Below are 57,671 nucleotides of genomic sequence, written 5' to 3' on the forward strand. Positions count from 1 at the left end.
TTTTCTTCAAAATCTACTTATCAAATATGTATTTTAACGTAAAAAGTTCTAATTTCCATGTTTTTTCCCGGCAAAATCTATGGTAGAAATGTTAATGGAATTTCACATAACTCTGCAAGGTGATTTTTGGTGGTGTAGAAAAAATGTAGTACCTTTGCACCTGTAATCAAGAACATTATTAATCACTAAAAAAACTAGAAAATTATGAAGAAAGAAACTTGGAAACAGATTTTTCAGATTGTACTCACAATCTTGACGGCGCTCGGCACTACCCTCGGAGTAACATCATGCATGGGGGCGTAACAATTCATTATTAATCACTTTAAAACAAAAAGAACTATGGCAACAAAAGGAACATTGAAGTATCGTAAAGTAACTCGCACTCCTCAGAGCGGACCTAACAAGAACAAGCAGATGTATTACGCAACTGCTGTAACTGACCGTGAGATGAACTTCGAGGAGTTTGTAACTCACATCTCGGAGCACAACTCTCCTTACAGCCGAGGCACCGTACACGGCGTATTGATGGATACGCTCGACTGCCTGCAGGAGCTCATCCTCGATGGCAAGAGCGTACGTCTCTCCGACCTGGGTCTCTTCTCCATCGGTATGACATCACGTGCCGAGGCTACCAAGGACAAGGTATCGGCAGCGAGCGTGGAGGGCGTACACCTCATCCTGCGTAACACCAAGACTTGGAGCAACGCTGAGCTGCGCAAGAAATGCCGCATAGAGGAGTATGACACCTACGGCAACACTACCGACGAGGGCTCTGTGCCGGGCGACGGCAAGGACAACGACGGAGGCGACAGCTCTACCCCTAGCGGCGGCTCTACCCCTAGCGGCGGCGACAGCGGCACTACCGCTCCTGACGGCGGCGATGGACTGGAGTAAGCTACGGCTAATAGAGTAGATGTGGGGAGTTACCCCCAGCACCGACACACGAAAAAAAAGGTCGCTCCCCTAATTGGGTAGCGACCTTTATCTTTATATTTGAATTTTGATGTAATCTAAATTCAACGATGCATCATCTGCAAGGAAATTAATCCTTGAAGAAATCCTTAACAGCCTCGTTTGGTACCATCTTCTCATCGAAAACGTATGCACCAGTCTTAGGGCTCTTAACCATCTTGATAACCTTTGTATATGCGCGACCATCCATGTTACCTTCGTGGAGGGTAGCGACCGCTTTCTTTGCCATAGTCTATTTAAATTGATAAAATTATTAAACTTGTAAGCTAAGCTTACTTAATCTCCTTGTGAAGAGTCATCTTCTTAAGGATTGGGTTGTACTTCATCAACTCAAGACGCTCAGGAGTGTTCTTACGATTCTTTGTAGTCACGTAACGGCTTGTACCTGGCATACCACTGTTCTTGTGTTCAGTGCACTCGAGGATAACCTGTACTCTATTACCTTTTGCTTTCTTTGCCATGATATTTATTCTCCTATAACTTTAATGTCCTTCCAATCTACGTAGCCCTTCTTTACTGCCTGATTCAAAGCAGCATCGAGACCTACCTTATTAATAAGACGAAGACCAGCAGCACTGATCTTGAGGCTGATCCAGCAACCCTCTTCTACATAGTAGAATTTCTTGCTGAAGAGGTTAACATCAAAGCTTCTCTTTGTACGGTGCTTTGAGTGAGACACATTGCAACCTAACTGTGCCTTCTTACCTGTAATTTGACAAATCTTAGACATTTCTATCTTTAATTTTGTAATTCGTTAATTGATACCTATTCCAAACAGAGTGCAAAATTACAAAATAATTTGGTAATAACAAAATAATCCCTAAAAGAACGCTGTCTTTTAAGGATTATTAATATTTGATAGCCTTAAATTAGCAATTTAAGCCTCTTTTTGAAGTTCTTCAGCATGTTCTTTCAAGAATTCGAGCATGCCTTTAAGCGCTGTATTTGTGGCAATTGCAAGGTTGATGTCGCGTCCGAAATCTTCGGTGAGTTTTACTACGCGAACATCGTTCTTATCGCCATAACCTACATAGATGGTACCCACAGGAATGGCTGGAGTTCCACCCGTTGGACCAGCCACACCCGTTGCTGAAATGGCGAAGTCTACATTCAGGGTCTTGATTGTGCCGAGCACCATCTCCCTAGCCACTTCTTCGCAAACGGCAGTCTGCTCCTCCAGAACCTCATGGCTCACGCCCAAAAGATTCTCCTTTACCTCGTTGGTGTAGCTTATTACACCACCCTTGAAGTAATTGCTGGCACCTGGCACAGAAATCAGCGCCTCGGCGATACGACCGCCTGTGCAGCTCTCTGCTGTGCCTACTGTCTTGTCACTATTGTAGAGCATCTCCTGGATGCCCTTGCTCAATATCTTTGTTTCAAATTCCATCTTGTTTTGTTAATTACTTAAATGTTACTTTACTATAGGCTGGCAAGTCGATGGTTGCAAACTCACCATCACGATACTTGAAGGTTCCCACGCAGCCTATCATCGCCGCATTATCGGTAGTATAGCTGAACTTTGGGATGTAGATAGTCCAGCCGAAGCGCTTGGCATGATCGTGGAAAGCGTTGCGCAAACCATTATTGGCACTCACACCTCCAGCTACAGCCACATGCTTGATGCCGGTCTGCTTGACAGCCATGCGGAGTTTCTTCATCAGAATATCAACGATGGTAAACTCTATGCTGGCAGCCAGATCGTACTTGTTCTTCTCTACAAAATCAGGATCAGCAGCCACCCATTTACGCAGGCTGTAGAGGAAACTGGTCTTGAAACCGGAGAAGCTGTAGTTCAAACCCGGAATATGAGGCTCAGAGAAACTGAATGCCTTCGGATTGCCCTGGCGTGCATACTTATCTACGACAGGACCACCAGGATACCCCCACTCCAGCACCTTGGCGCACTTGTCAATAGCCTCGCCAGCCGCATCGTCGATGGTCTGTCCCAGTACTTCCATATCGTTGTAGGCATTCACCTTTACGATCTGCGAATTTCCACCGCTCACGAGAAGACAGATGAACGGGAATGGAGGTGCACTCTGGTCATCATCGCTTTCCTTGATGAAATGAGCCATCACATGACCCTGCAGATGGTTTACATCTATCATCGGAATATTGAGCGAACGGGCGAATCCCTTGGCAAAACTTACACCCACAAGGAGCGAGCCCATCAGACCCGGACCACGGGTGAAGGCTACGGCAGAAAGATCTTCCTTCTTGATGCCGGCACGCGCGATGGCCTGGTCAACGACAGGAACCACATTCTGCTGGTGGGCACGGGAAGCCAACTCCGGAACAACACCGCCGTAAGCCTTGTGAACCTCCTGAGAGGCGGTTACATTGCTCAGCAGCACACCATTCTTGAGCACTGCGGCAGAGGTATCGTCGCAGCTGCTCTCTATACCTAATATATATATATCCTTCATTTCTTATATTATAATGTTAAGTGTTAAATGTTAAGTGTTAAATGATTCAACAAACTTTATGCGCCTGCCCAACTTAACATTTAACACTTAACATTTAACATTAATAAGTCAAAACCTCCACACCTGTCTCTGTCATCACAAGCGTGTGCTCCCACTGTGCAGATGGCTTCTCATCACCGGTGATTACTTCCCAACCGTACGGATCGTCGGCATCGAGGAATACCTGCCAGGTGCCCATGTTGATCATTGGCTCGATGGTGAATACCATGCCCGGAACGAGCAGCATGCCCGTGCCTCTATGACCATAGTGAAGAACCTCAGGCTCTTCGTGGAACTGGCAACCTACGCCATGACCGCAAAGATCGCGAACCACACCATAACCATACTTCTTGCAATGCTTCTCGATAGCATGACCGATATCACCTACGAACGAGTATGGCTTGGCAACCTCCATACCGATTTCCAGGCATTCCTTGGCTACGCGAACCAGCTGCTCCTTTTCAGGAGTAGTCTTGCCGCCAACGATGAACATACGGCTGGCGTCAGCGTAATAGCCATCTACGATGGTTGTCATGTCCACATTGATGATATCGCCCTCTTCGAGCACATCCTCTTCCTTAGGAATACCATGGCAAACCACTTCGTTGATAGAGGTACAAACGCTCTTAGGATAGCCTTCGTAATTGAGACACGCAGGAATGGCATTATGATCCTTACAATACTGCATGCAGAGATCATCAATCTCCTGGGTGTTGATTCCCGGACGGATCATCTCTGCTACCGCATCAAGACAACCGGTGTTTACGACACCACTCTTGCGGATGCCTTCTATCTGTTCTGGAGTTTTAATCAAGTCACGGGTAGGAACAAGTTTACCCTTGTTTTCCCAAAACATTACCTGCTTGTCGAGCTCTGTAAGAGGCTGACCTGGCAAGCAATGCCATCTTTTCTTCTTAATCATTGTATTATGTATTTAATTAGCGACTGCAAAAGTACATTTTTTATTGCAGAGCACAAAATAAAATGGCAATTATTTGCATTTTAGTGCAAATAATCACCACAAATAATTACTTCAAATGCTCGTAAATCTTATCGCACCAGTCTTCGCCATTCTGCGGACAATAAGTAAACAGTCCCAGTTCAGAGGCTGCACAGCAGTTACGGGGACCATCATCAATAAACAGGCACTCCTCTGGCATAATCTTCTCCTGAGAAAGGACATAACGGAAGAAATTCTCATCCGGCTTCATATACTTTACTTCATAAGAACGATACATCGCATCGAAATAATCGCCGATAGGATGACCGTCGGCAGAGAAGACCTCGCTGTCTACCCAAGCAGAAACATAAGGGTTGGTATTGCTGAGCAAGATTAAACGGTAGCCCTGCTTCTTAAGATTGCGGAGAGTAACCAGATTGCGTTCTGGAATTTCCTTCATGTAGCCCAGCCAGCAATGCTGCAATTCCTCGAAGGTTACCTCGCGCCCAATCTTCTTGCACACTTCCCGACGGTATTCCTCCTCGGAAATCTTGCCCTCTTCCAGCTGGCCGTTTAAGCCAACCTGTTTATAAGGGTCCATCTTCTCCGCAAACTCCTTCATACCCAACTCAATGAAACGTTTGCCTGCCTCATTCTCGTCGAGGGTGATGATGACACCACCCATATCAAAAATCACAGTTTTAATCATATAATTATCCTAAAAACGTTGTATTCTTTATCTTGTCAGAACAGCTCCAGCTTGTTCTTTCTAGCCTCTGAGAGCGAGGCTATCTTAGCCTGCTCTTCATGATAGTTCTGGCGAAGTTTCTCGTAGCGTTCCTTCAGTTCCGACTCAAACTTAGGACATTCAGCCTCGTTGAGGAATCGGGCACAGATTCCGGCATTGAGCGATGCGTCCTTCACCCAGATGACCGGTCCGTCATATTCAGGCGCAATCTTCAGAGCCACATGCAGTTCGCTCGTCGTTGCCCCACCTACCATGATAGGAATGCGCAAACCAGCTTTCTGCATTTCTCGGGCCACATGAACCATTTCTTCAAGCGAAGGGGTGATAAGTCCGCTCAAACCGATTGCATCTACTTTTTCATCGATAGCTTTCTGTACAATCTGTTCGGCTGGAACCATCACACCTAAGTCGATGATTTCGTAATTGTTACATGACATAACCACGCAGACGATGTTCTTTCCGATATCATGAACATCGCCCTTCACAGTTGCCATCAGAATCTTGCCGGCAGTTGTTGCTCCACCCTGTTTTTCTGCCTCAATATGAGGCTGAAGGATAGAAACTGCCGATTTCATCGTGCGAGCCGTCTTGACAACCTGAGGCAAGAACATTTCGCCTTTTCCAAAAAGTTCGCCTACCAGGTTCATGCCGTCCATCAGAGGACCCTCAATTACGTTTACTGCATGAGGATATTTGGCAAGTGCTTCGTCAATATCCTGCTGCAGGAAATCGGTGATTCCCTTGCGCAGCGCATACTTCAGACGTTCTTCCACACTCTCCTTTCGCCATTCAGGAGCAGCCGGTTTCTTGGGAGCAACACCGCCTGCCTTAGCTGCAGCCTTTGCAGCATCAGCCTGGGCTTTTATCTCTGCCGCAAGCTCGATAAGTTCATCAGCTGCACCTTTTCTCCTATTCAGCACCACATCCTCGATGAGATGAAGCTGTTCTTCAGGAATTTTATTGTAATCCATTCTGGCTTTGGCATTTACAATACCAAAGTCCATACCTACCTGCTGGGCATGATGCAGGAAAACACAATGGATAGCCTCACGGATATAAGTATTGCCACGGAATGAGAACGAGAGGTTACTGACACCTCCGCTGACATGTGCACCAGGCAGATTCTGATGAATCCACTCCGTTGCGCGGATGAACTCAACGGCATAATTATCATGCTCCTCCATACCGGTAGCTATGGCAAGTACGTTCGGGTCGAAGATGATATCGAGCGGATTCATACCCAACTTGTCTACCAGAAGATGATAAGCACGTTCTGCTATCTCGATGCGGCGCTCGAAAGTGGTAGCCTGACCTACTTCATCAAAACACATCACAACGACGGCTGCGCCATAGCGTAACACATCGCGGGCATGAGAAAGGAATACTTCCTCACCCTCCTTCAAACTGATGGAATTGACAATACACTTGCCCTGGCAGCACTTCAAGCCAACCACTATGACGTCCCATTTGGAAGAGTCGATCATCACCGGAACCTTCGCAATGTCTGGTTCGGCTGCAATCATATTCAGGAAGTTAACCATCTCGGCTTTCGCATCAAGTAAACCATCGTCCATATTCACGTCAACGACAGCTGCTCCATCAGCCACTTGCTTTCTGGCAATACCGATGGCTTCTTCATAATTCTTTTCGTTAATCAAACGCAGGAATTTCCTGCTACCTGCTACGTTACAGCGTTCGCCCACATTGACGAATCGGATGGCGTCAACCGGCAAATGTACGGAATCATCGACCTGCAGAAGGTCTAATCCCGAGAGCCACATATACTTAGGTTTCTCCACCACTTGATGCGGCTTCTTACCCTCAGCGATACGGGCGTAATGTGCGATGAATTCAGGACTAGTACCGCAGCATCCGCCTATGATGTTCACGATGCCTTCATCGATGAATTCGGCTATTTGCGGAGCCATCGATTCGGCTGTCTCGTCATATTCGCCCATTTCGTTAGGCAAACCGGCATTAGGATGCGCACTAATATAATAAGGTGCAACCTGAGCCATGTGCTCGATGAAAGGTTTCATCTGAGGAGCACCAAAGGCGCAGTTCATGCCGACAGAGAAGATAGGATAAGGAGAAAGCGAAGCAAGGAAAGCATCTACAGTCTGACCGCTGAGCGTTCTGCCCGCCAGATCACTTACCGTAAGACTGATCATGACAGGCAACTCTACTCCATGTTTCTTCATCATGGTGAGCGCTGCATCTATCATCGCCTTGCAGTTGAGTGTATCAAAGATGGTTTCGATGAGAATCACGTCAGCACCGCCTTCGATAAGTCCGTCCACCTGTTCGCATACATCGGTAAAAAGCTCATCGTAGGTAATCTCGCGGGCGGCAGGATTGCTGACGTCCGGACTCATGGAGCAAGTCTTGTTGGTTGGTCCCACATCTCCTGCAACGAAGCGTGGTTTATCAGGCGTAGAAAACTTATCGCATTCGATACGTGCCAGTCGGGCACCCTCGAATGCCATTTCGCGGGCGCAGTTCTCCAGGTGATAATCAGCCTGCGAAATGCGCTGGCACGAAAAAGTATTCGCGGTAATAATATCGGCGCCAGCCTCCAGGTAGCGTCGGTAAATATCAGATATCACATCAGGACGAGTAATGTTGAGCATGTCGTTGTTGCCTTTCATCATACCCGGCAAATCGCGGAACCGCTCACCTCTGAAGTCTTCTTCTGTAAGATTATACTTCTGAATCTCAGTACCCATGGCACCATCGAGAATCAGAATTTTCTCCTTTACAATCTCTCTTAAATTCTTCATTGTCTAAAAGTGCTTGATTGCTCTATCCATCTCTCTTCTGTCTTCCTTTTCTTTCAGAGTCTGGCGCTTGTCATACTCCTTCTTTCCCTTACAGAGGGCAATATCCACCTTGGCTCTACCGTGATTATCGATAAAGATGAGGGTTGGAACAATGGTGAAACCAGGCTGCTTGCTGTCCTCTTCAAGACGGCGCAATTCGCGCTTGGTGAGAAGAAGCTTGCGGTCGCGGCGAGCCTCATGATTGCTGAAAGAACCATAAAAATAAGGAGAGATGTTCATTCCCTTGACCCAAAGTTCGCCCTGATAGAAATCGCAATAACAATCTACCAGCGAAGCCTTTCCGCCACGGATTGACTTAATCTCTGTTCCCGTAAGCACAATGCCTGCGGTATATGTGTCAACGAAGAAGTACTCGAACGAAGCCTTCTTGTTGCGTATCTGTATCGGACTCTTCTTACGGAGTTCCTGTTCTTGCTTGTTCATATATATATATATAATAATGTATTATAAGTTTATAGTTTAAAGTTTATAGTTATAGGGCAAGCCTGCTATACGGCGAAACCGCTATTAACTATCAACTATTAACTTTTGACAATTTCGCAGAAATTGTCGATATGATCATCGATGTAGAAGGCAACCTTGCTGGTCCACTCTTCTTCGTTCTCAACGAACTCATCGTCAAAATCATCAAACTCAGGAAATTTTTCGTAGAGCGCCATAAACTCCTCATCGGTCAGATCGCGCTCAATCTCCTCATGGTTTGTTTTATACAGGAAATGACTCTTCTTGATAAGTTTGGCGAGTTCTGTCAATCCCCAGTTTTTAAACGCCTTGTCGGTAGGGTTCTTCCAGAGGAAAGCACCGTAACCGTTATGTATGAGCTGAACCATTCCGCCATCCATCATCTCCTCATGCAGGATATCCCAAGCCAGAAGAGTAATCTGGTCGCTGTTGAGCTGTGCCATGGTTTCGGCAGTCAGTTCACCACCAATCGCTTCGCGGATAGCGTCCACGAAAGCCTTTACAAATTCATCCATGCCCGCCTCGGCAGCATGCTGAAGCTTGGCATCGTTTATCTTTACTTCGATCATAATCTACAAAATTGCAATTTTCAGTTTGCAAAGATACATGAAATTGTGCATAAACCCAAGAAAAAATCTAAATATTAGGTTAAAGAGTTAAAAAGAATACCCAATTTTAGGTATTTTCCGGATTTTTTTTGTACTTTTGTGCTCGGAATTGAGGTGATGGCACCGATGTTTCAGCAAAATAATATGAATTAAGTACAGAACTTTATACTTATAATATTCATTAATATAAAATTTAGCGAATATGATCTATTCTAAAGAAGTAGACAACATGTGCGTTGTCGCTAAGGGTCCTAACCACGGACCAGCTCCAATTCCTGAAGAGGGAAAATGGATTCAGGCAAAAGAGATCAAAGACATCTCTGGTTATACTCACGGTGTGGGTTGGTGTGCTCCTCAGCAGGGTGCTTGCAAGCTCTCTTTGAACATCAAGGAAGGCGTTATTCAGGAGGCTCTTGTTGAGACTATCGGTTGTACTGGTATGACTCACTCAGCTGCTATGGCTTCTGAGATTCTCCCAGGCAAGACTATTCTTGAGGCTTTGAACACTGACCTCGTATGCGATGCTATCAATACAGCTATGCGCGAGCTCTTCCTCCAGATTGTTTATGGTCGTAGCCAGAGCGCTTTCTCTGAGGGCGGTCTCGTTATCGGTGCAGGTCTTGAGGACTTGGGTAAGGGTCTTCGTTCACAGACTGGTACTCTCTATGGTACTGTAGCTAAGGGTACACGTTACCTCGAGTTGACAGAGGGTTACATCACAAAGCAGTTCCTCGATAAGGACAGCCAGGTTTGTGGTTATGAGTATGTTCACCTCGGCAAGATGATGGAAGCTATCAAGAACGGTATGGACGCTAACGAGGCTGTCAAGAAGTTCACAGGTAGCTACGGTCGTACAACTGCTGAGCAGGGTGTTGTTAAAGCAATTGATCCACGTAAAGAATAATAAGGAGATACAGATATGATTAGAAAAGTAAGTTACGAAAGTCAGGAACGTCGCGAGAAGCAGGTTCTTGCTGCTCTTAATGCTAACGGTATCAAGAGCTTGGAAGAGGCTAATCAAATCTGCGAGGACGCAGGTGTTGACCCTTATCAGATGTGTGAAGATACTCAGCGTATCTGCTTCGAGAACGCTAAGTGGGCGTATGTAGCTGGTGCTGCTATCGCTATCAAGAAAGGTGCTAAGACTGCTGCTGACGCAGCTGAGGCTATCGGTATCGGTTTGCAGGCTTTCTGCATCCCTGGTTCTGTAGCTGACGACCGTAAGGTTGGTCTCGGTCATGGTAACTTGGCTGCTCGTTTGCTCCGTGAGGAGACTCAGTGCTTCGCTTTCTTGGCTGGTCACGAGTCTTTCGCTGCTGCTGAGGGTGCTATCAAGATTGCTGAGATGGCAAACAAGGTTCGCAAGAACCCATTGCGCGTTATCTTGAACGGTCTTGGTAAGGATGCTGCTCAGATCATCAGCCGCATCAACGGTTTCACATACGTACAGACAAAGTTCGACTACTATACAGGTGAGTTGAAGGTTGTTAACCGCATCGCTTACAGCGACGGTCCACGTGCTAAGGTTAACTGCTATGGCGCTGACGACGTTCGCGAGGGTGTTGCTATCAACTGGAGCGAGGATGTAGACGTATCTATCACAGGTAACTCTACAAACCCTACACGTTTCCAGCACCCAGTAGCTGGTACATACAAGAAGGAGCGTGTGGCTGCTGGTAAGCCATACTTCTCTGTAGCTTCTGGTGGTGGTACAGGTCGTACATTGCACCCAGATAACATGGCTGCAGGTCCTGCTTCTTACGGTATGACTGATACTATGGGTCGTATGCACTCAGACGCTCAGTTCGCAGGTTCTTCTTCAGTTCCTGCTCACGTAGAGATGATGGGCTTCCTCGGTATGGGTAACAACCCTATGGTAGGTGCTACTGTTGCTATCGCTGTAGCTATCGACCTCGCTATCAACAAGAAGTAATTTCTTAGAGATACAAAACAAATAAAAGCCTTGAGAATCAGCTGATTCTCAAGGCTTTTTCTTTATTTATCCTACTGGAATAAAAAATATCTCCGAGAGATATTTTTTTATCTTTCGGAGATATTCTTCTATCTTTCGGAGATATTCTTCTATCTTTCGGAGAAAATAATTTATCCCATAGTATTTCTATTTTTATCTAATCAGTTTTCTAATTTTCCTAAAACTAAACGATGTGCTCATGAGTACAATGATTACGCCAATCAGCCAATAAAGCCAATCACGATAACTGATCATGAAAACCAGGAACAACACCAGGAGCAGAATCAGAAGTTGAAAGATACAGAATCTGAAACCAAGAGCAGATAAACGATAACCATAAACGGCTCTGCTGAAAATCAAGACGGCAATGGTCTCTATGGCATAAGCCACAGCAATGCCTCCCCCTACTCCTCTCAATTCATCTAACTGATAACCAGCTATTTCACAGATTATCAGCAAGATAACACAAAAACTTTCCTGAATGAGAAAAAGTCTGGAATCTCCCCTTGACAGCGGGAGATATTCTATTGGAAGATAAACCGCCTTGAACAACATGGCAACAGCAGCAAGCTGAGTCATCTGGAGCATCCCCATAAACTGGGCATTGTATAAAATCGGAATAATGAGAGGCAGTCCCAAAATGATAGCAGCTACTATAGGCCCCAACAACAAGACATTCATCTCAAGCTGGCGGTTCACACAGAGATTGCGCTCTTTGACAGACTCCTCGTTTTTTCTGGAACCCGAAATGCCGGAGAGACGGGGATAAAAATCCTGATCCATGACCGAAAATACCATTCCCGCATAAACAAAGACTATCGTAATACCGGCATTGAAAAGTCCGACAACTTCCAGATCGCCTTGTTGGTTCAAAAAGGCACGAATCAGAAATTCGCAGCCGCTATTCATCAAACCCGAAAGTACAAATGCCCCGCCAAGTCGCAAAAGTGGGAAACCTGCAACTAGCGTCATTTTTCGCATATTTACGCCCCACCGTACAACTCGTCGGGAATATCGAAAATTCAGAGCCCATTGCATAAATGCCAAAATGAACAGAACGGGCAGAATACCTCTCTCACCAAATATCCAATAAACCGGAACCGAAACCAAAAGCAGAAGAATAGCCTGAAGACTTGCCTGCATCGCCAACGCACGCAACTGTCCGGTAGCTTTCAGAATGGCTGTTTCACCTCCAGCAAGAATCGTGAAGAAAATGGTTGGTGCCAGGAGAATGAAATGTAGCGTATGATTGCCCCAGGAAAAAGTAAACCCATTGAGTAACGGACCCAGAAGAACACAGACGATGGCTCCGAAAAATGCAGCAAGCAGACTATAGGTGCGAACAAGAAGAACCGCCTCGGCGATATCAGCCTTTTCAGACTGCGATTCATCTGCAGCATGTTCCTTTTCAGAAATAAATTTAACACCACTTGTAGGAATGCCGAAATTACACGCAGAACTGAGAACAGAAATCGTTGAGCTGAAAAGAGACAGCAGTCCCATTCCAGAAGGTCCGAGGAAGAGCGCCGTAAATTTATTGCGCAAAACTCCTACAAGAATTCCCAATCCTTGCACACTGCCAAACAATCCTGTATATTTCAGAATATGCGAATAACTGTTTTCCTTTTTATCACCCATAATCAAAAGAAACAAAAAAAGGTTGGATTTCCCGAAAGAGAAATTCAACCTTTATACTTTAAAATCTCAAAAGAAGATTCTGTCGAAGATTAAGCCTCAGCTGGAGCCTCCTCTGCAGGAGCTTCCTCAGCAGCCTTAGCCTCTGCCTCAGCAGCAGCTGCAGCAGCCTTCTTATCAGCTACCTTCTTAGCGATTGCCTCGTTCATCTTCTTCTCAGCCTCGAGCTCCTTAGCAGCAGCTTCCTTCTTTGCCTTAGCATCGCCCTCGCGAACAGCAGAAATCTTAGCGTCCTTGCCATTCTTCCAAGCGTCGAAACGCTTCTGAGCCTCAGCATCGTCGAATGCGCCCTTCTTAACGCCACCCTTGAGGTGCTTCATCAAATAAACGCCCTCACCCTTGAGGATATTGCGAACTGTGTCTGTTGGCTGTGCACCAGTCTCTACCCAGTAGAGTGCGCGCTCGAAATTCAAATCTACAGTAGCTGGATTGGTGTTAGGGTTGAAAGTACCAATCTTCTCAGTAAATTTACCATCACGTGGTGCTCTAACGTCAGCGATTACAATGCTATAGAAAGCATAGCTTTTACGACCGCCGCGCTGCAATCTGATTTTTGTTGCCATTTTTAAATCTTAATTTTAATTTATAATGAGGTTTGAATTTTGTGCTGCCATCTCGTGACAGCGGGTACAAAATTACTACTTTTATTTGAATTGAGCAAACTTTTATCGATATTCAAATGCTTTTTTAGCATTTTTTATCTGATTCGATCTGCTGCTCTCAAGAGTTTGATGTCATCGTTCACACCTTTCATTGCCATCCATTCGAATATGATTGCTACCAAAGGAAGGCAAGCGGCAAACTGAAACTTCATCGTTCCTTCTGCTTCAGGAACAGGAATCAAGCCCATGAACATCACGATATAATCTACATACCATAAACCTGCAAAAAGCATGGCCAGAGAACAGAGTGATTTCTGAAGCTTCAGATTCTTGTACAAAAAGATGTTTACCAATGCTATGATGGCTGAAACGGCGAGCAGAAGGAACAGAGGAACGCAAGTAGTTGAAATCTGCATTCCTGCCTCCCCTACCACTCCGAGGTTATAAACCATAGTGTCTCCTCCCATCGTCTTAGCTGCGATGCTGGCGATAGGAAGGAAAAGACAGATAGCAATGGCGATGACAGCAAAGAGCAGAAATAATGTCTGTTTACGCTGTATCATATAGCTCAGGAATATTAAATTTCGCTCTCGTGAACCATTGGTGCAGATGTCTTGGTAGGATCGCGCCAATAAATATTATTCTCAATAAACTCTTCTGTAGCGAGCAAAGTTGGCTTTGGCAACTTCTCGTAGTAGCGAGAGATTTCAATCTGTTCGCGGTTCTCAAAAACTTCCTCCAAAGAATCGTTATAAGAAGCAAACTCCTGAAGTTTCTTGCTCAACTCCTGCTTGATTTCGATAGAAATCTGATTAGCGCGCTTTGCAATGATAGCTACGCTCTCGTAGATATTATGGGTATCATCGCAGAGATCCATAATGTTGCGAGTTACTGTGTTTACTGGTGCCTTTGATTTTTTGAAATCCATAATTATAGTACTATTATTATTATATTGTTTTTACCTTATTATATATATGCTTTTTTAATTGGCATTATTGCCAAGCTGTTCGAGAGCTGTCTCCGGATGCTCTTTCTCGTACTGCTTGCACTTCTCAATATACTTCTCGGCAAGTGCACGGTCCTTTGAATCAGGATATTCGTTGATAAAGCCATAACACTCATCCTCAGCATCCTGATAGCGCTCCAGCTGCTTTTTCTCGACACTCATCTTTGCCAGTTCGTACTTACCTTTCATGATGAGCGATGCAAACTCCTCGCGTCGGTTGCTGTAAGGATAATCCTTAAGCGCATTCTGTGCAGTTACGATACAAGCCTCATAATTATTGCCTCCGCTGGTACAGTTGCCGAAATAGGTGCCCATATCAAAATAGAGTTTGGCACTCTTATACTCCTTCTCAACCAAGAGGTCCTGAAGAGCAAAAAGGCGGTTTGTAGCCTGCTGCTTGAGTCGGGCATCTGGATAAAGATCCAGGAACTCCTGGAAGGCTGCGATGGCTGTAATCGTGGTACTCTGGTCAAGACGAGGCTCTGGAGCATTCTGATACAGACTCTCTCCCACAAAGTACTTTGCATTTTCAGCAAACTTACCTTTAGGATAAGAAGAGTAATACTTCTTGAAATACTCTGCAGCAGTCTCATAATCCTTCATACCATACTCGGCCATAGCCAGCATGTACAAACATTCCTCACCCTCGGTAGAACCTTTCTTCATCGTTACCAGTTCCTGCAGAAGAGGAATGGCACGGGAATACTTGCCCTGGGCATAGCTCTGCTTGGCGTACTCATACTTATAAGTATAATCGCCTGATTTCAATACCTGGTTATATTCGTGGGCACAGCTCGACAAGAGCAATGCAACACACGATGCAATAAGAGTCAATTTTTTCATAATTCTCATTTTGAACTGCAAAGTTACTCATAATTTACTTATTATCAAAAGAAAAGATACATTTTTTCGTAAAAAATTAATCTTTATAACGATTAATGGCGTTTTTTTTGTAATTTTGCACCTTGAAACAGAACTTTTGAGAAGAAATCAGGAAGAAAATGGATTTTAAGATTACATCAAAATATAAGCCAACTGGCGACCAGCCGCAAGCCATCAGGCAACTCACAGAGGGGGTACTTGAAGGAGACCCTGCACAGGTGTTGTTGGGTGTAACCGGCTCGGGTAAAACCTTTACGGTGGCAAACGTGATTGCCAACGTGGGGAAGCCTACGCTCATCTTGAGCCACAACAAGACTCTTGCCGCCCAACTGTATCAGGAGATGAAGGGTTTCTTCCCTGAGAACGCTGTAGAATATTATGTTTCATACTACGACTATTATCAGCCGGAAGCTTACCTACCAACGACTGATACATATATAGAAAAAGACCTCGCCATCAATGATGAAATAGACAAGTTGCGACTCGGTGCTGTTTCTGCCCTGCTCTCGGGCAGAAAGGATGTCATCGTTGTCTCATCCGTATCGTGCATCTATGGTATGGGCGGACCTGTGGCGATGCAGGAGAACATCATCAAGATTCATCGCGGGCAGCGACTCGACAGAAATGAATTTCTGAGGAAACTCGTTGATGCACTTTACATTAGAAATGACATAGAACTGCAACGTGGCAACTTTCGCGTGAAAGGCGAAACGGTTGACATCTTTATGGCTTACAGCGATCATGTTTTGCGCGTAACATGGTGGGACGATGAGATTGACAGTATCGAAGAAGTGGATTCACTCACTTATCACCGCCTTGCCTCGTTCGAAGATTACGAGATTTATCCAGCCAACCTTTTCGTAACAACAAAAGAACAGCAGGAAAGTGCCATTCGCAGAATTCAGGACGACCTGGTTAAACAGGTAGAATTCTTCAAGAGTATTGGAGATGGAATCAAGGCACAGCGCATCAAGGAACGTGTAGAATATGATATGGAAATGATTAAGGAATTAGGCCACTGTTCGGGCATCGAGAACTATTCCCGCTATTTTGATGGCAGACACGAAGGCGAACGCCCGTATTGCCTGCTCGATTTCTTCCCTAAAGATTTCCTGCTTGTGGTTGACGAGAGCCATGTGAGCATCCCACAGATTGGCGCCATGTATGGAGGCGACCGGGCACGAAAGAAGAACCTGGTAGAATATGGTTTCCGTTTGCCTGCTGCCTTCGACAACCGTCCGCTGAAATTCGAGGAATTTCACGATCTCATTCCGCAGGCCATCTATGTAAGCGCAACTCCGGCAGACTATGAATTGAGAGAAGCCGAAGGCGTGGTTGTGGAACAGTTGATTCGTCCAACAGGACTCCTGGACCCGGAAATCGAAGTCCGTCCAAGTGAGAATCAGATAGATGATCTTCTGGACGAAATATTAACAAGAACACACCGCAACGAGCGAGTTCTGATTACGACTCTTACAAAGCGCATGGCAGAAGAACTCACCGAGTTCCTGCTCAACCACAACGTAAAGGCTGCCTATATCCACAGTGATGTGGCAACCTTAGACCGAGTAAAGATCATGAACGATCTCCGTGCAGGAGTATACGATGTACTGGTGGGTGTCAACCTGTTACGAGAAGGACTCGACTTGCCGGAAGTTTCGCTCGTAGCTATTCTCGATGCAGACAAGGAAGGATTCCTTCGCAGTCACCGTTCTCTGACCCAGACGGCAGGCCGTGCAGCCCGAAACGTGAACGGCAAGGTAATCATGTATGCAGACAACATCACAGACAGCATGCAGAAAACAATAGATGAAACTGCCCGCCGCCGAAGCATCCAGTTGAAATACAATGCAGACCATGGCATTACACCAAAACAGATTGTGAAAGCAATAACCTCAGCTCTGCCTACTAGCAAGGAAGAAGGAGCAAAGATTGTTCCGATGGGAGCCGAGGGTTCTAAGCCTCGCGTCTACGTGGAACCGGAAAGTGCAGCCTTCGTTGCCGACCCTATTGTTCGCAGTATGAGCAAGGAAGAATTGGAGAAGAGCATTGCCAATACTACGGCATTGATGAAGCAAGCAGCCAAAGACCTCGACTTCATGCAAGCTGCCCAATATCGCGATGAAATCATCCGATTGCAGAAGGAATTGGAAGAAAAGGGATAAACTCAAAAGAAATAACCATCAAAAAGGGGGTGTATCATTAATTAATGATACACCCCCTTTTTGATGGAATATTACTGATATGTTAATGGAAAACATAGGATATGTTATTGGAAAACATAGGATTTGTTGTTAAGATAGTTAGTATCTCCGGTCGCACAACAGGTGTTGTGCGCTTGCATAGCAGCTGATATGCGCATGCACAACAGGTGATGTGCATGCGGTGGGCAGCTGTTATGCGCCAACTATAATCCAGGCCTATAACACACCCTCTTTTTATTTACCCAGCAGTTATTCATCTGTCTGTCAGTTATCTGCTATTCAAACGACAGCTTTTTCAGACGGGAACGCAACTGCTCCGCCTCGCTCTTTCTGATAGAAAGTTTGATGCTGCAAGTATTATCGAAAGTCTGATCCAGGATACGCGGATTCATATCTTTGACTATCCTCATCACATCATTCATCATCGGATAAGTAAAATCATAGGTTACTATTTCCTCTATCTGTTGCGTAACCTCCTCACAATGAGCCAAAGCATCAATGGCAGCTTCACGATAAGCAACAATGAGTCCGCTGGTTCCCAATTTTACTCCTCCGAAATATCGGATGACGACAATTAAAATATCCGTCAATTCTGATTTCGTGATTTGGCCGAGGATTGGTTTTCCTGCCGTAGAAGAAGGTTCGCCATCATCATTGGCACGGAACTCTGTCCGTTCAGGACCTAGCATATATGCATAACAACAATGTCGGGCATCGTAATATTTCTTACGGTACCCGGCAACAATTTCCTTCACCTCGTCAACAGTTGTAACATGGTGAGCAAAGGCGAGAAACTTACTCCTTTTCTCGGTGTAATATCCCTCGCCTATCGTATCTGATATAGTCTTAAATTCGTCTATCATTAATCCAACTTGTGAATAATCAAACCGCTACGCAACTTAGGTTCAAACCAAGTTGCCTTAGGTGGCATAATCTTACCACTGTCAGCGATGTCCATAATCTGCTGCATAGTAACCGGATGCAAAGCAAGTGCCATCTTCATCTCGCCACTATCCACACGACGTTTCAACTCACCGAGACCGCGAAGACCGCCCACAAAATCGATGCGCTTATCAGAACGCAAATCCTTGATACCCAGAATGTCGTCAAGAATCAGACGAGATGAAATATCCACATCGAGCACGCCGATTGGATCAGCATCGTCGTAGGTTCCCGGCTTGGCAAACAAACCATACCATTTACCATCCAGATAGAGGAGGAAAGAATGGAGAGCTGCTGGTTTCAGAATATCCAAGCCAAACTGGCTGATAGCAGCATCAATAGCCATCTTTTCATAGCAAGGAATGCCCTCTTCATCACCAGATACATTCACATTGATTGCATCAATATCTATCACCTCGAAATTCTTTGTCAAAGCATCGAGGAACTGATCAGAAGTCAGACCGTTCAAATCCTTCACAACTCGGTTATAATCGAGAATGGTAAGCTGACTTGCCTGGAAACAAACTGCCATAAAGTAGTTATATTCCTCCTTACCTGTATGATTAGGATTCTGCTTAGCTTTTTCTGCACCTACCAGAGCTGCTGCAGCAGAACGGTGATGACCGTCAGCAATATAAAGGCTAGGCATCTTGGCAAATTCCGCTGTAATTGTGGCAATATCCTGATCATCGCTTACAACCCAGAACTGATGACGGAAACCATCAATTGGAGCTATGAAATCATATTCCGGTGTTGTTGCTGCATAACGCATCAGAAGTTCGTTAAGCACCTCATTATCAGGATAAGCGAAGAATACTGGCTCGATATTGGCATTGCATACACGCACATGCTTCATACGGTCTTCTTCCTTATCGCGGCGTGTCAGCTCATGTTTCTTGATGACACCCGTCATATAGTCGTTTACATACGCACCTACCACAAGACCATACTGAGTCTTGCCGTTCATCGTCTGTGCATATATATAATACTGTTCCTTATCATCCTGTTTTAACCAGCCTTTCTCCTGGAACTTTCTGAAGTTCTCTGCAGCGCTTTCATAAACGCGAGGATCGTACTCAGAAGTACCTGGTTCGAAATTGATTTCAGGTTTAATAATATGATAAAGGCTCTTCTCGTTATCGCCTGTCTCGGCACGTGCTTCCTCAGAATTGAGAACATCGTAAGGACGAGACTCAACTTGCTCAACTAAATCTTTTGGGGGACGAATACCCTTAAATGGTTTAACTATAGCCATAATGTTGTATTGATTTTAATGAATAAAAGCCCACGAAGGGCAAGTATATCATGAAGTCTGTAAAGATAAAAAGCCCATAAAGGGCACTAGCTAAAGCACCCTCTATGAGCTTTTTTATATCCTAATTTTTATTTATTTACTTGATATTTTGTGCAGCCATCAGCAAAGAACGCATTAATCTGCTTAGCTGCTGCAATACCAGCATTGATATTTGCTTCAGCAGTCTGTGCACCCATCTTCTTAGGAGTTGAGAAGTATCGACCCTCGAACTTGGCAAAGTCTGCATCAGCATCAGGCTTGATATCAGTGATGAACTTCAAGTCCTCACGCTCAGCAAGAAGTTTCAGGAGCTCAGGCTCATTGATAACCTCCTTACGCGCTGTATTGATGAGGATGCCACCCTTAGGCAACTGGTTTACGGTCTTGTAGTCGATGCTCTTGATAGTCTCTGGAGTAGCAGGGATATGAAGCGAAACGATGTCACAAGTCTGGAACAACTCATCCTGTGACTTTACAGCATGCACACCGGCAGCCTCGATAACATCAGCTGGGCAGAATGCATCGTAAGCAGCTACTTCCATACCAAATCCCTTGGCGATGCGAGCCACATTTCGACCAACATTACCGAAAGCAAGAATACCCAGTTTCTTACCCTTCAACTCGCTGCCAGCCTTGCCGTTGTAGAAATTACGTACAGTAAAGACCAACAAGCCGAATACCAACTCAGCTACTGCGTTAGAGTTCTGACCAGGAGTATTCTCAGCCACTACATTATGAGCAGTAGCAGCAGCAAGGTCGATGTTATCATAACCTGCACCAGCACGAACGATAATCTTCAGGTTCTTTGCCGCATCGAGCACCTCAGCATCAGCCTTGTCAGAGCGGATAATCATCGCGTCCACATCCTTCACTGCATCGAGAAGCTGAGCTTTCTCTGTATACTTTTCGAGCAAGACAAGTTCGTTGCCCGCTCCTTCTATTTCTTTTTTGATTCCATCTACAGCAGCTGCTGCAAATGGTTTTTCTGTTGCAACTAATACTTTCATACAAATTCAAAAATTAATGTTGTGCTTCAAAATCCTGCATGGCCTTGACGAGTGCCTGAACACCCTCCATGGTCTGTGCATTGTAGCAGCTGGCACGGAAACCACCCACTGAGCGGTGGCCCTTGATACCTACCATGCCACGCTCTGTAGCGAAGTCGAGGAATGGCTTCTCCAACTCCTTGTACTCATCGTTCATCACGAAGCAGATGTTCATCAATGAACGTGAAGTCTCTTCCACTGTACCCTTGAAGAGTTTGTTGCGGTCGATTTCAGCATAAAGAACTTCAGCACGTTCGTGAGCACGCTTATCAGCTGCCTCAACACCACCGTTAGCCTTCAACCAGCGGAGATTCTCCATCAAGGTATAGATAGGAACAACAGGAGGAGTATTGAACATACTGCCCTTCTCAACGTGAGTACGATAATCGAGCATTGTAGGAAGCTCGCGAGGAGCCTTGCCAAGCATATCATCCTTAACGATGACAACGGTAACACCTGCCATAGAAAGATTCTTCTGAGCACCTGCATAGATGGCAGTATACTTAGAAACATCTACTGGACGGCTCATGATATCTGAAGACATATCAGAAATCAATGGTACGTTTACATCTGGATCAACACGGAGTTCAGTACCATATATAGTATTGTTGCTTGTCAAATGCAAGTAATCACAATCGGCTGGTACAGTGTCAGGAACCTGTGGATAGAAAGTGAAATTAGCGTCGGACGATGATGCGATCTCCACGACCTCACCAAAATGCTTCGCCTCTTTCATTGCCTTCTTAGCCCAAGTGCCAGAATTAATGTAGGCAGCCTTCTTGATGAGGAAGTTAGCTGGAATCTGCATAAACTGCAATGACGCACCACCACCAAGGAAGATTACGGAATAACCCTCAGGAATGTCAAGCAGCTCCTTGAATAAGGAGACTGCCTCATCAACTACTGGCTGGAAATCCTTAGCACGGTGGCTGATTTCCATCAATGAAAGACCTGAACCATTAAAATCCAAAATCTGCTTTGCTGTGTTCTCAATCACTTCGCGTGGAAGCATTGATGGACCTGCATTAAAATTGTACTTCTTCATCTTTGTATAATTATTTAAGTTTTATACGATATAATCCTGTTAGCAGGAAAAATTAGTGCACAATACACCCATATAGGATACATAGTAAACCTTTGGATTGTATTTACGACTGCGAAATTACACTTTTTATTTGAAACTACCAAACTTTTCTGCACATTTTTAGCGTTTTGCGCAGATTTCTTTCATTTTGTTAGTCATTTTAGTATAATAACTGCATATTTATGTCTATTTTTACATTTATTATACATTAGCAAACAACAGAGAAAAGATAATAGCAGTTTGTCAACTACCTTACCTCTTCCACTATCGTTTTGACGCCTTTTATCTTTTCGCCCTTTACATTATTCAGTACGCTGCGCAACTTCGTTCGGGAAATGGCAGCATAAGCATAACGGTCATTAACATCAATCTTACCGATTTCAGCCGACTGCAGCCCACCCTTCTTACAAAGGAAGCCTAAGATGTCACCCTTGCTGATTTTATCCTTTTTGCCTTTACCTATATATATAGTAGCCATCTTAGGTTTGGCTGGCGCAGGAAGCAGATCAGCAACAGGCATCTCATAATTCTCAATCTCTGCATCCACATATTCCGGAATATGTTCTTCAGGACCTAACAGGAAGAAAGCCTTTCCCTGGGCTTCCCATCGTGCCGTACGTCCTACACGATGGATATAACCATCTTCGCTCTCCGGCATGTGATAATGGATGATATTATCTATATCTGGAATATCAAGTCCGCGCGAAGCCAGATCCGTACTCACCAGGATATTGGCACTACCGTTGCTGAAACGATAGAGAGAAGCCTCGCGTTCCTTCTGTTCCAATCCACCATGGAAGAAAGAGGTTGAAAATCCCTGCTCCACCAGATATTTATTGGTGCGCTCAACACTGTCGCGATAATTGAGGAAAACAATGGTACTCTGATCGCCTAAACTGCGTAGCAAAAGTGACAGACTCTCCAGTTTATCCTTTACCGGACTATCCACCTTATATATATGTACACGGTCAGGAACCTGATCTTCATCCACACGGTAATCTATCTTTTCTACCCTACCCATGTGTACGAAATGAGGAATCTCCTCCGCTTCGGTAGCAGAAAGCAGGAAATGTCGACGCAAGCCAGGCAATGACTTAATCAGTCGGCTCATTTCGTCCTGGAAACCCATCTCCAGACACTTATCAAACTCATCAATAATCAGGTATTTGATGTGATATGGAGAAAGATTTCCCTTATCCAGATGATCATTGAGACGGCCCGGAGTTCCAAATACAATCTGAGGACGAACCTGTTTCATCACGCGATGCTCATCCATCGTAGCACGACCACCATAGCAAGCCATCGCACGCAAACCGCTGCCCATATTCTTCAATACGTTAGCCGACTGCAAAGCGAGTTCCCGACCAGGAGTTACCACCACCGCCTGTGCCTCGTCATCAGTAGCATCTATAAGTTGGGTAAGAGGCAAAAGATAAGCCAGTGTCTTGCCACTACCTGTTGGCGAAAGTACCACCACATCCTTGTTCCCGTGCAAGATTGCCTGCATAGAATCCTGCTGCATATCATTGAGCTCAATGCCCAGTTTATCTAAAATTCTGTCTACCATAAATTTCCTAATAATCAATTTCAATAGAGAAGTATTCTTTTATTAAAGAGAAGTTTTCATAAATTTCTCATCATGAGGCTTTATTTCTTTTTCTGATTGAGCAGTTTATCTATCTCATCAAACTCCTTACCCATGTTCAGGTTCAGATAGATGGTATATAGCGGCAAAGCCCACTGGTCCTGCATATCAGGCGCCATCGTTCTGTACTTCTGCAGATAAGGCATTGCACTCTTGTAAAGTCCGTCTATCACCTGATGAGTTTTGCGGGATTGCAGTGAATTCTTATCCATTTCAACCGCCTGATTGAAATAAGCCAAACCTATATTATAATAAGCACCAGCCAAAGATTCGTTCACGGCAAGTGCCTTTTTGCTCACTTCGATGCATTGTTTGAAATCACCCATATTCAGGAGAATGGTTCCCTTGGTAAAGAGATAGATATCATTGTCGGGAGCTATCGCCAGCGCCTTATCTGCTACGGCGAGTGCAGAATCGAGTTGGTTTTCCTGCGAATAATACTCTACCAGACGCGGGAAAAAGAACGGGAATTTCGGATCTCGTTCAAAACCTTCCTTCAAGGTCGAGAGATAGCGCGCAGTATCCTTCTCCAGTATGTAAGTCTCAGCCAGATACTGTAACATATAGTTATAATGAGCCGTATCTTTCAGCGCCTCATAAGAATGATGAAGCGTAGCTTTGGTATCTTGCATCTTATATCCGGCATAAACAGCCCAATAAGCTGCCGAAGAAAGATATTTGTCTTTCTGGGCATACTTATAAGATTGGAACATCGGTGCAGTACTGCACTCTATGTACTGGTCAAAGAACTGATAAGCCTCCTTGTATTTCTGCTTCCTGATAAACCAGGTTCCTCCGTTATAGAGGTTCGGACGTATCTTGTTCAAATATTCAGAATGAGACTTGCGGAAATCAAACTCACATTTTCCTTTCTTGTTAGGAATCATCTCAACGGAATCAAGTCCTTGGGCTATAACGAAGAGCTGTCGGGTTGCATTGAAGAGTTGGGCTGTATCATACGCCTGTTTGAGGTAGAGTTTCTCATTACCCTGTTCATACTGCTTCTTCACAGCATCGAAGAGAATATTCCAAATTTTCTTGTTATTCCGGTTGGCAGAATCCGTCAGGAGTTTGCGCATACTGGATTCGGCCTTCGCCAAATCCTTGCCAGCCTTTACCAGATCTTTGGCTGCAGAAATCTCCTTCTTCTGTGCCTGCAACCCTAATGGCTCCAACAGAAGAAAAACTATCTGTAAAAACCATAAGTTTCTGAATATCTGCATTTTCATATTAATCTCCTAAATTAAAACTTTCATTTGTTTCCATACTCATAATAATACCAGTAGGTATTTCCATAAGTATCCCGAAGAGCATTCTGCTTTTCTGTCTCATTAGCATATTTGTGATCCATCTGCTGGAAATCCTCAAAGTCTGTATCCATCACATTATCGTGATAAACGATACTTGGATTACTGCGGCGATGCGTATAAAGAACCAACGCTTCCTTATAATGAACAGGCAGTTTGCCCGAAGTTACTTTATAATGTTTCTGCACCTCTGCTACGAACTTGTCTAGTTGCTTGTACAGCAAGAGTGCACAAAGCTGATAGTCAACAGGCAGACGATACTTGAGATGATGTTTAACCATCCATGCCGAAGGTTTCTGCATCCATTTTGGCGCCTTCCACATCATAGCCTTCACGGTTACGCTATCCGGCATCATCGCCTTACTTCCACCTACCAGCGGATAAGTAAAGAGACGGCTGCCCAGCTCGCCTGTTTCGTTGAGACAGGCTATACGGAGCATTGTCAGCGAAGAATCTGTTTTCAGAGATTTTTCACCTACTTCCAAAGCTTTTTCATACTGTTTTTCTTTCATCAGATGTTCCATGCGCATACGTTCATGAAACAGCCGATCATTGCTAGCAACAAAGTTGACAAGCAATATCATCACCAGCATCTGGAGCAGATTCACCCACATATAGCGGGAGAACCAGCCGTTGCTGTGAGGCTCTGTTTCTATCGGCTCCAACTGGCGGGCTATCCATATCAATCCGCCCCATAGAATCAGACAGAGTGGCAAAATAATCCACCACGCCCCCAGCGAATGATAACGGTCGATATCAACGGGGATATCGGTAATCATCGTCAGGATGAGGAACGAAGGGAAATAAGTAAGCCCGTGGAAACGGCGTTTCACACGGGTTACCGCGTACACTCCCACTTGCAGCAGATAGAGTACGAGCGTGATAAGCAGTGGAGCCAGCGTGTAACTGTAGTTGGTCAAACCGCCTGAGAAAACATGCTGAGCCACTGCCAGTACGTCTGCCTGGTAAAATGCCAGGTAGACGTAGGTAAATGGGATAAAGATGATAGCACAGGCGATTTGCATCTTCGCAGTACTACTCCTTTTATTTTTCATAAATCAATCTATTAATTTTTCTTCAGCACCAAAGCTGTACGAGCTGGCAGATAAAGTTTCAGCCACTCCTTACGGTCTTTCACATAAAGTGGATCGTAATTAGTCAGATGCGTCATCGTGTCATCATTCAAGCCGTTACCGCCGAAATCCTTGCTGTCAGAATCAAGCACTACGCTGTAGGAACCGGTTGGAACCAGGAATCCATAGTCGGTGAAAGAGCGGGTTGGCGAGAAGTTAAACACGAAGAGCAGATCGCCACGCATAAAGGCGAGAACCTGATCGCCATCATTATGCCAGATTTCTACAACTGGTGTCTTGTTAAAATTCTTGTCGCTTGTAATCGTCTTGAGCATTTCTCGGTCGAAATCTCCAAGATAGTGGTAGCAGAGTTCATGATTATCTACCAGATTCCACTGCCTGCGGGCATATTTATAGCTCCAGCCATTACCCTCGCGAGGGAAATCAATCCACTCTGGGTGACCGAACTCATTACCCATGAAGTTGAGATAACCGCCATTGATTGTAGAGGCGGTAACCAGACGGATCATCTTATGCAGAGCAATACCACGATGAACCATTTCGTTTTCATCGCCCTTCTTGAAATGCCAGTACATATCGGCATCAATCAGACGGAAGATGATGGTTTTATCGCCCACCAATGCCTGGTCATGACTCTCACAATAAGAGATGGTTTTCTCATCCGAACGGCGGTTCTTTACCTCCCAGAAGATGCTGGATGGTTTCCAGTCTTCATCCTTCTGTTCCTTGATGGTCTTGATCCAATAATCTGGAATATTCATCGCCATGCGATAATCGAAACCATAACCGCCATCCTCAAACTTGGCAGCCAGGCCCGGCATTCCGCTCACCTCTTCGGCAATCGTAATGGCATGCTTGTTAACCTCGTGAATCAGACAGTTGGCAAGGGTAAGATAGCAGATGGCATTATCATCCTCATGACCATTGAAATAATCGCCGTAGTTGCAGAATGCCTCACCCAAACCATGACTGTAATAGAGCATGGATGTTACACCATCAAAACGGAATCCGTCGAAATGGAACTCATTAAGCCAGTACTTGCAGTTGCTCAGCAGGAAGTGGATGACTTCATCCTTTCCATAGTCGAAGCAGAGACTGTCCCAAGCCGGATGCTCATGACGGTCGCCAGGATAGAAATACTGGTTAGGATCGCCAGCGAGATTACCCAGTCCTTCCACCTCGTTCTTTACGGCATGAGAGTGAACGATGTCCATGATGACGGCAATACCATTCTGGTGAGCTGTATCAATGAGATCCTTCAACTCTTCAGGAGTTCCGAAGCGGCTACTTGCAGCAAAGAAACTGCTTACATGATAGCCGAAGGAGCCATAATACGGATGCTCCTGGATAGCCATAATCTGAATGCAGTTGTAACCATCCTTGATGATACGTGGCAACACATTCTCCTTAAATTCTATGTAAGTGCCAACCTTCTCAGCATCCTGTGCCATACCGATATGGCATTCATAGATGAGCAGAGGTGCCACATTTGGTCTGAAGGTTTTCTTCTTCCATTTATATGGTTCCGGATTCCAAACCTGAGCAGAGAAAATCTTGGTCTGGTCGTCCTGTACTACGCGCTGTGCCCATGCTGGAATACGCTCGCCTTCACCACCTTCCCAATGAACTTTCATCTTGAAGAGATCGCCATGTTTCATCGCTTTCTCCGGAAGTTTGAGTTCCCAGTTGCCGGTATTCTTTACTCTTTTAGCACGATACTTTTCGGTTTCCTGCCAGTTGTTGAAGTCACCTATCAGATAGATGTCTGTAGCATTAGGTGCCCACTCACGGAACACCCATCCACGGGTAGTCTTATGCAGTCCGAAATACTCGTATCCATTGGCAAAATCGCTCAATGTCTGTTTGCCGTTATTAGTCAGCTGACCGAGTTTCCAGAGTGCATGGTCGTGTCGACCCTTGATGGCATTCTCATAGTCTGCCAGATATGGGTCGTTCTTCACGAGTCCGATATGCTTTACCACAGCCTTCGCTGCCTTTTTTGCAACTGGTTTCTTTGCAGTTGCCTTTTTAGTTGCAGCCTTCTGGGCTGCAGTTTTCTTTTCTGTTGCCATATATCATGATTTTAGATGATTACTCTATATTATTCTTCTTTAATTTTATCTTGAAGATTTCTTCTTTAATTCTTAATCTTGAAGATAGCCTTGTGGATATCACCACTACCGATGCATGGCTGATGACCATCTTGTGGCCAGAAGATAGCAAACTGACCTGGCTTGCAGGTAACGAGCGTCTGCGCTTTCACACCAGGATACTTGGTTACATCCTTAGCCTCGTTATATTCCACTTCAGGAAGATCAGCAAGAGGAGTATAGCCATAAGTCTCCTCGTTGTCAAGAGGAATCTGAATATCAATCATCTTGCGATGTGTTTCAAGAACAGCATCTTCCTCGCTTTTTCCGTGAGCTGTCGTTATATTAACAAAGAGGTTACTCTCCTTGATAAAATGCTTACCGTCCTCCAATTTAGAGAGGTCATTATCTTTGATAAACTTCACTACATCAGCGAAGAGCGGATTGAGAGAAACATATTTCTCCAGATTGTCTAAAGTATCTACTACCATAATTCTAGTTTAAGCTTTGAGATTTGAACATTTACTTTTAACTTTGAGATTTGAAAACAGAACATTGAACATTCAATATTCAACATTATAATATGTTCTTTTTCTCATTATTTAAAATATTAAGGTTCTCTATCTCGTTATTTATAATTTCTTTGTATTTTTCTAATTTTCTGAAGAGATTAGTCTTCAAATCGTTTGCCGTTTTCGTAGGCTCCCTTGGCTGTAACCTGTCCGTTGCGGTCTTTTTCTACAAATCTTCCGTCACGCACATCGTTACGATAGGTTCCTTCGAAACGCTTACCGTTTTTATCTTCTTCTATGCAAGGTCCCTGGCGCTTGCCTTTGTGATAGGCACCCTTGAATCTTCTGCCATCAGCATAATGAATCACGACATTACCATCAACTAGACCATTCTTGAACTCACCTTCAAACACGTCACCGTTCTTCTTGGTCAGTTTGCCCCTGCCGTGCTGCAGATCATCCTTCCAGTCGCCTACATAGATATCGCCATTCTTCCAGATGAAGGTACCCTGACCGGTACGCAGGCCATCCTTAAACTGTCCGTTATACTTGGCGCCCTTTGCAGAGCGGAAGATGCCTATACCCGTGCGTTCTCCCTGCACATAATCGCCTTCATAAATGTCGCCATTATGAAATTTATAGATACCCTTTCCGTCCTGGATATCATCCTTCCAGTCGCCGATATACACATCGCCATCAGCATATTTGAAAGTTCCTTTTCCTGAGCGCTGGTTGTCTAGCCACTGACCGTCATAAGTAGTTCCGTCTCCCCAGTTGAAGAAGCCGTTTCCATTCTTCATATCGTTCATCCACTGGCCTTTATACTGTGCGCCATTGGCATAAGTATAAACGCCACGTCCCTGACGCTTGTCCTTATACCAGTCGCCGTCATATTTATCACCATTATAATAGAACATGACGCCATGACCATGCTGGTAATCGCGGAACCAGAGGCCTACATATTTGTTGTTGTTCTGGAAATAGTAGGTGCCTTTACCATGCTGTTGGTCCTGCATCCACTGTCCCTCATACTTTTCGCCATCACTGAAGGTATAAACGCCATAACCTTCACGTTTACCTTTCATATAAGAGCCTTCGTAGGTATCCCCATTCTTATAGATGGTAGTACCTTTTCCCTGCGGCTTTCCGCTCACCATTTCTCCTTTAAACTGACCTCCGTCACGGGTGATGCAAGAGCCTAGCGATATCTTCTGGGCTGAGGCATCAACCGATGCCATAGCCAAAGCCAAGGCAAGGAAAAAACACTTGCTCCGACAGGACAATTTGGTATGTTGTTTCTTATTGTATTTCATATTCTACAGTTATAGTCTGACTTATCAATCCCCAAAGTTACGGTTTTTTCCTCAAATAGCCAAATAGATTAAACAAATTTAAGGTAAAATCATGAAAATAGATTTTTATCTGAAAAAATCTGCAGCTTGATACAATAAACAAACACAATTTTCGTTTTTACGAAAATCGAGAATAAAATCACTAAAACAGTAAAATTATGATTTTAAATTGCGCCATCATAGATGAAGATCCAGAAGCTTTGCAACTCCTGGAACAGTATATAGAGAAAACTCCGACCCTGCATTTGATCGGAGCCTACAAAAGTGCGATAGATGCTGTAGACGGCATCCATCACAACCATCTCGACATACTTTTTCTCGCCATCCACATGCAGCAGATCAGTGGTCTGGAATTTGCAAAGGTTGTACCCAAGAACGTGAAGATTGTCTTCACCACCGCATTCAAAGAGTATGCCATCGAAGCCTACAAAGTGAATACATTCGACTATCTGCTCAAGCCCATCACCTACGATGACTTTATGGGATCATGCCAGAAAGTCTTCGAAAGCTACATGCAGGACGATAACTACAACCCTATCAAGCGCGACGGTTTTCTGGTGGTAAAACGAGATTACAAATGCGTAAGAATCCCAATAGATGATATTCTGTTTGTTGACTGCGACAAAGACTACATCCGTTTCCATCTTGAGGGCAGGCCTAACATCAGAACCCTGGGCAACCTCAAACAGTTGGAAGAAAGGTTGCCAAGAGAGAAATTCAAGCGTGTACACCGTTCGTTCCTTGCCAACATGACAAAGTTTGATACGGTAGACCAGCAGCACATTACCTATGGCGACCAGAGCATTCCGATATCAGAAACCTACTTTGAATTTATCAAGAAATATCTGGAAGACCATTCTCTATGATGGTCTTCCAAATCATTTTATCCTACCTTTCTTATAATATCTGCAATGGTGATGATATTAGGATAGAAGCTCCATGTGCCAACAGGAAATCGTGATCTCTGAATCCCCAAAGAACAGAGATACAAGGCATTCCACTGTTCTTTGCCGTCATCACATCCACGTCGCTGTCGCCGATATATACCGCCCTTTCTCTATTCGCATGCAGCTGTCGCAAGGCTTCGTTTACAGTATCTGGAGCCGGTTTTTTCTTGATATTCTCCCGCTCTCCTATCGCCACATCTACCAGGTCGCCGAAGAAATGGCGGCAGATTTCCTGGGTAGCTGCATAAAATTTGTTGCTTACGACCGCAATGTTCTTTCCCCTATTCTTCAGTTCCTCCAGCATCTCCATCACGTCCGGATAAGGTTTCGTATTATCCATATTGTGCACCATATAATGCTGGCGGAAATCCTGCAGGGTTTTCTCAAACTTCTCATTCTCCAATCCTCCTGGCACGGCACGTTCCATCAGTTTCTTCACCCCGTTTCCTACAAACATGCGTACCTCCTCCAGCGTACGTTCAGGCATCCCGTTCAGTTTCAGCGCATAATTGCAGCTTGCAGCCAGGTCGTGGAGAGAAGAAATCAGGGTTCCGTCAAGATCGAATATATAGGTATCGAAATTGAACTGGGCATGAACCGGAACCCTCTTGATGCGGAACTCACCGCCGTGTAGCACATAAACATCCTGATGGTATACACGGATTTCACCCTGAGGAGTTCCCTGTCCACCAGCCTGTTCATTACCCGAAATGCCAAAGATTCTGTTATCCCCAAATTCCCATCTCTTCAGTTTCTGGGTCTGTGCATCAATCACCACATATTTATATTCTATCGGCTCATCGATAGCCTGCACATTCACAGAGATTTCCCAGTCCTTGCCATGATTGTTCTGCATCTTCAAGAAATGAGCCGGATTCCATTTGCCCAGCGTAGGATGATTTCCCAACAGAGCTACAGCCTCACCCTCATAGAGTTTCGGGGCATGAATCTTGAAGATGATAGTACGGTCGAAGAGAGGCAGACGCGCTGGCTTGACATCAGTAAACTTTACCTGCTGCAATACGAAGGCATTTTTTTCCACGTAAGGATTATCCTCCTCCAGCCAATAGTCCTGAAAATAGAAATTCTTACTCTCATCAAAAACATATTGGCGGGCAGAAGCGAGCGATTCCCTACGCAGCACCTTTCCCTCAGCATCTTTCACACAGTAGCAGTACGCCACAGCTACGAAAGGGTGATGACGGTTCTGCCTTGACGCCATTTCCACCTCCCAGTGATAACCGTCCCGGGTGGTCATCGGCAAGTCCATCGTATCTTGATAGCCGTCAGCGGCGGCAAATGTTAATTCTACATGCAGGGCATGACCCCACTTGGCAGCATACGCTATCGAAAACTTCATTTTCATAATCCTTTTATAATAATGTGCCCGAAAGCACCGATACACATGTTGATTCTCAATGTCAAGTGCAAAGGTAACAAAAAAGCAGACACAACGGATAAAGAAAGATGACAATTAACCTATTTTAAATTCCTATACTTTGCTATTTCCTATTTTTACTGTACTTTTGCACCCGAAAAATAACAAACAAGAAGAATATGAAAAAGAAAAAATCATTTTCTAAGCTCTATCTGTATGGTGCTATAGGCTGCATCGCAGTCATCGCCATCGTGGGCTACATCTACTGTTTCTCTTCCTTCTCGAAGAGCAGCAACACCGAGTATGTTTACATCGACAGCGATGATAACATCGACTCTGTATACAACAAGCTCCGCCCGTTTGCCAAGAGCATTCCGTTCCAGGCATTCAAGACCCTGACCCTCCATTCCGGCTATGCCGATCATATCCGCACCGGCAGATACGCCATTGCTCCGGGCGATGGTGCCCTCAAGACATGGCGCCACATGAAGAACGGTTTGCAGGAACCGGTTAGTCTTACCATCCCTTCGGTCCGCACTCTCGACAAACTCTCTGATGAGATTGGCAAGAAGATGATGTTTGGCAGCAACGACCTCTACTATGCCCTGCGCGACGAGAGCGTCTGTCAGAAGTACGGTTACGATACTGCCACCATCGCCTGCATGTTCGTACCTAACACCTACGATCTCTACTGGAACATCTCGGTAGATAAATTTCTGGAGCGCATGAAGAAAGAAAGCGACAAGTTCTGGAACTTTGAGCGCACCGAAAAGGCAAAGGCTATGAAGCTGACACCGGTTGAAATCATCACACTTGCCAGCATCGTGGACGAAGAAACAGCGAACAACGGCGAGAAACCGATGATAGCCGGCATGTATTATAACCGTCTGATGCTTCGCAATGCCGAATATCCAGAGGGAATGCCATTGCAGGCCGATCCTACCATTAAATATGCCTGGCAGCGATTCGACCTCAAGCGCATCTACAACAACCTCCTGTCTATCAAGAGCCCGTATAATACCTACAAGAACCCAGGTTTGCCACCGGGGCCTATCCGTATTCCGAGCGTAGCAGGTATCGATGCCGTCCTCAACCATGTGCATCACGATTACCTCTACATGTGTGCCAAGGAGGATTTCAGCGGCACTCATAATTTTGCCCGCACTTACGATGAGCACCTGCAGAATGCAGCCAAATATTCTAAGGCACTCAACGAAAGAGGTATCAAGTAAGATAAGGAAACAAGAAAGGTAAAAATGAGTCAGAAAACTTGCAAAGCGTTAGTGATTTTACAAGTTTTCTGACTTTTTATTTGGTAGTCTAACAAAATAGTTGTAAATTTGCAGCCGAAAACTTACCAATTTAAAATAAGGAATAAATACATGAACAGAACGATTATTACAGTAGTGGGCAAGGATACCGTTGGTATCATCGCCAAGGTATGTACCTATTTGGCAGAGAACAGTATCAACATCTTGGATATCTCTCAGACCATCGTACAGGAGTATTTCAACATGATGATGATCGTAGACATGGGCAAGATGCAGAAAACTTTCGAGGAAGTAGCCGATGAACTCACCAATGTTGGTAAGGCTATGGGCGTGCAGATTAAATGCCAGCGCGAGGAAATTTTCAATATGATGCACAGAATTTAAAAAGCAAACAATATGATCAATATATCTGAGGTTATCGAAACCAATAAGATGATAGAGCAGGAGAATTTCGATGTGCGTACCATCACCATGGGTATCAACCTTTTGGATTGCGCATCTACCGATCTCGATGAGCTCTGTCAGAACATTCATAATAAGATTACACGTCTGGCAAAGAACCTGGTGAAAACCGGCGAAGAAATCTCCAAGGAGTTTGGTGTGCCTATCGTCAACAAGCGTATCTCCATCACTCCTATCTCACTGGTAGGCGGTTCTGCCTGCAAGACTACCGACGATTACGTGAAGATTGCCAAGACCCTCGACCAGTGTGCCAAGGAGCTCGGTGTCAACTTTCTGGGCGGCTATTCTGCCATCGTAAGCAAGGGTATGAGCAAGAGCGATGAGCTCCTTATCCGTTCTATCCCTCAGGCGATGGCACAGACCGATTTTGTCTGCAGTTCTGTCAATGTGGGTTCTACCAAGACCGGTATCAACATGGATGCTGTCCGCCTGATGGGCGAAATCGTAAAGGATACAGCCGAAGCAACCAAGGACAGAGGTTCTCTGGGTTGCGCCAAGCTCGTTGTTCTCTGCAATGCGCCAGACGACAATCCGTTCATGGCTGGTGCCTTCCATGGTGTTTCTGAGGCCGATGCGGTAGTGAGTGTCGGTGTCAGCGGTCCTGGCGTTGTAAAGTATGCATTGGAGAAGGTAAAGGGCGAAAGCTTCGAGGTTCTTTGCGAAACCATCAAGCGAACCGCCTTCAAGATTACCCGTGTAGGTCAGTTGGTAGCCAAGGAGGCTTCACGCCGTCTGAACGTACCTTTCGGCATCATCGATCTTTCATTGGCTCCTACCCCAGCTATCGGTGATAGTGTAGCCGATATTCTCGAGCTCATCGGTCTTGAGCATGCCGGTGCTCCTGGTACCACAGCAGCTCTTGCACTCCTGAACGACCAGGTTAAGAAGGGCGGTATCATGGCTTCTTCTTATGTAGGTGGTTTGAGCGGTGCCTTCATCCCTGTCAGCGAAGACCAGGGTATGATTAACGCTGTAGAGGCAGGTGCGCTTACCATTGAGAAACTGGAAGCGATGACCTGTGTCTGCTCAGTAGGTTTGGATATGATTGCCATCCCTGGCGATACTCCAGCCACCACCATTTCCGGTGTCATTGCCGACGAGGCTGCCATCGGTATGGTTAACCAGAAGACTACCGCCGTACGTATCATCCCTGTTGTGGGCATGAAGGTAGGCGACAATGTAGATTTTGGCGGTTTGCTCGGTCATGCTCCAATCATGCCTGTAAACCCATTCTGTTGCGAGGCATTCGTAAACCGTGCCGGTCGTATTCCGGCTCCAATCCACAGTTTCAAGAATTAAACTGTTTTGATTCAAAATACCAATCCCCCATCCTGCTTTCTCAAGCGGGCTGGGGGATTTTTTCATTGTATAATCACTTATCTATCTTCAAAAGCGGTTCATCATGGCAAAACATAGGTGGATAGATACTCAGAAACATCAACTACAGATATTTAAATCCAATCCTTAAATAAGACGGAAGCTCCCCCAAAAGTCAAAAGAATCGGGAAAAATAAAGGGTGAGACTTCTCCCACCCTTTATCTGATATTATAAAAAAAGTTTGTCTAAAGTAAATTACAAACGTTTAAAGTTTTTTCAGCTCTTCTTTCCATGCAGAATAAGCCTCGAGATAAGCAGAACGGTTAGCCTCATCAGGATCTATGACTGCAAGTTTCTTCAATGAAGCAAAAGCCTCATTATGATCCTTATAGATACCGGCACCAATACCAGCACCCTTAGCAGCACCTGCACTACCATCTGTCTCATAAAGTTCGATAGTAGCACCACTCACACCCGCCAAGGTATCTCGGAACAACGGACTGAGGAACATATTAGCCTTACCTGCATGAATATTCTTGATATCCATACCCATTTGCTGCATGATTTCCATTCCATAGCAGAAACTGAAGACGATACCCTCTTGTGCTGCACGAACAATATGAGCACGATTATGCTTATTAAAGCTGATGCCACGAATAGAACAACCAACTTCCTTATTCTCTAATACACGCTCAGCTCCATTACCAAATGGGATAATCTTAACACCATCACTACCTATTGGCACAGAAGCTGCAAGATCATTCATATCCGCATAGCTTACATCTGGAGTGATATTTCGATGAACCCACGCATTCAAGATACCAGTTCCATTGATACACAACAATACACCAAGACGGTCAAGGTCTGTAGTATAATTAGCATGAGCAAAAGTATTGACACGGCTCTTTGGATCATAGTTAACATCACCCAATACACCATATACAACTCCTGATGTACCTGCAGTACTTGCAATTTCACCCGGATTGAACACATTCAGACTCACAGCATTATTTGGCTGGTCACCCGCACGATAAGATATTGGTGTACCTTCTTTCAGACCAAGTTCTTCAGCTGCCGCTTTACTTACTACACTCTGTACAGAGAAAGTAGGAACAATATCAGCCAGAATGCTTTCATCGAAGCCAAAGTAATCAAGCAGGAATTTAGCAGGCTTTTTCTGGTTGAAGTCCCACATCATACCTTCAGAAAGACCACTGATAGTAGTCTTAACTTCACCTGAAAGTTTCATTGCCAGATAATCACCAGGAAGCATAATCTTATCAATCTTATCAAACAGTTCCGGTTCATTATCCTTTACCCAAGCAAGTTTAGATGCAGTAAAGTTTCCAGGAGAATTGAGCAGATTACGCAAGCAGAAGTCCTCACCTAAATCATGAAAAGCCTTCTCGCCATAAGGTACGGCACGAGAGTCGCACCAGATGATACTAGGACGCAAAACTTGCAGATTCTTATCAACACAAACCAAGCCATGCATCTGGTACGAGATACCAATAGCAAGGATATCTTCACCCTTGGCACCAGATTCTGCCATGATTTTCCTGAGCGCCAGCTTAGCATTATCCCACCACATCTGAGGATCCTGCTCTGCCCAACCGGTCTTTACAGCCATAATGGGTGCTTCATGATCCGGATAGAATGCAGAAGCTACGATTTCTCCATTGTCAACATCAGTAAGCGAAGCCTTTACAGAACTTGAGCCTACGTCAAAACCTAATAAATATCTACTAGCCATAGTTTATTCGTTTATATGTTTATTGTTTAACTTTTATCAGTTTTTATAAAGTCTACATATATTATACGAACATACTACAACATTCCCCTCATAAAAAAAATAATTTAGAACATATTCTCATCAAAAAGACTTTGAGGAGTACTATTGTCAGCCTTGTCCTCCTCTTCATTACTATTTTCTAATACAGAAGAAGAAAAATTGAGCATCAGTTGCTGTACGGCCTTTGAATCAAAATTAACATGATATACACCATACCCCTTACCTTTTTCTATAAGCGAGTGTGGGTCTTTAGCGCATCTGGTGAGATATTGCGTAACATAGCTATGAACATCCTTGTAATTCAGAGGTGTAAAAATCGAATTACAGGAATTATATACATGACGAGCTATTTTTTCTACTTTCAACCCTTTTGCACCCGCAGACAAAAGAACATTGAATATCTCCTGATCAAGTTTCATATAATAATCATAACATTCGTCCTCTTTCAAGAGAGAAGACACAAAAAGAAAAAACCGCGGTTACTCACTAACAAGCAACCGCGGCTCTTTGAAAAATAAACCTTATTTAAGCGAGAGCAACCTTGTTGTCCTCATCCTTAATCTTACCCTCTTTGAAGAGCCAACCGATACCAAGGATTACCTCCTCTGTACTGATCTTAGCAGCCCTAGCAATTTCTGCTACCGTGAGAGCCTTTTCTGAAGCTGCCAATGCCTGATATACATCACCAGCTCTAAAACCTGCGTTCTCTGCGTTCAAGTAAAGAACGTCCTTCTTTGCTGCAGGAGCCTTCTTTGCTACTGGAGCCTTTTTTGCTGCTGGCTTCTTTGCAGCAGTCTTAGTTGTCGCTTTCTTTTCTACCATGTTTTAAGAATTTTATGATTCTATTGAGCCTCATTTCGTCAGCTCAACCTTAATATCTGCTGCAAATTTATAACTTTTATTTCGAAATAGTGTTAGAAAAATAGAAAAAACTACTACTTATAAACAAAAGTGCTGCATTTCTTGATTTACGTCAAGAAGCGCAGCACTTTATTTACTAAAAATCAATTACTTATTATAAATCATTGAATTTTTCTCAAGGTATTTTACGCATACTCTTTTATGGAGTGAATACCTTCGTTTCTCTATTTTTATTCAGCCTTCAAATCAAGTTTGATTTCCAATTCATCCAACTGCTTAGGGTCAAGTTCAGAAGGAGCATCGAGCATAACATCACGACCTGAGTTGTTCTTTGGGAAAGCAATACAATCGCGAATACTGTCGAGACCAGCCATTATGCTGACGAAACGGTCCAAACCGAAAGCAAGACCTGCGTGAGGTGGTGCACCATACTTGAAAGCATTCATCAAGAAACCGAACTGGGCCTCAGCACGCTCTGGAGTAAAGCCGAGAACCTCGAACATCTTCTCCTGCAACTGAGTATCATGGATACGGAGAGAACCTCCACCTACTTCGATACCATTGCAAACAAAGTCGTATGCCTTGGCACGAACCTGCTCAGGATGCTCATCGAGCAATGGGATATCATCAGGATTTGGCATAGTGAATGGATGGTGCGTAGCCATCAGGCGCTGCTCCTCATCGCTCCACTCAAAGAGAGGGAAGTCAATAATCCAAAGACACTTGAATACGTTCTTATCACGAAGACCAAGACGGTCACCCATTTCCAAACGCAAAGAGCAAAGCTGAATGCGTGTCTTGTTAGCATTATCACCGCTCAAAATCAAAACGAGGTCACCATCCTTGGCTCCCATTACGGTCTTGATTTCAGCAAGTTCCTCTGGAGAATAGAACTTATCTATGCTACTCTTTACGGTACCATCAGCATTATACTTGATATATACCAATCCTTTGGCACCGACCTGAGGACGCTTAACAAAATCGGTCAATTCGTTCAACTGCTTACGGCAATAATCAGCACAACCTGGAACACAGATTCCGCCAATATACTTAGCCTCATCGAATACAGAGAAATTACCCTTACCTGTGAAAGCATCTTTCAACTCAACAAATTCCATACCGAAGCGCAAGTCTGGCTTATCGCTACCGAAACGGCGCATAGCATCGTGCCAGGTCATCTGCTCCAACTTAGGAAGTTCTACACCACGAATCTCCTTAAACAAATGGCGAGCCATTTCCTCGAAAAGGTTGATGACATCATCCTGATCAACAAAACTCATTTCACAGTCAATCTGTGTAAACTCTGGCTGACGGTCAGCACGAAGATCCTCATCACGGAAGCACTTGGCAATCTGGAAATAGCGGTCGAAGCCAGCAACCATCAAGAGCTGCTTTAAAGTCTGAGGACTCTGTGGAAGAGCGTAGAACTGACCTGGATTCATACGGGAAGGAACAACAAAGTCGCGGGCTCCCTCTGGTGTACTACCAATAAGAACAGGAGTTTCAACCTCCATGAAGTTCTGTGCATCGAGGAAGTTACGAATCAAGATGCACATACGATGACGCAACTCCAAATTCTTGCGCACAGCAGGACGACGCAAATCAAGATAACGATACTTCATTCGGATATCATCACCACCATCAGTATTATCTTCGATAGTGAAAGGAGGAGTCTGACTCTGAGAGAGCACATTGAGTTCCTTCACCAAGATTTCGATGTCACCAGTATCCATTTTAGGATTCTTGCTCTGTCGTTCACTTACTACACCCTTTATTTGAATGCAGAATTCACGACCTAGCTTGTTAGCTGCATCACACAAGTCTTTGTTATCAGCCTCGTTGAAGACCAACTGTGTGATACCATAACGGTCGCGCAAATCGACGAATGTCATACCACCCATCTTTCTTGAGCGTTGTACCCAACCGGCAAGTGTCACTTCCTTGCCGGCATCAGAGAGACGTAACTCTCCACACGTATTACTTCTGTACATACCTTATTATATTATATTATTATTTTCCAAAGTGCAAAAGTACAACAAATAACGGAAAGGACAAAATAAAATCGCGAAAATATTATTAAAAATATCTTCGCGACCTTATTAATGTGACCAAAAGTCACATAAATACATATTAAATAGTTTTATCTCTACTTTTTTAGAGATTTATTTCTTCATCCGTCTGAATGCCTGCCGATGGAACCGTTCCTCTGCCTTGATGACACTGAACACCTTATTAGGTGGCAAGATGGTCATAAATCTAGAATGATACTCTTGCTGCAACTCTTTCAACTGAATATCCAACTCATCCTGTCTTCTGATAGCTTCGGCACATGCCTCATTATCATTCGGATTCACATGACGGAATCGGCGCATTTCATCGAATATCATACGCATTTTCTTACCCATCTGTCTATATACCGGGAAGAATTTAGCAGCTTCTCTCGGCGTAAGACAGGCATTAGTCGTAATAAACTGTTCTAATTCTGCCTGAAACCTTTTAGGATCAAATCCATTATGATGTTTTCTACCCTGAGGCTGTGAAGCAAGTGAAACCAGGCTAATCATCAGCATAGCTAACAGCGCAAGAAACCTATGTTGCATTATCTTTCTCATACCTTATCTTTTTTTTATCTTTATCTGTAGACAAAAAGAAATACCAACCATTAATTTTCTGCAATCAGCGATGCATAGATAGTTTCATTATCCATCATCGTATAATCAGCCATCTCATTAAAAGTAGCATCTTCATTATTATTCACAGCAGCTTTCTGAACCATATGGTCCACATGTGCCATAGCAGGCTTACTGCTTCCCGTATATTTCAGCGCCAGTACCGAACCACCTCCCATCACAGCCAAAACAGCAACAGCCGCCGCAATCTTTCGAATCGGCATACGCTGCCATAAGCTAGGCTGCATGTGAATGATGCGGGGTTCCTGCTCCGGCAAATTTGCCATCACCCTATCCGTCAGCTGGTCGAAATAACCAGCCGGCACCTGGAAATGGTTTTTCTTACCAAAACGGCTATTCAATATATTGTCTTCTTTTAACATATTCCTCATTCCTTTCTTTTATACTTTATTAGATAGACGAAAACTAACCGAAAAGGTTTAATCCTTACGATTGAAAAAATCGGTTATTTTTTTCACAGCAAGATGATAGGATGCCTTCAAAGCTCCTTCACTTGTTGACAGCACCTTACTCATCTCTGAATATTTCATATTATCATAATATTTTAGAGTGAAAACTGTGCGCTGAACATCGGGCAGTTGGGCTACAGCCTCTTGCAATTCTGCCTGAATCTGGTCTCCATCAAAATAATCGTCTGCCAGAAGACGAGAAGCCAAGCCCGGCTCGTCTTCGGTACTGACATTTACCATCTGCTTCTTGCGTCTCAAGAAATCAAGCGCTTCGTTAATTGCTATACGGTAAAGCCATGTTGAGAGCGAAGACTTTCCCTGAAACGAATCCAGATTGGTCCAAGCCTTAACAAAGGCATTCTGCAACACATCATCAGCATCATCATGATCTAAAACAATATGGCGAACCTTCCAATACAACGGCTCGCTATACTGACTTACCAGTACAGCAAAGCCTTCGCGTTGGGTCTTAGGATCCCTAATCATCGCCAAGAGTTCTTTATCGTTTATCATTGCTTCTACAAATGTGTTGTTTATAGATATTTTCTCAACATATCGAATATTATCGCATCAAATCCATACACATCAGAATAATCAGCTATTCTGCCTCCTGCCAACGGATAGAGTGTATAATAGGTTATGAAGAGAGGAACTTGAGGATTAACCTTTACGTTATTCACAACAAGTTTTTTATTGGCTAGCGAATCTGCTGTCATCGAATAGTATATCTTTTCCTTCAGTTTCTCGTTTTTGTCAGCCAATAGAAAGACAGCGAAATCGTACGGTTTTTCTATTCTGATACATCCATGCGATACTCCTCTATCCTCTTGTCCAAACACGCCCTTACTGTTAGTATCATGCAGGAAGACCGAGAAATTATTATCAAAACGGAAGATGATTCTTCCCAGAGCATTCCCCTTTCCGCCCCGCTGGGCGATGCCATAAGCACCAGAAATAAGCATAGATCGAGTTACTCTGTCTAAGTCAACCTCCTTACCTGTTGCCACTTCCCTTACATAGTAGTTACGCGCGCGAAAATAGCCATGATTCCCCACGCGGTGTATCATATCATGGAGAACGATACTACGGGGAACAAACCATTGAGGATTCAACTCCATACGTTTGATATGACTGTTCAATATCGGGGTTTTGGTTTTACTGGCTCCACATCCTATGCGCATCGAGAGCGTATCCTGATGATCAATAGCCAACAGATGGAACGATGGTATATTGACAACCACATATTTTTCGTGTTGCCAGGGATTATCATACTGTCTCCAGCGGCAACGTTCCATGTTGCAGAGAATTTTGATTCTCATCGCCTTGCCCAGTCCTCCAGCCTTCAATTTCTCCAGCAGTTGATAATAGAAAGGATTCTTAGGCTGTACTTCTTTCAGGAAGGAAGCCACCGAGTCGCATCTAACCATTTGCATAGCCTTCTGATAGAACGCATCATCTGCATGAGCCATTTTTACATCAAACAGACCTCTGAACCTAACGGGTCTCTTGCTACTATCATAAGGATTGGGAGCAAGAGTATCTAAACGATTGAAAACAAAACTAGGATTCATAAACCCAAAGTTCTGCCCCATCGTATATCTGAAGTAAGCTTTGGTCAAGCGATACTCCAGTCGGGCTATCACTTGATTTATCTGATTATCAGCTGAATCTAGATTTAAATCTCGTAACCTGTCAATATCTCGGGCAATAGCATCCACATAGAACCGACGTTTATCAAATCCCATATCCGCTACGGAACGCAGGCAAGTCACCAGGGAGTCAGCCTGACTATTTACCCCATGACGTGTAATCCAAAGCAGACTACCTTTATTCAGGTAATATCGACGGGTATGCAAATCAGCAGCATGTCGGTCTTTATCATTTCGCATGATACTATCCAACAGATTTCTTATCACCTTTGAATTAATAGCATAAGCCGAAGAACGAGAGTTTTTGAACTCATCTAACGATAACTGAAAATTGCTGTTTGGTACTTTGTCGTGGCAAGAACAGAATATCAAACAGCAAAAAATGATAAGTAACGAAGTATGAAAGAGCTTCACTTTCTGATTAAAGTTAAACGGCATTCTTAGGCCTCTATAGTACTATTAATGCTTTACGCAAATTTTGCGCGTAAAGGTATTCCCCACCTTTACAATATAGATACCATCAGCCAATGGCAAGTTTACGCGCTTGTCATTACCTTCTATGCGGAAGGTCTTGATAGTAACCCCTGCCACATTATATATTCTCACCACTTGCCCGCTAGCGCCGGTGATATGCATCACGCCCCCAGCATAGTTCAAGTTGATATCTGCCACATCAAGGTCTGCCCATTCTATGTTTCCCTCGTTGGCCATAGCATCCGAAGGAACAGAAAGTGCTAACATTGCAATTGTTAATATTGAAAGTAAAGTCCGTTTCATATATTTTCAAGTTTCGTTAAACCAATAGTTCTTTCTGCAAAGATATATAAAAAAAAGGAAACTTACCGTCTTCCCGACGATAAGTTTCCCAAAAATTAGCTTTTTTAACCTTTCAGAGGAAAAAAGAAGCCAATTCACATTATTTTCTAAAACAACCAACACTTTACATGATGCCATCAGCGCGAAGTTTCTGCTGCCATTTCCAAGCAGAAGCCAACACATCTTCAAGCTTAGCCTCAGCCTTCCAGCCGAGTACCTTGTTCGCCTTGGTGCAATCACCCCAAATTTTCTCAATATCGCCCTCTCTTCGTGGACCATACTTCCAATTCAGTTTCACACCTGTAGCTTTTTCAAAAGTCTCAACAATTTCGAGAGTTGAGTTTCCATTACCTGTACCGATATTGAAATATTCGATAGGCTCAGTCTCCTTATCAAGAACACGTGCCATAGCAGCTACATGTGCCTTAGCCAAGTCTACAACATAAATATAGTCGCGGATACAGGTTCCATCAGGAGTATCATAATCATTACCAAAGATAGTGAGTTCCTTGCGGATACCCATAGCTGTCTGAGTAACGTATGGAATCAGATTGTTTGGCACACCATTTGGCAACTCACCAATCTCAGCAGAAGGATGTGCACCTATAGGATTGAAATATCTCAATACAATGCTCTTGATAGCTGCACCACTATGGATATAATCAGCTATGATCTGCTCATTAATCTCCTTAGTATTGCCATAAGGTGAAGTAGCCTTCTGATGAGGAGCCTCTTCTGTTACAGGCAAATTCTCAGGCTTCGGCTGACCATAAACGGTACAAGAAGAAGAGAAGATGATACCCTTTACCTGATACTTTGGCATAAGTTCCAGGAGATTGATGAGCGATACGATATTGTTGCGATAATACAACAATGGTTTCTGTACGCTCTCGCCTACTGCCTTGCTTGCAGCAAAGTGAATGATACCCTTAATATCAGGATATTTCTGGAATACTGCCTCGGTAGCAGCCTTGTCGCGCAAGTCAACCTGTTCAAAAGCAGGGCGGATACCAGTAATCTTTTCGATACCATCGAGTACTTCAATCTTTGAGTTTGAGAGATCATCTACGATAACAACATTGTAGCCTGCCTGCTGCAACTCTACTGTAGTATGGCTACCTATGAAGCCTGTACCACCTGTAACAAGAATAGTTTGTTTCATAATCAAATATAGTTAGTTTGAAGAATTATTATATTTCTTCTGCAAAAGTACTGCAAAAATCTGAAAAAACAGAAAGATTTTTCAAAAAAATACTTTTTTCCTTTGTTTTATCTATTATTTATACTATCTTTGCAAAAGATAATAAATAGTAAAAAGGCTCTAAGAAAATGGAAAAAAACATGAAACATTATAATATAGAACAAGACATGAGATATTTGCAGTTGCTCTCTCAGTCGTTCCCTACTATAGCAGAGGCGAGCACCGAGATTATCAACCTGCAAGCCATCCTCAACCTGCCAAAGGGTACCGAGCATTTCCTTGCCGACATTCATGGTGAGTATGAGGCCTTCCTGCATGTACTGAAAAATGCATCAGGAAATATCAAGCGTAAGGTGAACGAACTCTTTGGCAATACCCTTCGCGAACAGGAGAAGCGAGAACTCTGCTCTCTTATTTACTATCCTGAGCAGAAACTGGAACTCGTCAAGCAGAACGAACCTGACATCAACGACTGGTATCACATCACCCTGCACCAGTTGGTAGCTGTATGCCGTGATGTTTCCAGCAAATATACCCGAAGCAAGGTGCGCAAATCGCTGCCATGCGATTTCTCGTATATTATCCAGGAGCTTTTGCACGAGCACACCGAAGATCATGACAAGACAGCCTATGTCAATGTTATTGTTGATACGATTATCAGCACAGGCAGAGCCGATGATTTCATCATCGCTATAGCCAACGTCATCCAGCGCCTGGCTATCGACCAGCTCCATATTCTGGGCGATATCTACGATAGAGGTCCAGGAGCCCACATCATCTTGGACAAGATGCGCCGCTACCACAGTTGGGACATCCAGTGGGGTAATCACGATGTACTATGGATGGGAGCAGCTGCCGGCAATGATGCCTGCATCTGTAATGTGATACGTCTCTCCCTACGATACGCCAACCTCTCGACATTGGAAGAAGGCTATGGCATCAACCTCGTACCACTCGCTACTTTTGCGATGGAAACCTACAAGGAGGATGATTGCAAAGAATTTCTGCCTAAGCTCAGCGGAGGTGCAGCAGCAATGGATGAAAAGACTCAGCGGCTCACCTCTCAGATGCACAAGGCTATAGCTGTCATCCAGTTTAAATTAGAGAGCCAGCTTTTCAAGAAGCATCCGGAATGGAAGATGAAAGACCGTTGTCTTTTTGACCATATCGATTACAGGAAAGGCAAGGTAGAGATTGACGGAAAAGAGTATGACATGACCTCATGCCACTTCCCTACCATCAATCCGGACAATCCGGACAAACTATCTGAAGAAGAGGAAATTCTGATTCAGAAACTGCATCATTCGTTTATGGTCTGCGAGAAGCTGCACAAGCATATCAAGGTTATGCTGCAGCATGGTTGCATGTACGCTATCTTCAACAACAACCTGCTTTTCCATGCTTCCTGCCCGCTCAACGAAGATGGTTCATTAAAAGAGGTAGAAATATATCCTGGCAAGAAATTCAGCGGCAGAGCCCTGATGCATCATACGGGCATGCAGATACGCACAGCTTTCCAATCAGATTCTGATCAGAATGAAAAGGAATATGCCATCGATTATTTCATCTACCTATGGTGCGGTCCTGACAGTCCGCTCTTCGACAAGAGTAAGATGGCCACCTTCGAGCGCTATTTCATTACCGATAAGGAGACTCATAAAGAAGAGAAGGGATACTACTTCCTGTTGCGCGATAACGAACAGGTTATCGACCATATTATGGATGAGTTTGGGGTAACCGGTCCTAACCGCCATATCATCAATGGGCACGTGCCCGTTCGCACAACCAAGGGCGAGAACCCTATCAAGGCAAACGGCAAGCTGATGGTTATCGATGGAGGTTTCTCTAAAGCCTACCACAACGAGACTGGCATTGCCGGCTACACCTTAGTATATCACTCCCGCGGATTTCAGCTGGTCCAGCACGAGCCATTTACGAGTATGGAAGATGCCATCAAGCAAGGTACCGACATCAAGAGTACCACACAGATTGTAGAAATGTCGAACCGCCGAATGCTGGTAGCCGACACAGATATAGGTTGCGAACTCCGTAAGCAGATAGAAGACCTGAAGGAGCTTCTCTATGCTTACCGACATGGTTTCATCAAGGAATCAGAAAGGAAGAAGTAAAAGGGCTCAGGTGCGGAAGTCCGTGGATAGCCCAGCAGACATGTAAACCAAAAGATTATCATCGCACGGTACATGTTTTCCAATAAAAAGTAGTACCTTTGCATCATGGCAAAGAAGACTACCCAATTTGACTACGAGATACTCGTACGCTACATGCTTCCAAAAGGGATGCTTGACACCTTTGAAGTTACCAATGTCGATGAAGAGTGCACTGGTCTATACGATGAGACGAATACGGAAATCCGCATTCTTCATATCTATCTTGACGAACGTGACCTGCGCGATGATATGTGGCATGATTTGAAGCCGAATGGCTTTACTGAGCCCCGGGTGTTCAATGACTTCCCTGTGCGTGAGCACAAGGTTGCCCTTCATGTGCGCCGTCGCAGATGGCTTACGGAGGATGGGAAGAACCAACTGTTAGATACTCCTGCACTTATTGCAGACGGCACCAGCTACTCAATTGAGTTCGCTGCTTTTTTAAAAGAAATGGTTGGATACCTACCCAGTGACGGCCCAATGCGTGGCGCGATTCTTCCAGACTGACGGTAAGTACCTGAACCGTGTCTACAAGGAGCACCTGAGTGACTTTGAAGACTGGGACCAGAAGGATCATGCCGCAGAGTGGGTGCTCTTCGCCCAGAATATGGGCACGCACCTAAGCATAGATGAGAGTATGCTGCACAATGACCTCTTTACATTCCTCTCCAACAAGGAAGGCCATGGTAAGCGTGGTACGCTCATCGCAGCTGTCAAGGGGACTACCATTGCAGAAGTGGCAATGCGACTCATGGCTATACCGGAAGAGAAACGTCTTGCAGTGAAGGAAGTCACGATGGATTTCTCCGACAGCATGATGGGCATCATCAAGCAGGTATTCCCCAATGCGGAGATTGTCATAGACTGCTTTCATATCATGCAGCTTGCAGGCAAAGGTCTTGAGGAGATGCGCATGAAACTCAAGCGTGCTGCCGTCACGGAGAGGAATATGCAGGAAAGCAAGTTCAAGAAACTTGTGCAGGCAAGACGCAAGGCGAGGGCATACTATGCGAAGAACCACAAACCAAAGAAGAGCAAGAACGGCAAAACCCTTGGAAGGCCGCGAAAGCGCAAGAATGAGAAGTTTCAGCCAGAGATACTTGCCAATGGTGAGACTAAGGTGGAACTGTTGACTCATGTACGCTACCCTCTGCTCAAGAGCGGCAATGACTGGACGGACTGGCAGAAGAAAGGCATGAAGATTCTCTTCGAACTGGATAACCGAATCAAGACCGGCTATGGTTTGGTCTGCGCATTGAGAAACATCTTCAAGAAGAAGCAGAGCCGCAAGAAGGCCAAGAAGGCATTACATGCGTGGTACAAGAATATAGGCAGAAGCCACATCAGAGAGCTAATCGCAGTACGTGACACTATAAAGGAGAAGGAGGAGTATGTATTGAATTACTTCAACAATCGTTCAACCAATGCTTCTGCAGAATCTCTCAACTCAAAGATGAAGGGATTTCGGGCGCAGGTGAGAGGAGTAGCAGACTTGACTTTCTTCATGTACCGTATGATGATGATCTTCGGTTAACATGCCTGCTGGGCTATCCACGGACTTCCGCACCTGAGCCAGTAAAAGAGGGTGTGTCATAAGTCCTGATTATGGCAGCCGAGGACGGGCTGAAAGCCCAAAAGCTCCTAGCCCAGGGCAGCGCCCTGGGTAATGTTGGTAAAAACGAAGTCGCCCTGAAAGGGCAAAAGCTTTGAAATTGAAAGCTTTTGCCCTTTCAGGGCGACTTTTTTGTATTTGTTCTAAAACCCAGGGCGCTGCCCTGGGCTAGGTGCTTCTGCCCTTTCAGGGCGTATTGGATGTAACTTATGACACACCCTTTTTTTTCAGAATTTTCTGAACCGCAATCTCAGGGTTTTACTCTTCAGTTGCATCTTGCCTCCGGTCAATACCTCCTTGGCAAAATGCTCATTCAGATGATTGATGCCGCAGCTACGCAAAGAATCATTCATTTCTGTTAAAAGTACATCGCCTCCATAATCTTCATGCCATTTATTACGATAAACAGATGTAATCAGCAAACTGTCGGAGGTTTGCTCAAAACGCAGATAAAATCCTCTACCAGCCTCGAAGCAATCATAATCAGCAACCTGAATCAGCTTATACTGGCAGCCCCAGAACACGCGCTTATCTGCAAAGTTACAAGTACCCCCTGTAGCTAAAGTATCTACCTGCTCCAGATGCCAGAAACCATCCAAATCACCATTCTGGCTTGTTTCTACCTCACATGAGCTTAGAGTGAGCATCATAACAGCAAGGGAAAGCACCCCTATTATCTTTTTCATATTTTCTATCTTATCGATTATTATTTTCTTTTCGTCAGCAAACCTCTTTTGCTGATGGTTATCTGCATACCGGCATTATGCCCCAGCATCTTTTCGCTACCGAAATCCATCGCATAACCTGCCTTCAACTGCCACTGATGCGGGAAATCGTAATGACCCTCTACCAGAAAACTTACATTATGATGCTTTTGTGTAAACGGGTTGCTATATGTACCCCAACCTTTCTGATAGGTGCCTAATATACGATAGCCCAACCGCTGTGTAGGCTGACCATCAAAACCCAGATGATAAGCTATGAAACGGTTGTTTCTGATATCAATATATCCGTCGTTATTATAAATAGGCGAACGGTAGAGTGGATTTCCTATCACCTGGCCCCAATGCTGCCATCCAGGATAGATGCTGTGGTTATAATAATCATCAGTACCCGCTATATGGTCTGCGATACCCGATGTACGGTCATGATTGTACGGACCACTCTGATATTTGGTATAGAGATACTCCAGCACCACATTTTTCAGCCAGCGCGAATACTTCAGATTCAGTTCGAAGCCTAGCATAATGTCCTTCAGCGAATACATGAAGAAACGGCGTTTTACTTTCTTATTCCAGTCTGCGCCCTCACCATATCCATTATAGTCGAGGAGAAACATCTGGCTGTGATCTTCGAAATAATGATCGGCATAGATGGCAGCTTTCCAACTGTCAGTGTCATAATTGATACGCATCAGCCAACTGCCCAACTGGTTGCCGGCAACATTGGCATAAGCCCCTTCACCTGCATCAGAGCCCGTTGCCGACAGCGCATGCCAGAAGCCTTTCAGATTTTTCTCGGTAGGAATCTGTACCATACTGTCACCTATTGGACGATATGCATTGCCACCAAACTGAGCAACCATTTCCAAGCCCATTTCTATGCTGAGCGGAAAGAAAGCATTCTCGTTTCCGATACGCAGAAAACCTGCTTTGCTGTGATAGAGCATGTGGTCACAATATTTAGTCTGCCGTTTCGTAAAATCATGCTGCCAGCCATCATCCGTAGTCATACCATAAGCCAGATGACCTTTCAGTTGCAGCCAGCCTCTACCAAACGGAAGCGTCCAATATTCAGGAAGCGCCAGACGAACCTGAGGTATCGGACGAGCATTGATACCCAGACACTGGCTACCACTGGAGAGCGACTGGTTTTTTAGCTCCATCGGATATTCCTTGGCACCTGCAGTCAGCACACCATAAAGCCAGCGGGCCTCCACATAAGCCTGCTGCACCACTACATGGCTGGTATAGTTTACCGGTACCGCCACATCTACTCCATATCCTACAGCCCAGCGGCGGGCAGAATCTGCAGAAAGCGGACGAACCAGACTACCTCTGAGATAGCCGTTATTCTTCTCTAAAGAACTTAATCCATGTTTGTTTGCGTTAAGCCACAATGGGGTTTTACCTTTCGAAAACGACCCTTGCATCTCAACACCATATTGTATATCTTCCCGAAGATCTATCTTCTCCGTGCCATCCTCCTCTTGCCACATATACTGTGCCATAGATGGGGCTGCCAGACTGCAAAGGGCAAAACATACACCTACCTTTATCTTATTCATAATTAAATCTATACTTTCAAGATAAAAACGTAATTATCTCTATTATATTGTATATATTCAGAAAAATAAAAAAAAGAGCAACACTTGCCTCTCATTTTTTTTGAGAACAAGCATTGCTCTTTTGATTGAATTATCGTTTTATCCGAAGTTATCGTACATGATACTCTCAGGATCTACTCCGAGAGAATCCAGATAATCTGTTACTGTCTTGATCAGCATTGGAGGTCCGCAGAGATAGTACTCGCAATCCTCTGGTGCCTCATGATCCTTCAAGTAGGTATCACGGATGCAGTTAACAGCAAATCCCTCGTAGTACTTCACGCCCTGAGCATCTGCCACAGGGTCCTTGCGGTCCAATGAAAGATGGAAGTGGAAGTTAGGGAATTCCTTCTCAAGCTCCCAGAAGTCCTCAAGGAAGAATGCCTCACCCAATGCACGCGCTCCGTAGAAGAAGTGAAGCTCACGGTCGGTAGTGTGCAAAGTCTTGGTCATGTGCATAATCTGCGCACGCAATGGAGCCATACCGGCACCACCACCAATCCAGATCATCTCCTTGCCAGAAGTGAAGTTAGGATGGAAGTCACCGTAAGGACCACTCATCATTACCTTGTCGCCTGGCTTCAATGAGAAGATGTAAGAAGAAGCGATACCTGTTGGTACGTTCTGGAATCCTACCTGTGGACGTGGCAAGAATGGAGTTGTGGCGATACGTACGGTCAGGGTGATGATGTCACCCTCGTCAGGATAGTTCGCCATAGAGTAAGCACGAACGGTAGGCTCTGGATTGTGAGCCTTGAGAGAGAAGATGTTGAATTTCTTCCATGCTCCGATGTACTCCTCGCCAATGAGATCCTTGTCGAAGTCCTTGTCGTAATCGATGCTGTCGTATGCAGGAATCTTGATCTGAGCGTAAGAACCCGGAACGAAGTCCATGTGCTCGCCTGGAGGCAATGCCACCTTGAACTCCTTGATGAATGATGAAACGTTCTTGTTGGAGATAACCTCGCACTCCCACTCTTTCACGCCCATCACACTCTCAGGCACCTTGATCTTCAGGTTGCCCTTCACCTTGCACTGGCATCCCAGACGCCAGTGGTCCTTAATCTGCTTGCGGGTGAAGTGAGGCTTCTCAGAATCGAGAATCTCGCCGCCGCCCTCGAGCACCTGAACCTTACACTGGCCGCAGCTTGCCTTACCGCCGCAGGCAGAAGGCAGGAAGATGCCGTTCTCATTCAGCGTAGTCATCAAACTGCTGCCCTGAGGCACGTTGATGGTCTTGTCGCCATTGATTTCGATATTTACATTACCGCTAGGGCTCAGATACTTCTTAGCCACGAGCAGGATGATAACCAGCAGGAGAATCACCACGAGGAAAACTCCGATACTAGCCAATATAAATGATGTATTACCCATATCTATAGTCCTCCTATTTTAGATTTTCAAGCCTGAGAAGCAAAGCATAGCCATTGCCATGAGGCCTACTGTGATAAATGTGATGCCGAGTCCCTGCAATGGCTTTGGCACGTCGCAATACTGCATCTTCTCGCGGATGGCTCCCATCAGCACGATGGCGAGAGTCCAACCCAATCCGGAACCTACGGCATAAACGATGCTATCCCATACTGAGGTGATAGCCTGAGTATTGGTAGGCTCCATCAGGATGCGCTGCTGCATGAAGAGCGATGCACCCATGATGGCACAGTTTACGGCAATCAATGGCAGGAAGATACCCAGCGCTGCATAGAGCGATGGTGAGAACTTCTCTACAATCATCTCTACCAGCTGCACGATACCGGCGATGACGGCGATGAAGAGGATGAAGCTCAGGTAAGTGAGGTCAACACCCAGGATTCCATCGGCGCTGAGCACCTTGGTCTGCAACAGGTAATCTACAGGCACGGTGATGAGCAACACGAAGGTTACTGCCAAGCCCAGGCCCAAAGAGGTCTTCACGTTCTTGGATACTGCCAAGTATGAACACATACCCAGGAAGTAGGCGAAGATCATGTTATCGACGAAAATCGAACGGAAAAACAAACTTATTGCGTGCTCCATCTTACTTCTCCTCCTTATAAATATAGGCACGATGTACCCAGATTACACATCCAACGAGAATCAATGCCATGGCTGGCATGGTCATCATACCGTTGTTAACATATCCGAAGTTGTAAGCTCCCTCTGGAATCAGCTGGAAACCGAGCAAAGAGCCGCGGCCCAGGAACTCACGAACAGCACCCACAATCACGAGGATGAGGGCGTAACCCAAACCATTACCTACACCATCGAGAAATGAAGGCCAAGGCTTGTTCATCATGGCGAACGCCTCCAAGCGACCCATCAGGATACAGTTGGTGATGATCAGACCCACGTACACAGAGAGCTGCACGCTCACGTCGTAGGCGAAAGCCTTCAGCACCTGGCTCACGATGGTAACCAGGGCAGCAACTACCACCAGCTGGACGATGATACGGATGCGCTGAGGGATGGTGTTGCGGATGATGGAAATAATCACGTTAGAGAATGCCGTGATGATAGTAACGGCAAGTCCCATCACAATGGCTGGCTTCAGCTGGGAAGTAACAGCCAGGGCACTACAGATACCAAGCACCTGAACGAGGATAGGGTTGTCGCCGTTCAGTGGCTTGATGAATGCCTCCTTATTTTGTTTACTAAATAATGCCATAATTTCGCTTAATTATTTAATGAATTTAGCAAGACCTTCCTTGAGCATGGCATCCACACCGTCGGATGTCAATGTAGCACCGGTAACGGCATCCACATTGTTAGGGTCGCCGGCAGGAGCGTCTTTCTCAACGCCCAGAGCGATGCCCTCTACTCCATCCTTGTGAATCTTCTTGCCCTGGAATTTCTGCTGCCACTTCAGGTTGTCCTTGATTTCAGCACCGAGTCCGGCTGTCTCGCCTTCGTGGTTGAAATATACGCCATAGATGGTGTTGTTGTCGGCATCCACGGCAATGAAGCCTGAAATGCCGCCCCAGAGACCCATACCCTTTACAGAGTAAACGGTCTTCTTCTGACCATCAATCTCGCACTCGTAATACTTCATGCCGTCTTTCTCCTTCTCGTCCTTCACCACCTCTTTATATTTGGCAGCCGCAGTAGCGTTGTCAAGGCCGCGCAGGTTCAGGGAGTTGAGAATCTGCTTCTGAGTATCAAGTGCCACGTTGGCATCCTGTGTTGCCTTCAGCGAAGAAGACACGAACGCGAGCAGGAATGCCACGATTACCACGATGATAACCGAATAGATAATAGTATAGCTATTTGAATTTGTCTTCATATCTACATTCCTCCTACATTATTTAATAGCACGTTTAGCACGGCGAGAGATGTTGCCCTGAACTACACAGTAGTCGATGAGTGGAGCAAACATGTTGCCGAAGAAGATAGCGAGCATCATACCCTCTGGATAACCTGGGTTCATCACACGTACGACAACGGCGATGGCACCGATGAAGAATCCGTAGAAGTACTTACCCTTCTCTGTACGGGCAGAGGTTACAGGGTCGGTAGCCATGAATACGGCTCCGAAGCAGAAACCACCGAGAACGATGTGCTCATACCAGGCGATAGGTGTCATGCCGAGAGCCTGGAAGATAAGCGCCATCACGATGCCGCCTGCGAATACGCTGCCCATGGTCTTCCATGATGCGATGCCTGTCCAGAGAAGGATGATGGCACCGATGGCGATGGCGATGACTGAAGTCTCACCGATACAGCCAGGAATGAAACCGATGATAGAATCGCAGAGACTAGCTGAAGGCATGCTGCCCTGAGCCAGCTGACCGAGAGGAGTAGCAGCTGTGAAGCCATCAGGCAGGGTGTTACCCAGACCGAAGATAGCATCCTTAGCCACCCAGACCTTATCACCACTCATAGCCAGTGGATATGAGAAGAAGAGGAACATACGGGCACCCACAGCCACATTGAAGATGTTCATACCTGTGCCACCGAAGATTTCCTTGCAGAAGATGACTGCGAAGGCGCACGCCAGAGCGAGCATCCACAGCGGTGTAGAGATAGGAATGATCAATGGGATGATGATACCGCTGACGAGGTAACCCTCCTGGATTTCCTCGTGCTTCCACTGAGCCCAGGCAAACTCGATGCCGAGACCCACGATGTAGCTTACCAGCAACTTAGGGAGGACAGCCAGGAATCCGAAGCCGAAGACCTCGATGAAGCTGGCAGTATCCAGTGTACCTGCAGCCTTGAAATTCTGGTATCCCACATTATACATACCGAAGAGCAAAGCAGGAATCAGGGCGATTACCACAAAGCTCATGATGCGCTTCGAGTCGATGGAATCGTGGATGCTGGCTCCGCTCTTCGCTGTAGTATTAGGCACGTACAGGAAGCTCTCAAAACCGTCAAACACGCTCTCGAAAGCATGCAGCTTACCTCCCTTCTGGAAGTTAGGCTTTATCTTATTGAGATAATTTCTTAATGCACTCATTATTATAATCATTAATAGTTAAGAGTTTATAGGGCTTTAGCAGCATTGCTATCAACTATAAACTGTCAACTGTAAACTAAAACTAAGCGTTCTCCTTGCGCAGGGTATCCAAGCCCTCGCGTACAATCTTCTGCAATTCGAGCTTAGATGAATCCACGAACTCAGCCACAGCAAAATCTTCAGGACTTACCTCGTAGATACCGAGCTGCTCCTGCTTGTCGATATCGCCGGCGATGATTGCCTTGATGAGATACTCACCATAGATGTCCATCGGGAGCACCTTGTCATACTCGCCGCTCATGATCATGTGGCGCTCGCCACCCTTCACGCGGGCATCGAGATTATACTCCTTCTTCTTGCCGAAGAGCCAGGAGAGATAGGAACGCGATGTAGAGAACTGATCGGTACGTGGAAGAATCCAACCCAGCATCTCGTCGTTGTCATCACCCTCTGGGATGGCTGTAATCTCTGATGTATGACCACCTACGAAATCGGCAGTGGTCGTCTTTACACCGGTAAGAGGATTGCCATTGATAAGTCGCACATGGTCAGTAGCTTTCAGCTGATTGGCTACAAAACTGCTTAAAGGTGTACCTACCAATACTTCAGCATAGCCAGGAGTCTTGATTTCACTACCAGCCACAGCTACAGTCTTGTGCAAATCAACCTTACCTGTCAGGAAGAGTCTTCCGAAGAAGATAACCGATGCTGGATCTACAGTCCAAACCACCTCGCCCTTGTTTACCGGGTCGATGTTGTTCACCTGTACGCCTACATTACCTGCCGGGCAAGGACCGTCGAATACATTGAGTTCTACGTTCTTAGCCTCGCCGAGCGCATTGCTGTGCTGGTCAACGCCAACACCAAGATAAGTTTTCGCAATCTTGCTCAAGGCTGTCAAACCAGTCTGGAAAGCCTCTTCGTTGCCTTCGAGTTCTACCTCAAAGTCGGCTGCGAGCGGCATGTCGCGGAGGGCAGAAACGAAAATTGCCTTAGGCTTGGTGTCGGGAGTTGTGGACACAGCATAAGGCAACTGGTTGATGTATCCGAAGAGACCAGCCTCAAGCAGCGCCTGCTTGACAGCCTCACCGTCTAACGCATCAACGTTTTTCTTACCAAAATCCGTAGAGGTCTGTACTGCGTCGGCCTTCACCTTCACGCAAAGCACCTTTCGGCGCTCACCTCTCTCAATGGCGGTTACTTCTCCGCTCACTGGCGAGGCAAACTTCACCTCCGGGCAAGCCTTGTTCACAAACAAGGCATCTCCGGCATTGACATGATCGCCCTCGCGTACCACTACCTTAGGAGTCACACCCACGAAAGCCGCAGGAACCAGCGCATACTCGCCAGCCTGAGCCACCTGGAGCGTTACATCCTTGGAAGCCTTACCCGTAAGGTTAATGTCCAAGCCTTTACGTAACTTAATCACATTTGCCATAACTACATTAAAAAATATTAAATATAAACTTACTAATCACTTCAAGATATATGCGTCAGCGCCCTCATCAAGACGCTATACTGGCCATCTGCCATAAAACATATATTTTACTGAACTTTCTCAAGTAAGCTCCATACGCCCTGAAAGGGCAAAAGCTCCTAGCCCAGGGCATCGCCCTGGGTAATTACGGACGCAAACCTGTCGCCCTGTAAGGGCAAAAGCTTTAAAATACCGGGCAATTAACAAAGCTTTTGCCCTTACAGGGCGCCTTGCTGATTGCTATTATACCCAGGGCGATGCCCTGGGCTAGGAGCTTCTGCCCTTTCAGGGCGTACTGCTTCTAAGCTTTTGGGCCTTTCAGCCCGTACTTAAACCACATGCGAAAGTTCAGTATTTTATCTACTTCTATGCTGAAACTTCTAACGTGCTGCAAAAATAGTGAAAAAAAGTGATATAAAAAAGAAAAATTGTGTGAATTATTCGATTTTATGCCGATTTTTCCGTAATTTTGTCGCAAAATTCAAATTAGTAACATTTTTGTAAACTAGAGAAAGCAACTCTGAAACATTTAAAACATATCATCAATAGCATTATATGGACGCTGGCTGCTGTCTATTTCTTGCTTGTCGTACTGTTGCACGTGCCACCAGTACAGGCCTTCATCGGCTCTGAAGTAGCCGGTGCGCTGGCCCAGAAATTCGGCACTCAGGTAAGTATCGGAAAGGTGAACCTGGGCTTCTTCAACCGCATTATCATAGATGACGTGATGATGCTCGACCAGAAGGGCGACAGCATGATCTGTGCTTCGCGCGTGTCGGCAAAACTCGATTTCCTGCCTTTGAAGGATGGCAAGATTTCGGTTTCATCTGCCCAGCTCTTCGGTCTCAACGCCAACATCTACAAGCAGGATGCCAAGAGCCCGATGAACATCCAGTTCGTGCTCGATTCGCTGGCTTCGAAAGATACCACCCGCCATACTCCGCTCGACCTGCACATCGGAAGCCTGATTATCCGGCATGGTGCCGTTGCCTACAACCAGCGCGATATTGCACCTAAGCCGGGCGTCTTTTCGCCGCAGCATCTGGGCATCACC

At 45.1% G+C, this 57,671-nt stretch carries 57 protein-coding genes and 1 pseudogene (1 of these 58 running past the window's edge); 13 read left to right on the plus strand and 45 right to left on the minus strand.

The window, feature by feature from the left end:
• Positions 1–204: 204 nt before the first annotated feature.
• Both NQ544_RS05045 and NQ544_RS05050 read left to right on the plus strand, forming a co-directional pair.
• Positions 205–303 (plus strand): smalltalk protein, encoded by a 99-nt coding sequence (locus tag NQ544_RS05045; protein WP_022121809.1) that lies wholly within the window; start codon positions 205–207, stop codon positions 301–303.
• 36 nt (positions 304–339) lie between these two features.
• Complete coding sequence (locus tag NQ544_RS05050) at positions 340–894, plus strand: HU family DNA-binding protein (RefSeq protein ID WP_006849047.1); 555 nt, start codon at positions 340–342, stop codon at positions 892–894.
• 148 nt (positions 895–1,042) lie between these two features.
• Here NQ544_RS05050 and NQ544_RS05055 read toward each other — a convergent pair whose 3' ends face one another.
• The 10 genes from NQ544_RS05055 to NQ544_RS05100 all read right to left on the minus strand — a co-directional run bounded on the left by NQ544_RS05055 (position 1,043) and on the right by NQ544_RS05100 (position 8,999).
• Positions 1,043–1,201, minus strand: coding sequence for a DUF4295 domain-containing protein (locus NQ544_RS05055; RefSeq protein ID WP_006849046.1), 159 nt, complete (start codon positions 1,199–1,201; stop codon positions 1,043–1,045).
• Between the two features lie 43 nt (positions 1,202–1,244).
• Positions 1,245–1,433: a 50S ribosomal protein L33 gene (gene rpmG, locus NQ544_RS05060; RefSeq protein WP_006849045.1), complete on the minus strand. Its 189-nt coding sequence runs from the start codon at positions 1,431–1,433 to the stop codon at positions 1,245–1,247.
• Positions 1,434–1,438: 5 nt separating this feature from the next.
• The gene (gene rpmB / locus NQ544_RS05065) at positions 1,439–1,702 is read right to left on the minus strand and encodes a 50S ribosomal protein L28 (protein WP_006849044.1); all 264 of its coding nucleotides are present in this window, start codon (positions 1,700–1,702) and stop codon (positions 1,439–1,441) included.
• 147 nt (positions 1,703–1,849) lie between these two features.
• Positions 1,850–2,362: a CinA family protein gene (locus NQ544_RS05070; protein ID WP_006849043.1), complete on the minus strand. Its 513-nt coding sequence runs from the start codon at positions 2,360–2,362 to the stop codon at positions 1,850–1,852.
• Positions 2,363–2,375: 13 nt separating this feature from the next.
• Complete coding sequence (gene tsaD, locus NQ544_RS05075) at positions 2,376–3,401, minus strand: tRNA (adenosine(37)-N6)-threonylcarbamoyltransferase complex transferase subunit TsaD (RefSeq protein ID WP_006849042.1); 1,026 nt, start codon at positions 3,399–3,401, stop codon at positions 2,376–2,378.
• Positions 3,402–3,501: 100 nt separating this feature from the next.
• On the minus strand, positions 3,502–4,362 hold the full coding sequence (gene map / locus NQ544_RS05080) for a type I methionyl aminopeptidase (protein ID WP_006849041.1): 861 nt from the start codon (positions 4,360–4,362) through the stop codon (positions 3,502–3,504).
• A 106-nt stretch (positions 4,363–4,468) separates the two neighbouring features.
• Complete coding sequence (locus tag NQ544_RS05085; RefSeq protein WP_006849040.1) at positions 4,469–5,089, minus strand: HAD family hydrolase; 621 nt, start codon at positions 5,087–5,089, stop codon at positions 4,469–4,471.
• Between the two features lie 35 nt (positions 5,090–5,124).
• A complete protein-coding gene (gene metH / locus NQ544_RS05090; RefSeq protein ID WP_006849039.1) occupies positions 5,125–7,908 on the minus strand; it encodes a methionine synthase in 2,784 nt (927 codons plus the stop codon).
• Positions 7,909–7,911: 3 nt separating this feature from the next.
• On the minus strand, positions 7,912–8,391 hold the full coding sequence (gene smpB, locus NQ544_RS05095) for an SsrA-binding protein SmpB (RefSeq protein ID WP_006849038.1): 480 nt from the start codon (positions 8,389–8,391) through the stop codon (positions 7,912–7,914).
• Between the two features lie 98 nt (positions 8,392–8,489).
• On the minus strand, positions 8,490–8,999 hold the full coding sequence (locus NQ544_RS05100; RefSeq protein WP_006849037.1) for a DMP19 family protein: 510 nt from the start codon (positions 8,997–8,999) through the stop codon (positions 8,490–8,492).
• 241 nt (positions 9,000–9,240) lie between these two features.
• On the opposite strand from NQ544_RS05100, the gene NQ544_RS05105 reads away from it, so the two are divergent.
• Together NQ544_RS05105 and NQ544_RS05110 are read left to right on the plus strand one after the other, a co-directional pair.
• A complete protein-coding gene (locus NQ544_RS05105; RefSeq protein ID WP_006849036.1) occupies positions 9,241–9,942 on the plus strand; it encodes an iron-sulfur cluster assembly scaffold protein in 702 nt (233 codons plus the stop codon).
• Between the two features lie 15 nt (positions 9,943–9,957).
• Positions 9,958–10,971, plus strand: a complete 1,014-nt coding sequence (locus NQ544_RS05110; RefSeq protein WP_006849035.1) for a GGGtGRT protein — start codon at positions 9,958–9,960, stop codon at positions 10,969–10,971.
• 192 nt (positions 10,972–11,163) lie between these two features.
• On the opposite strand, the gene NQ544_RS05115 is transcribed toward NQ544_RS05110, so the two are convergent.
• From NQ544_RS05115 to NQ544_RS05135, 5 genes are all read right to left on the minus strand, one after another.
• Positions 11,164–12,648: an MATE family efflux transporter gene (locus NQ544_RS05115; RefSeq protein ID WP_006849034.1), complete on the minus strand. Its 1,485-nt coding sequence runs from the start codon at positions 12,646–12,648 to the stop codon at positions 11,164–11,166.
• An 89-nt stretch (positions 12,649–12,737) separates the two neighbouring features.
• Positions 12,738–13,268, minus strand: coding sequence for a 30S ribosomal protein S16 (locus NQ544_RS05120; RefSeq protein ID WP_006849033.1), 531 nt, complete (start codon positions 13,266–13,268; stop codon positions 12,738–12,740).
• 134 nt (positions 13,269–13,402) lie between these two features.
• Positions 13,403–13,870, minus strand: a complete 468-nt coding sequence (locus tag NQ544_RS05125) for a DUF4293 domain-containing protein (RefSeq protein WP_006849032.1) — start codon at positions 13,868–13,870, stop codon at positions 13,403–13,405.
• Between the two features lie 14 nt (positions 13,871–13,884).
• Complete coding sequence (locus NQ544_RS05130; RefSeq protein ID WP_006849031.1) at positions 13,885–14,235, minus strand: DNA-directed RNA polymerase subunit omega; 351 nt, start codon at positions 14,233–14,235, stop codon at positions 13,885–13,887.
• A 54-nt stretch (positions 14,236–14,289) separates the two neighbouring features.
• Positions 14,290–15,156 (minus strand): outer membrane protein assembly factor BamD, encoded by an 867-nt coding sequence (locus NQ544_RS05135; protein WP_040553712.1) that lies wholly within the window; start codon positions 15,154–15,156, stop codon positions 14,290–14,292.
• A 158-nt stretch (positions 15,157–15,314) separates the two neighbouring features.
• Between NQ544_RS05135 and uvrB the strand changes: the two genes are divergently transcribed.
• Positions 15,315–17,360, plus strand: coding sequence for an excinuclease ABC subunit UvrB (uvrB, locus tag NQ544_RS05140; protein ID WP_006849029.1), 2,046 nt, complete (start codon positions 15,315–15,317; stop codon positions 17,358–17,360).
• Positions 17,361–17,674: 314 nt separating this feature from the next.
• On the opposite strand, the gene NQ544_RS05145 is transcribed toward uvrB, so the two are convergent.
• From NQ544_RS05145 to NQ544_RS05190, 10 genes are all read right to left on the minus strand, one after another.
• Positions 17,675–18,262 (minus strand): IMPACT family protein, encoded by a 588-nt coding sequence (locus NQ544_RS05145; RefSeq protein WP_006849028.1) that lies wholly within the window; start codon positions 18,260–18,262, stop codon positions 17,675–17,677.
• Complete coding sequence (locus NQ544_RS05150; protein WP_006849027.1) at positions 18,262–19,596, minus strand: DUF1015 domain-containing protein; 1,335 nt, start codon at positions 19,594–19,596, stop codon at positions 18,262–18,264. The genes NQ544_RS05145 and NQ544_RS05150 overlap by 1 nt, the downstream gene beginning before the upstream one ends.
• 128 nt (positions 19,597–19,724) lie before the next feature.
• Positions 19,725–20,642, minus strand: a complete 918-nt coding sequence (locus tag NQ544_RS05155) for an NAD(P)-dependent oxidoreductase (RefSeq protein ID WP_006849026.1) — start codon at positions 20,640–20,642, stop codon at positions 19,725–19,727.
• Between the two features lie 13 nt (positions 20,643–20,655).
• Positions 20,656–21,726: a 3-phosphoserine/phosphohydroxythreonine transaminase gene (serC, locus tag NQ544_RS05160; RefSeq protein ID WP_006849025.1), complete on the minus strand. Its 1,071-nt coding sequence runs from the start codon at positions 21,724–21,726 to the stop codon at positions 20,656–20,658.
• 286 nt (positions 21,727–22,012) lie between these two features.
• Positions 22,013–23,332: a DEAD/DEAH box helicase gene (locus tag NQ544_RS05165; protein WP_006849024.1), complete on the minus strand. Its 1,320-nt coding sequence runs from the start codon at positions 23,330–23,332 to the stop codon at positions 22,013–22,015.
• A gap of 80 nt (positions 23,333–23,412) precedes the next feature.
• On the minus strand, positions 23,413–24,639 hold the full coding sequence (locus NQ544_RS05170) for a tetratricopeptide repeat protein (RefSeq protein WP_006849023.1): 1,227 nt from the start codon (positions 24,637–24,639) through the stop codon (positions 23,413–23,415).
• A 23-nt stretch (positions 24,640–24,662) separates the two neighbouring features.
• Entirely contained in the window at positions 24,663–25,772 is a 1,110-nt protein-coding gene (locus NQ544_RS05175; protein ID WP_006849022.1) for a DUF6057 family protein, read from the minus strand.
• A gap of 11 nt (positions 25,773–25,783) precedes the next feature.
• Complete coding sequence (locus tag NQ544_RS05180; RefSeq protein ID WP_006849021.1) at positions 25,784–27,883, minus strand: alpha amylase C-terminal domain-containing protein; 2,100 nt, start codon at positions 27,881–27,883, stop codon at positions 25,784–25,786.
• A gap of 65 nt (positions 27,884–27,948) precedes the next feature.
• On the minus strand, positions 27,949–28,392 hold the full coding sequence (locus NQ544_RS05185; protein ID WP_006849020.1) for a NanQ anomerase/TabA/YiaL family protein: 444 nt from the start codon (positions 28,390–28,392) through the stop codon (positions 27,949–27,951).
• A 179-nt stretch (positions 28,393–28,571) separates the two neighbouring features.
• The gene (locus NQ544_RS05190) at positions 28,572–29,651 is read right to left on the minus strand and encodes an MORN repeat-containing protein (protein WP_050758661.1); all 1,080 of its coding nucleotides are present in this window, start codon (positions 29,649–29,651) and stop codon (positions 28,572–28,574) included.
• Between the two features lie 272 nt (positions 29,652–29,923).
• On the opposite strand from NQ544_RS05190, the gene NQ544_RS05195 reads away from it, so the two are divergent.
• On the plus strand, positions 29,924–30,631 hold the full coding sequence (locus tag NQ544_RS05195; protein WP_006849018.1) for a LytR/AlgR family response regulator transcription factor: 708 nt from the start codon (positions 29,924–29,926) through the stop codon (positions 30,629–30,631).
• A gap of 31 nt (positions 30,632–30,662) precedes the next feature.
• Here NQ544_RS05195 and NQ544_RS05200 read toward each other — a convergent pair whose 3' ends face one another.
• Both NQ544_RS05200 and NQ544_RS05205 read right to left on the minus strand, forming a co-directional pair.
• Positions 30,663–31,325 (minus strand): HAD family hydrolase, encoded by a 663-nt coding sequence (locus NQ544_RS05200; RefSeq protein ID WP_040553710.1) that lies wholly within the window; start codon positions 31,323–31,325, stop codon positions 30,663–30,665.
• 147 nt (positions 31,326–31,472) lie between these two features.
• Positions 31,473–32,078 (minus strand): annotated as a pseudogene (locus tag NQ544_RS05205) (carbohydrate-binding module family 20 domain-containing protein); the annotation flags it as partial.
• A 191-nt stretch (positions 32,079–32,269) separates the two neighbouring features.
• Between NQ544_RS05205 and mltG the strand changes: the two are divergent.
• From mltG to NQ544_RS05220, 3 genes are all read left to right on the plus strand, one after another.
• Complete coding sequence (gene mltG / locus NQ544_RS05210; RefSeq protein WP_040553693.1) at positions 32,270–33,322, plus strand: endolytic transglycosylase MltG; 1,053 nt, start codon at positions 32,270–32,272, stop codon at positions 33,320–33,322.
• Between the two features lie 150 nt (positions 33,323–33,472).
• The gene (locus NQ544_RS05215; protein ID WP_006849014.1) at positions 33,473–33,745 is read left to right on the plus strand and encodes an ACT domain-containing protein; all 273 of its coding nucleotides are present in this window, start codon (positions 33,473–33,475) and stop codon (positions 33,743–33,745) included.
• A 12-nt stretch (positions 33,746–33,757) separates the two neighbouring features.
• Positions 33,758–35,122, plus strand: a complete 1,365-nt coding sequence (locus tag NQ544_RS05220) for a PFL family protein (protein ID WP_006849013.1) — start codon at positions 33,758–33,760, stop codon at positions 35,120–35,122.
• A 284-nt stretch (positions 35,123–35,406) separates the two neighbouring features.
• Here the strand turns inward: NQ544_RS05220 and NQ544_RS05225 are convergent, their stop codons facing one another.
• The 10 genes from NQ544_RS05225 to galE form a co-directional block, all read right to left on the minus strand.
• Positions 35,407–36,894: a xylulokinase gene (locus NQ544_RS05225; protein ID WP_006849012.1), complete on the minus strand. Its 1,488-nt coding sequence runs from the start codon at positions 36,892–36,894 to the stop codon at positions 35,407–35,409.
• 104 nt (positions 36,895–36,998) lie between these two features.
• Complete coding sequence (locus NQ544_RS05230; protein ID WP_006849011.1) at positions 36,999–37,352, minus strand: hypothetical protein; 354 nt, start codon at positions 37,350–37,352, stop codon at positions 36,999–37,001.
• Between the two features lie 106 nt (positions 37,353–37,458).
• Positions 37,459–37,755, minus strand: coding sequence for a winged helix-turn-helix domain-containing protein (locus NQ544_RS05235; RefSeq protein ID WP_006849010.1), 297 nt, complete (start codon positions 37,753–37,755; stop codon positions 37,459–37,461).
• Positions 37,756–38,024: 269 nt separating this feature from the next.
• Positions 38,025–39,785 (minus strand): aspartate--tRNA ligase, encoded by a 1,761-nt coding sequence (gene aspS, locus NQ544_RS05240; RefSeq protein ID WP_006849009.1) that lies wholly within the window; start codon positions 39,783–39,785, stop codon positions 38,025–38,027.
• A gap of 171 nt (positions 39,786–39,956) precedes the next feature.
• Entirely contained in the window at positions 39,957–40,406 is a 450-nt protein-coding gene (locus tag NQ544_RS05245; protein ID WP_006849008.1) for a hypothetical protein, read from the minus strand.
• A gap of 50 nt (positions 40,407–40,456) precedes the next feature.
• A complete protein-coding gene (locus NQ544_RS05250) occupies positions 40,457–40,846 on the minus strand; it encodes a hypothetical protein (RefSeq protein ID WP_040553691.1) in 390 nt (129 codons plus the stop codon).
• 57 nt (positions 40,847–40,903) lie between these two features.
• Entirely contained in the window at positions 40,904–41,446 is a 543-nt protein-coding gene (locus NQ544_RS05255) for an RNA polymerase sigma factor (RefSeq protein WP_006849006.1), read from the minus strand.
• Between the two features lie 20 nt (positions 41,447–41,466).
• Entirely contained in the window at positions 41,467–42,822 is a 1,356-nt protein-coding gene (locus NQ544_RS05260) for a L,D-transpeptidase family protein (protein ID WP_006849005.1), read from the minus strand.
• 219 nt (positions 42,823–43,041) lie between these two features.
• A complete protein-coding gene (locus NQ544_RS05265; RefSeq protein WP_022121842.1) occupies positions 43,042–43,323 on the minus strand; it encodes a T9SS type A sorting domain-containing protein in 282 nt (93 codons plus the stop codon).
• A gap of 199 nt (positions 43,324–43,522) precedes the next feature.
• Positions 43,523–44,560, minus strand: a complete 1,038-nt coding sequence (gene galE / locus NQ544_RS05270; protein WP_006849003.1) for a UDP-glucose 4-epimerase GalE — start codon at positions 44,558–44,560, stop codon at positions 43,523–43,525.
• A gap of 179 nt (positions 44,561–44,739) precedes the next feature.
• Here galE and NQ544_RS05275 point away from each other — a divergent pair, with 179 nt between their 5' ends.
• The 3 genes from NQ544_RS05275 (at position 44,740) to NQ544_RS05285 (ending at position 48,301) form a co-directional block, all read left to right on the plus strand.
• Entirely contained in the window at positions 44,740–46,728 is a 1,989-nt protein-coding gene (locus tag NQ544_RS05275; protein WP_040553707.1) for a fructose-bisphosphatase class III, read from the plus strand.
• 105 nt (positions 46,729–46,833) lie between these two features.
• On the plus strand, positions 46,834–47,274 hold the full coding sequence (locus tag NQ544_RS05280; RefSeq protein ID WP_006848975.1) for an ISAon1 family transposase N-terminal region protein: 441 nt from the start codon (positions 46,834–46,836) through the stop codon (positions 47,272–47,274).
• The gene (locus NQ544_RS05285; RefSeq protein ID WP_228023590.1) at positions 47,252–48,301 is read left to right on the plus strand and encodes a transposase; all 1,050 of its coding nucleotides are present in this window, start codon (positions 47,252–47,254) and stop codon (positions 48,299–48,301) included. The genes NQ544_RS05280 and NQ544_RS05285 overlap by 23 nt, the downstream gene beginning before the upstream one ends.
• Positions 48,302–48,606: 305 nt before the next feature.
• Here the strand turns inward: NQ544_RS05285 and NQ544_RS05290 are convergent, their stop codons facing one another.
• From NQ544_RS05290 to NQ544_RS05325, 8 genes are all read right to left on the minus strand, one after another.
• Positions 48,607–49,065, minus strand: a complete 459-nt coding sequence (locus NQ544_RS05290; protein ID WP_006848999.1) for a lipocalin-like domain-containing protein — start codon at positions 49,063–49,065, stop codon at positions 48,607–48,609.
• 20 nt (positions 49,066–49,085) lie between these two features.
• A complete protein-coding gene (locus tag NQ544_RS05295; protein ID WP_006848998.1) occupies positions 49,086–50,666 on the minus strand; it encodes a capsule assembly Wzi family protein in 1,581 nt (526 codons plus the stop codon).
• 138 nt (positions 50,667–50,804) lie between these two features.
• Positions 50,805–52,079 (minus strand): NADH:ubiquinone reductase (Na(+)-transporting) subunit F, encoded by a 1,275-nt coding sequence (gene nqrF / locus NQ544_RS05300; RefSeq protein ID WP_006848997.1) that lies wholly within the window; start codon positions 52,077–52,079, stop codon positions 50,805–50,807.
• Between the two features lie 18 nt (positions 52,080–52,097).
• Positions 52,098–52,721: an NADH:ubiquinone reductase (Na(+)-transporting) subunit E gene (gene nqrE, locus NQ544_RS05305; RefSeq protein WP_006848996.1), complete on the minus strand. Its 624-nt coding sequence runs from the start codon at positions 52,719–52,721 to the stop codon at positions 52,098–52,100.
• A 1-nt stretch (position 52,722) separates the two neighbouring features.
• Positions 52,723–53,349 carry an NADH:ubiquinone reductase (Na(+)-transporting) subunit D gene (locus tag NQ544_RS05310; protein WP_006848995.1) on the minus strand — a complete coding sequence of 209 codons (627 nt, stop codon included), beginning with the start codon at positions 53,347–53,349 and terminating at the stop codon, positions 52,723–52,725.
• 12 nt (positions 53,350–53,361) lie between these two features.
• Positions 53,362–53,964: an FMN-binding protein gene (locus NQ544_RS05315; protein WP_006848994.1), complete on the minus strand. Its 603-nt coding sequence runs from the start codon at positions 53,962–53,964 to the stop codon at positions 53,362–53,364.
• Between the two features lie 18 nt (positions 53,965–53,982).
• Positions 53,983–55,140, minus strand: a complete 1,158-nt coding sequence (locus tag NQ544_RS05320) for an NADH:ubiquinone reductase (Na(+)-transporting) subunit B (protein WP_040553690.1) — start codon at positions 55,138–55,140, stop codon at positions 53,983–53,985.
• An 82-nt stretch (positions 55,141–55,222) separates the two neighbouring features.
• Complete coding sequence (locus NQ544_RS05325) at positions 55,223–56,578, minus strand: Na(+)-translocating NADH-quinone reductase subunit A (RefSeq protein WP_006848992.1); 1,356 nt, start codon at positions 56,576–56,578, stop codon at positions 55,223–55,225.
• Between the two features lie 640 nt (positions 56,579–57,218).
• Between NQ544_RS05325 and NQ544_RS05330 the strand changes: the two genes are divergently transcribed.
• A protein-coding gene (locus NQ544_RS05330) for a translocation/assembly module TamB domain-containing protein (RefSeq protein WP_006849119.1) crosses the window boundary here: on the plus strand, positions 57,219–57,671 show its 5' end (the start). 3,747 nt of this gene lie beyond the right edge of the window; the window shows 453 of its 4,200 coding nt (coding positions 1–453); it begins with the start codon at positions 57,219–57,221; its stop codon lies off the right edge, out of view.

The sequence above is a fragment of the Segatella copri DSM 18205 genome (assembly GCF_025151535.1).
GTDB lineage: Bacteria > Bacteroidota > Bacteroidia > Bacteroidales > Bacteroidaceae > Prevotella > Prevotella copri.

Bases quoted from the DNA above. Each gene is read 5' to 3' on its own strand.
- NQ544_RS05045 (WP_022121809.1), top strand. From the start codon at position 205: ATGAAGAAAGAAACTTGGAAACAGATTTTTCAGATTGTACTCACAATC.
- NQ544_RS05050 (WP_006849047.1), top strand. From the start codon at position 340: ATGGCAACAAAAGGAACATTGAAGTATCGTAAAGTAACTCGCACTCCT.
- NQ544_RS05055 (WP_006849046.1), bottom strand. From the start codon at position 1,201: ATGGCAAAGAAAGCGGTCGCTACCCTCCACGAAGGTAACATGGATGGT.
- rpmG (WP_006849045.1), bottom strand. From the start codon at position 1,433: ATGGCAAAGAAAGCAAAAGGTAATAGAGTACAGGTTATCCTCGAGTGC.
- rpmB (WP_006849044.1), bottom strand. From the start codon at position 1,702: ATGTCTAAGATTTGTCAAATTACAGGTAAGAAGGCACAGTTAGGTTGC.
- NQ544_RS05070 (WP_006849043.1), bottom strand. From the start codon at position 2,362: ATGGAATTTGAAACAAAGATATTGAGCAAGGGCATCCAGGAGATGCTC.
- tsaD (WP_006849042.1), bottom strand. From the start codon at position 3,401: ATGAAGGATATATATATATTAGGTATAGAGAGCAGCTGCGACGATACC.
- map (WP_006849041.1), bottom strand. From the start codon at position 4,362: ATGATTAAGAAGAAAAGATGGCATTGCTTGCCAGGTCAGCCTCTTACA.
- NQ544_RS05085 (WP_006849040.1), bottom strand. From the start codon at position 5,089: ATGATTAAAACTGTGATTTTTGATATGGGTGGTGTCATCATCACCCTC.
- metH (WP_006849039.1), bottom strand. From the start codon at position 7,908: ATGAAGAATTTAAGAGAGATTGTAAAGGAGAAAATTCTGATTCTCGAT.
- smpB (WP_006849038.1), bottom strand. From the start codon at position 8,391: ATGAACAAGCAAGAACAGGAACTCCGTAAGAAGAGTCCGATACAGATA.
- NQ544_RS05100 (WP_006849037.1), bottom strand. From the start codon at position 8,999: ATGATCGAAGTAAAGATAAACGATGCCAAGCTTCAGCATGCTGCCGAG.
- NQ544_RS05105 (WP_006849036.1), top strand. From the start codon at position 9,241: ATGATCTATTCTAAAGAAGTAGACAACATGTGCGTTGTCGCTAAGGGT.
- NQ544_RS05110 (WP_006849035.1), top strand. From the start codon at position 9,958: ATGATTAGAAAAGTAAGTTACGAAAGTCAGGAACGTCGCGAGAAGCAG.
- NQ544_RS05115 (WP_006849034.1), bottom strand. From the start codon at position 12,648: ATGGGTGATAAAAAGGAAAACAGTTATTCGCATATTCTGAAATATACA.
- NQ544_RS05120 (WP_006849033.1), bottom strand. From the start codon at position 13,268: ATGGCAACAAAAATCAGATTGCAGCGCGGCGGTCGTAAAAGCTATGCT.
- NQ544_RS05125 (WP_006849032.1), bottom strand. From the start codon at position 13,870: ATGATACAGCGTAAACAGACATTATTTCTGCTCTTTGCTGTCATCGCC.
- NQ544_RS05130 (WP_006849031.1), bottom strand. From the start codon at position 14,235: ATGGATTTCAAAAAATCAAAGGCACCAGTAAACACAGTAACTCGCAAC.
- NQ544_RS05135 (WP_040553712.1), bottom strand. From the start codon at position 15,156: ATGAAAAAATTGACTCTTATTGCATCGTGTGTTGCATTGCTCTTGTCG.
- uvrB (WP_006849029.1), top strand. From the start codon at position 15,315: ATGGATTTTAAGATTACATCAAAATATAAGCCAACTGGCGACCAGCCG.
- NQ544_RS05145 (WP_006849028.1), bottom strand. From the start codon at position 18,262: ATGATAGACGAATTTAAGACTATATCAGATACGATAGGCGAGGGATAT.
- NQ544_RS05150 (WP_006849027.1), bottom strand. From the start codon at position 19,596: ATGGCTATAGTTAAACCATTTAAGGGTATTCGTCCCCCAAAAGATTTA.
- NQ544_RS05155 (WP_006849026.1), bottom strand. From the start codon at position 20,642: ATGAAAGTATTAGTTGCAACAGAAAAACCATTTGCAGCAGCTGCTGTA.
- serC (WP_006849025.1), bottom strand. From the start codon at position 21,726: ATGAAGAAGTACAATTTTAATGCAGGTCCATCAATGCTTCCACGCGAA.
- NQ544_RS05165 (WP_006849024.1), bottom strand. From the start codon at position 23,332: ATGGTAGACAGAATTTTAGATAAACTGGGCATTGAGCTCAATGATATG.
- NQ544_RS05170 (WP_006849023.1), bottom strand. From the start codon at position 24,639: ATGAAAATGCAGATATTCAGAAACTTATGGTTTTTACAGATAGTTTTT.
- NQ544_RS05175 (WP_006849022.1), bottom strand. From the start codon at position 25,772: ATGAAAAATAAAAGGAGTAGTACTGCGAAGATGCAAATCGCCTGTGCT.
- NQ544_RS05180 (WP_006849021.1), bottom strand. From the start codon at position 27,883: ATGGCAACAGAAAAGAAAACTGCAGCCCAGAAGGCTGCAACTAAAAAG.
- NQ544_RS05185 (WP_006849020.1), bottom strand. From the start codon at position 28,392: ATGGTAGTAGATACTTTAGACAATCTGGAGAAATATGTTTCTCTCAAT.
- NQ544_RS05190 (WP_050758661.1), bottom strand. From the start codon at position 29,651: ATGGCATCGGTTGATGCCTCAGCCCAGAAGATATCGCTAGGCTCTTGC.
- NQ544_RS05195 (WP_006849018.1), top strand. From the start codon at position 29,924: ATGATTTTAAATTGCGCCATCATAGATGAAGATCCAGAAGCTTTGCAA.
- mltG (WP_040553693.1), top strand. From the start codon at position 32,270: ATGAAAAAGAAAAAATCATTTTCTAAGCTCTATCTGTATGGTGCTATA.
- NQ544_RS05215 (WP_006849014.1), top strand. From the start codon at position 33,473: ATGAACAGAACGATTATTACAGTAGTGGGCAAGGATACCGTTGGTATC.
- NQ544_RS05220 (WP_006849013.1), top strand. From the start codon at position 33,758: ATGATCAATATATCTGAGGTTATCGAAACCAATAAGATGATAGAGCAG.
- NQ544_RS05225 (WP_006849012.1), bottom strand. From the start codon at position 36,894: ATGGCTAGTAGATATTTATTAGGTTTTGACGTAGGCTCAAGTTCTGTA.
- NQ544_RS05230 (WP_006849011.1), bottom strand. From the start codon at position 37,352: ATGAAACTTGATCAGGAGATATTCAATGTTCTTTTGTCTGCGGGTGCA.
- NQ544_RS05235 (WP_006849010.1), bottom strand. From the start codon at position 37,755: ATGGTAGAAAAGAAAGCGACAACTAAGACTGCTGCAAAGAAGCCAGCA.
- aspS (WP_006849009.1), bottom strand. From the start codon at position 39,785: ATGTACAGAAGTAATACGTGTGGAGAGTTACGTCTCTCTGATGCCGGC.
- NQ544_RS05245 (WP_006849008.1), bottom strand. From the start codon at position 40,406: ATGAGAAAGATAATGCAACATAGGTTTCTTGCGCTGTTAGCTATGCTG.
- NQ544_RS05250 (WP_040553691.1), bottom strand. From the start codon at position 40,846: ATGTTAAAAGAAGACAATATATTGAATAGCCGTTTTGGTAAGAAAAAC.
- NQ544_RS05255 (WP_006849006.1), bottom strand. From the start codon at position 41,446: ATGATAAACGATAAAGAACTCTTGGCGATGATTAGGGATCCTAAGACC.
- NQ544_RS05260 (WP_006849005.1), bottom strand. From the start codon at position 42,822: ATGCGAAATGATAAAGACCGACATGCTGCTGATTTGCATACCCGTCGA.
- NQ544_RS05265 (WP_022121842.1), bottom strand. From the start codon at position 43,323: ATGTTAGCACTTTCTGTTCCTTCGGATGCTATGGCCAACGAGGGAAAC.
- galE (WP_006849003.1), bottom strand. From the start codon at position 44,560: ATGAAACAAACTATTCTTGTTACAGGTGGTACAGGCTTCATAGGTAGC.
- NQ544_RS05275 (WP_040553707.1), top strand. From the start codon at position 44,740: ATGAAACATTATAATATAGAACAAGACATGAGATATTTGCAGTTGCTC.
- NQ544_RS05280 (WP_006848975.1), top strand. From the start codon at position 46,834: ATGGCAAAGAAGACTACCCAATTTGACTACGAGATACTCGTACGCTAC.
- NQ544_RS05290 (WP_006848999.1), bottom strand. From the start codon at position 49,065: ATGAAAAAGATAATAGGGGTGCTTTCCCTTGCTGTTATGATGCTCACT.
- NQ544_RS05295 (WP_006848998.1), bottom strand. From the start codon at position 50,666: ATGAATAAGATAAAGGTAGGTGTATGTTTTGCCCTTTGCAGTCTGGCA.
- nqrF (WP_006848997.1), bottom strand. From the start codon at position 52,079: ATGGGTAATACATCATTTATATTGGCTAGTATCGGAGTTTTCCTCGTG.
- nqrE (WP_006848996.1), bottom strand. From the start codon at position 52,721: ATGGAGCACGCAATAAGTTTGTTTTTCCGTTCGATTTTCGTCGATAAC.
- NQ544_RS05310 (WP_006848995.1), bottom strand. From the start codon at position 53,349: ATGGCATTATTTAGTAAACAAAATAAGGAGGCATTCATCAAGCCACTG.
- NQ544_RS05315 (WP_006848994.1), bottom strand. From the start codon at position 53,964: ATGAAGACAAATTCAAATAGCTATACTATTATCTATTCGGTTATCATC.
- NQ544_RS05320 (WP_040553690.1), bottom strand. From the start codon at position 55,140: ATGAGTGCATTAAGAAATTATCTCAATAAGATAAAGCCTAACTTCCAG.
- NQ544_RS05325 (WP_006848992.1), bottom strand. From the start codon at position 56,578: ATGGCAAATGTGATTAAGTTACGTAAAGGCTTGGACATTAACCTTACG.